The 56,100-nt window shown below is 64.2% G+C and carries 61 protein-coding genes, 1 tRNA gene and 1 pseudogene (1 of these 63 only partly in view); 28 read left to right on the top strand and 35 right to left on the bottom strand.

Going from position 1 to position 56,100, the window contains the following annotated elements; genetic code table 11:
* The 6 genes from CH302_RS09215 to CH302_RS09190 all read right to left on the bottom strand — a co-directional run.
* Positions 1-179 carry the start of an esterase/lipase family protein gene (locus CH302_RS09215; protein ID WP_037195878.1) on the bottom strand. The gene continues 778 nt to the left of window position 1, outside the view, so only the first 179 of its 957 coding nucleotides appear in the window; it begins with the start codon at positions 177-179; its stop codon lies beyond the left edge, outside the window.
* 168 nt (positions 180-347) lie between these two features.
* Complete coding sequence (locus CH302_RS09210; protein ID WP_052048113.1) at positions 348-1,199, bottom strand: glycoside hydrolase family 16 protein; 852 nt, start codon at positions 1,197-1,199, stop codon at positions 348-350.
* A gap of 372 nt (positions 1,200-1,571) precedes the next feature.
* A tRNA-Gly gene (locus CH302_RS09205) sits at positions 1,572-1,645 on the bottom strand.
* 32 nt (positions 1,646-1,677) lie between these two features.
* A complete protein-coding gene (locus CH302_RS09200) occupies positions 1,678-3,459 on the bottom strand; it encodes a putative bifunctional diguanylate cyclase/phosphodiesterase (RefSeq protein ID WP_037195873.1) in 1,782 nt (593 codons plus the stop codon).
* Between the two features lie 117 nt (positions 3,460-3,576).
* Positions 3,577-5,706, bottom strand: a complete 2,130-nt coding sequence (locus CH302_RS09195) for an Rv1355c family protein (protein ID WP_037195871.1) — start codon at positions 5,704-5,706, stop codon at positions 3,577-3,579.
* Positions 5,703-6,416, bottom strand: a complete 714-nt coding sequence (locus CH302_RS09190) for a hypothetical protein (protein WP_037195869.1) — start codon at positions 6,414-6,416, stop codon at positions 5,703-5,705. The genes CH302_RS09195 and CH302_RS09190 overlap by 4 nt, the downstream gene beginning before the upstream one ends.
* A 140-nt stretch (positions 6,417-6,556) precedes the next feature.
* On the opposite strand from CH302_RS09190, the gene dcd reads away from it, so the two are divergent.
* The 7 genes from dcd to CH302_RS09155 all read left to right on the top strand — a co-directional run bounded on the left by dcd (position 6,557) and on the right by CH302_RS09155 (position 14,216).
* Positions 6,557-7,135: a dCTP deaminase gene (gene dcd / locus CH302_RS09185; protein WP_032396620.1), complete on the top strand. Its 579-nt coding sequence runs from the start codon at positions 6,557-6,559 to the stop codon at positions 7,133-7,135.
* A gap of 169 nt (positions 7,136-7,304) precedes the next feature.
* Positions 7,305-8,825 (top strand): Hsp70 family protein, encoded by a 1,521-nt coding sequence (locus CH302_RS09180; RefSeq protein ID WP_037195867.1) that lies wholly within the window; start codon positions 7,305-7,307, stop codon positions 8,823-8,825.
* A 55-nt stretch (positions 8,826-8,880) separates the two neighbouring features.
* Positions 8,881-10,323, top strand: coding sequence for a CYTH and CHAD domain-containing protein (locus tag CH302_RS09175; RefSeq protein WP_037195865.1), 1,443 nt, complete (start codon positions 8,881-8,883; stop codon positions 10,321-10,323).
* A gap of 81 nt (positions 10,324-10,404) precedes the next feature.
* The gene (locus CH302_RS09170) at positions 10,405-11,502 is read left to right on the top strand and encodes a hypothetical protein (RefSeq protein WP_052048112.1); all 1,098 of its coding nucleotides are present in this window, start codon (positions 10,405-10,407) and stop codon (positions 11,500-11,502) included.
* Positions 11,503-11,653: 151 nt separating this feature from the next.
* Positions 11,654-11,941 (top strand): ANTAR domain-containing protein, encoded by a 288-nt coding sequence (locus CH302_RS09165; RefSeq protein WP_037195863.1) that lies wholly within the window; start codon positions 11,654-11,656, stop codon positions 11,939-11,941.
* 140 nt (positions 11,942-12,081) lie between these two features.
* Positions 12,082-13,050 (top strand): Hsp70 family protein, encoded by a 969-nt coding sequence (locus tag CH302_RS09160; RefSeq protein ID WP_037195860.1) that lies wholly within the window; start codon positions 12,082-12,084, stop codon positions 13,048-13,050.
* Positions 13,051-13,100: 50 nt separating this feature from the next.
* On the top strand, positions 13,101-14,216 hold the full coding sequence (locus CH302_RS09155) for a fused (3R)-hydroxyacyl-ACP dehydratase subunits HadA/HadB (RefSeq protein ID WP_037195858.1): 1,116 nt from the start codon (positions 13,101-13,103) through the stop codon (positions 14,214-14,216).
* Positions 14,217-14,431: 215 nt separating this feature from the next.
* Here the strand turns inward: CH302_RS09155 and CH302_RS09150 are convergent, their stop codons facing one another.
* Both CH302_RS09150 and CH302_RS30860 read right to left on the bottom strand, forming a co-directional pair.
* The gene (locus CH302_RS09150) at positions 14,432-14,827 is read right to left on the bottom strand and encodes a VOC family protein (RefSeq protein ID WP_037196217.1); all 396 of its coding nucleotides are present in this window, start codon (positions 14,825-14,827) and stop codon (positions 14,432-14,434) included.
* Positions 14,824-15,045, bottom strand: a complete 222-nt coding sequence (locus CH302_RS30860; RefSeq protein WP_217903113.1) for a CGNR zinc finger domain-containing protein — start codon at positions 15,043-15,045, stop codon at positions 14,824-14,826. The genes CH302_RS09150 and CH302_RS30860 overlap by 4 nt, the downstream gene beginning before the upstream one ends.
* Positions 15,046-15,310: 265 nt before the next feature.
* On the opposite strand from CH302_RS30860, the gene CH302_RS30425 reads away from it, so the two are divergent.
* Positions 15,311-15,754: a hypothetical protein gene (locus CH302_RS30425; RefSeq protein WP_217903112.1), complete on the top strand. Its 444-nt coding sequence runs from the start codon at positions 15,311-15,313 to the stop codon at positions 15,752-15,754.
* A 6-nt stretch (positions 15,755-15,760) separates the two neighbouring features.
* Here CH302_RS30425 and CH302_RS09135 read toward each other — a convergent pair whose 3' ends face one another.
* From CH302_RS09135 to CH302_RS09125, 3 genes are read right to left on the bottom strand one after another with little or no spacing between them, the layout of a single operon-like run.
* A complete protein-coding gene (locus CH302_RS09135; RefSeq protein ID WP_037195852.1) occupies positions 15,761-16,261 on the bottom strand; it encodes a hypothetical protein in 501 nt (166 codons plus the stop codon).
* Positions 16,261-16,461, bottom strand: a complete 201-nt coding sequence (locus tag CH302_RS09130; protein ID WP_037195849.1) for a DUF1737 domain-containing protein — start codon at positions 16,459-16,461, stop codon at positions 16,261-16,263. The genes CH302_RS09135 and CH302_RS09130 overlap by 1 nt, the downstream gene beginning before the upstream one ends.
* Complete coding sequence (locus tag CH302_RS09125) at positions 16,458-16,955, bottom strand: winged helix-turn-helix transcriptional regulator (protein WP_094649928.1); 498 nt, start codon at positions 16,953-16,955, stop codon at positions 16,458-16,460. Before CH302_RS09125 ends, CH302_RS09130 begins: the two co-directional genes overlap by 4 nt.
* Before the next feature lie 93 nt (positions 16,956-17,048).
* Between CH302_RS09125 and CH302_RS09120 the strand changes: the two genes are divergently transcribed.
* Positions 17,049-18,218 (top strand): thiolase family protein, encoded by a 1,170-nt coding sequence (locus CH302_RS09120; protein WP_037195847.1) that lies wholly within the window; start codon positions 17,049-17,051, stop codon positions 18,216-18,218.
* A gap of 20 nt (positions 18,219-18,238) precedes the next feature.
* Here the strand turns inward: CH302_RS09120 and CH302_RS09115 are convergent, their stop codons facing one another.
* From CH302_RS09115 to CH302_RS09105, 3 genes are read right to left on the bottom strand one after another with little or no spacing between them, the layout of a single operon-like run.
* A complete protein-coding gene (locus CH302_RS09115; RefSeq protein ID WP_037195846.1) occupies positions 18,239-19,129 on the bottom strand; it encodes an alpha/beta fold hydrolase in 891 nt (296 codons plus the stop codon).
* On the bottom strand, positions 19,123-20,349 hold the full coding sequence (locus CH302_RS09110) for an alpha/beta hydrolase family protein (protein ID WP_082323871.1): 1,227 nt from the start codon (positions 20,347-20,349) through the stop codon (positions 19,123-19,125). The genes CH302_RS09115 and CH302_RS09110 overlap by 7 nt, the downstream gene beginning before the upstream one ends.
* Before the next feature lie 39 nt (positions 20,350-20,388).
* Positions 20,389-21,573, bottom strand: a complete 1,185-nt coding sequence (locus CH302_RS09105) for an oxygenase MpaB family protein (protein ID WP_037195845.1) — start codon at positions 21,571-21,573, stop codon at positions 20,389-20,391.
* Between the two features lie 44 nt (positions 21,574-21,617).
* On the opposite strand from CH302_RS09105, the gene CH302_RS09100 reads away from it, so the two are divergent.
* Both CH302_RS09100 and CH302_RS09095 read left to right on the top strand, forming a co-directional pair.
* On the top strand, positions 21,618-22,250 hold the full coding sequence (locus tag CH302_RS09100) for a TetR/AcrR family transcriptional regulator (protein WP_329955323.1): 633 nt from the start codon (positions 21,618-21,620) through the stop codon (positions 22,248-22,250).
* Positions 22,251-22,301: 51 nt separating this feature from the next.
* Complete coding sequence (locus tag CH302_RS09095; RefSeq protein WP_037195843.1) at positions 22,302-23,057, top strand: TspO/MBR family protein; 756 nt, start codon at positions 22,302-22,304, stop codon at positions 23,055-23,057.
* A 35-nt stretch (positions 23,058-23,092) separates the two neighbouring features.
* On the opposite strand, the gene CH302_RS09090 is transcribed toward CH302_RS09095, so the two are convergent.
* A complete protein-coding gene (locus CH302_RS09090) occupies positions 23,093-25,441 on the bottom strand; it encodes a transketolase-like TK C-terminal-containing protein (RefSeq protein ID WP_037195841.1) in 2,349 nt (782 codons plus the stop codon).
* A gap of 308 nt (positions 25,442-25,749) precedes the next feature.
* Here CH302_RS09090 and CH302_RS30855 point away from each other — a divergent pair.
* The 4 genes and pseudogenes from CH302_RS30855 to CH302_RS09080 form a co-directional block, all read left to right on the top strand.
* A pseudogene (locus tag CH302_RS30855) lies at positions 25,750-25,881 on the top strand (aromatic-ring hydroxylase C-terminal domain-containing protein); the annotation flags it as partial.
* Between the two features lie 60 nt (positions 25,882-25,941).
* On the top strand, positions 25,942-26,703 hold the full coding sequence (locus CH302_RS09085; protein WP_037195839.1) for a lysophospholipid acyltransferase family protein: 762 nt from the start codon (positions 25,942-25,944) through the stop codon (positions 26,701-26,703).
* A gap of 518 nt (positions 26,704-27,221) precedes the next feature.
* Positions 27,222-27,365: a hypothetical protein gene (locus tag CH302_RS29985; protein ID WP_155292954.1), complete on the top strand. Its 144-nt coding sequence runs from the start codon at positions 27,222-27,224 to the stop codon at positions 27,363-27,365.
* Between the two features lie 4 nt (positions 27,366-27,369).
* Positions 27,370-27,582: a hypothetical protein gene (locus CH302_RS09080; protein WP_037195837.1), complete on the top strand. Its 213-nt coding sequence runs from the start codon at positions 27,370-27,372 to the stop codon at positions 27,580-27,582.
* Positions 27,583-27,592: 10 nt separating this feature from the next.
* Here CH302_RS09080 and CH302_RS09075 read toward each other — a convergent pair whose 3' ends face one another.
* The gene (locus CH302_RS09075) at positions 27,593-28,261 is read right to left on the bottom strand and encodes a TetR/AcrR family transcriptional regulator (RefSeq protein ID WP_037195834.1); all 669 of its coding nucleotides are present in this window, start codon (positions 28,259-28,261) and stop codon (positions 27,593-27,595) included.
* A 153-nt stretch (positions 28,262-28,414) separates the two neighbouring features.
* On the opposite strand from CH302_RS09075, the gene CH302_RS09070 reads away from it, so the two are divergent.
* From CH302_RS09070 to CH302_RS09050, 5 genes are all read left to right on the top strand, one after another.
* Entirely contained in the window at positions 28,415-29,617 is a 1,203-nt protein-coding gene (locus CH302_RS09070; protein WP_037196209.1) for a cytochrome P450, read from the top strand.
* The gene (locus tag CH302_RS09065) at positions 29,614-29,811 is read left to right on the top strand and encodes a ferredoxin (protein ID WP_037195832.1); all 198 of its coding nucleotides are present in this window, start codon (positions 29,614-29,616) and stop codon (positions 29,809-29,811) included. The genes CH302_RS09070 and CH302_RS09065 overlap by 4 nt, the downstream gene beginning before the upstream one ends.
* Positions 29,808-30,950: an NAD(P)/FAD-dependent oxidoreductase gene (locus CH302_RS09060; RefSeq protein WP_037195830.1), complete on the top strand. Its 1,143-nt coding sequence runs from the start codon at positions 29,808-29,810 to the stop codon at positions 30,948-30,950. The genes CH302_RS09065 and CH302_RS09060 overlap by 4 nt, the downstream gene beginning before the upstream one ends.
* 11 nt (positions 30,951-30,961) lie before the next feature.
* Positions 30,962-31,348, top strand: coding sequence for a hypothetical protein (locus CH302_RS09055; protein WP_037195829.1), 387 nt, complete (start codon positions 30,962-30,964; stop codon positions 31,346-31,348).
* A 258-nt stretch (positions 31,349-31,606) separates the two neighbouring features.
* Positions 31,607-32,722: a cytochrome P450 gene (locus CH302_RS09050; RefSeq protein WP_082323884.1), complete on the top strand. Its 1,116-nt coding sequence runs from the start codon at positions 31,607-31,609 to the stop codon at positions 32,720-32,722.
* Positions 32,723-32,764: 42 nt separating this feature from the next.
* Here the strand turns inward: CH302_RS09050 and CH302_RS09045 are convergent, their stop codons facing one another.
* Positions 32,765-34,069: a carboxylesterase family protein gene (locus CH302_RS09045; RefSeq protein WP_230596521.1), complete on the bottom strand. Its 1,305-nt coding sequence runs from the start codon at positions 34,067-34,069 to the stop codon at positions 32,765-32,767.
* A gap of 75 nt (positions 34,070-34,144) precedes the next feature.
* Between CH302_RS09045 and CH302_RS09040 the strand changes: the two genes are divergently transcribed.
* From CH302_RS09040 to CH302_RS09020, 5 genes are all read left to right on the top strand, one after another.
* A complete protein-coding gene (locus tag CH302_RS09040; RefSeq protein ID WP_037195826.1) occupies positions 34,145-34,696 on the top strand; it encodes a TetR/AcrR family transcriptional regulator in 552 nt (183 codons plus the stop codon).
* A 102-nt stretch (positions 34,697-34,798) separates the two neighbouring features.
* On the top strand, positions 34,799-36,388 hold the full coding sequence (locus CH302_RS09035) for a GMC oxidoreductase (protein ID WP_037195824.1): 1,590 nt from the start codon (positions 34,799-34,801) through the stop codon (positions 36,386-36,388).
* 38 nt (positions 36,389-36,426) lie between these two features.
* Positions 36,427-37,704, top strand: coding sequence for a lipase family protein (locus CH302_RS09030; protein WP_037195821.1), 1,278 nt, complete (start codon positions 36,427-36,429; stop codon positions 37,702-37,704).
* Positions 37,705-37,730: 26 nt separating this feature from the next.
* Positions 37,731-37,976 (top strand): hypothetical protein, encoded by a 246-nt coding sequence (locus CH302_RS09025; protein ID WP_037195819.1) that lies wholly within the window; start codon positions 37,731-37,733, stop codon positions 37,974-37,976.
* On the top strand, positions 37,963-38,712 hold the full coding sequence (locus CH302_RS09020; RefSeq protein WP_052048109.1) for an EAL domain-containing protein: 750 nt from the start codon (positions 37,963-37,965) through the stop codon (positions 38,710-38,712). Before CH302_RS09025 ends, CH302_RS09020 begins: the two co-directional genes overlap by 14 nt.
* 27 nt (positions 38,713-38,739) lie before the next feature.
* Here CH302_RS09020 and CH302_RS09015 read toward each other — a convergent pair whose 3' ends face one another.
* From CH302_RS09015 to CH302_RS09000, 4 genes are all read right to left on the bottom strand, one after another.
* Entirely contained in the window at positions 38,740-39,159 is a 420-nt protein-coding gene (locus CH302_RS09015) for a DUF4234 domain-containing protein (protein ID WP_037195817.1), read from the bottom strand.
* A 206-nt stretch (positions 39,160-39,365) separates the two neighbouring features.
* On the bottom strand, positions 39,366-39,812 hold the full coding sequence (locus tag CH302_RS09010; RefSeq protein ID WP_037195816.1) for a GNAT family N-acetyltransferase: 447 nt from the start codon (positions 39,810-39,812) through the stop codon (positions 39,366-39,368).
* A 98-nt stretch (positions 39,813-39,910) separates the two neighbouring features.
* A complete protein-coding gene (locus CH302_RS09005; protein ID WP_037195814.1) occupies positions 39,911-40,963 on the bottom strand; it encodes a YihY/virulence factor BrkB family protein in 1,053 nt (350 codons plus the stop codon).
* 145 nt (positions 40,964-41,108) lie between these two features.
* Positions 41,109-42,080, bottom strand: a complete 972-nt coding sequence (locus CH302_RS09000) for a bile acid:sodium symporter family protein (RefSeq protein WP_037195812.1) — start codon at positions 42,078-42,080, stop codon at positions 41,109-41,111.
* A gap of 200 nt (positions 42,081-42,280) precedes the next feature.
* Between CH302_RS09000 and CH302_RS08995 the strand changes: the two genes are divergently transcribed.
* Positions 42,281-42,688, top strand: a complete 408-nt coding sequence (locus CH302_RS08995) for a hypothetical protein (RefSeq protein WP_052048108.1) — start codon at positions 42,281-42,283, stop codon at positions 42,686-42,688.
* 2 nt (positions 42,689-42,690) lie between these two features.
* Here CH302_RS08995 and CH302_RS08990 read toward each other — a convergent pair whose 3' ends face one another.
* Both CH302_RS08990 and CH302_RS08985 read right to left on the bottom strand, forming a co-directional pair.
* Positions 42,691-43,497, bottom strand: a complete 807-nt coding sequence (locus CH302_RS08990; protein WP_141216615.1) for a hypothetical protein — start codon at positions 43,495-43,497, stop codon at positions 42,691-42,693.
* 101 nt (positions 43,498-43,598) lie between these two features.
* Positions 43,599-43,883, bottom strand: a complete 285-nt coding sequence (locus CH302_RS08985; RefSeq protein WP_037195810.1) for a hypothetical protein — start codon at positions 43,881-43,883, stop codon at positions 43,599-43,601.
* A 47-nt stretch (positions 43,884-43,930) separates the two neighbouring features.
* Here CH302_RS08985 and CH302_RS08980 point away from each other — a divergent pair, with 47 nt between their 5' ends.
* Positions 43,931-44,305 carry a hypothetical protein gene (locus CH302_RS08980; RefSeq protein WP_037195807.1) on the top strand — a complete coding sequence of 125 codons (375 nt, stop codon included), beginning with the start codon at positions 43,931-43,933 and terminating at the stop codon, positions 44,303-44,305.
* Between the two features lie 110 nt (positions 44,306-44,415).
* Here the strand turns inward: CH302_RS08980 and CH302_RS08975 are convergent, their stop codons facing one another.
* On the bottom strand, positions 44,416-44,832 hold the full coding sequence (locus tag CH302_RS08975; protein WP_176460673.1) for a hypothetical protein: 417 nt from the start codon (positions 44,830-44,832) through the stop codon (positions 44,416-44,418).
* Between the two features lie 66 nt (positions 44,833-44,898).
* On the opposite strand from CH302_RS08975, the gene CH302_RS08970 reads away from it, so the two are divergent.
* Positions 44,899-45,468 (top strand): CGNR zinc finger domain-containing protein, encoded by a 570-nt coding sequence (locus tag CH302_RS08970; RefSeq protein ID WP_037195805.1) that lies wholly within the window; start codon positions 44,899-44,901, stop codon positions 45,466-45,468.
* On the opposite strand, the gene CH302_RS08965 is transcribed toward CH302_RS08970, so the two are convergent.
* The 11 genes from CH302_RS08965 to CH302_RS08920 all read right to left on the bottom strand — a co-directional run bounded on the left by CH302_RS08965 (position 45,469) and on the right by CH302_RS08920 (position 55,900).
* Complete coding sequence (locus CH302_RS08965) at positions 45,469-46,602, bottom strand: FAD-dependent oxidoreductase (RefSeq protein ID WP_037195803.1); 1,134 nt, start codon at positions 46,600-46,602, stop codon at positions 45,469-45,471. It abuts the gene before it with no gap.
* A gap of 103 nt (positions 46,603-46,705) precedes the next feature.
* The gene (locus CH302_RS08960) at positions 46,706-47,368 is read right to left on the bottom strand and encodes a TetR/AcrR family transcriptional regulator (protein WP_037195801.1); all 663 of its coding nucleotides are present in this window, start codon (positions 47,366-47,368) and stop codon (positions 46,706-46,708) included.
* A gap of 130 nt (positions 47,369-47,498) precedes the next feature.
* Positions 47,499-48,518: a hypothetical protein gene (locus CH302_RS08955; RefSeq protein ID WP_037195799.1), complete on the bottom strand. Its 1,020-nt coding sequence runs from the start codon at positions 48,516-48,518 to the stop codon at positions 47,499-47,501.
* Between the two features lie 90 nt (positions 48,519-48,608).
* Positions 48,609-49,643 carry a hypothetical protein gene (locus tag CH302_RS08950; protein WP_037196194.1) on the bottom strand — a complete coding sequence of 345 codons (1,035 nt, stop codon included), beginning with the start codon at positions 49,641-49,643 and terminating at the stop codon, positions 48,609-48,611.
* A gap of 5 nt (positions 49,644-49,648) precedes the next feature.
* A complete protein-coding gene (locus CH302_RS08945; protein WP_037195797.1) occupies positions 49,649-50,764 on the bottom strand; it encodes a glycosyltransferase in 1,116 nt (371 codons plus the stop codon).
* Positions 50,761-51,906, bottom strand: a complete 1,146-nt coding sequence (locus CH302_RS08940) for a lipopolysaccharide biosynthesis protein (protein ID WP_037196191.1) — start codon at positions 51,904-51,906, stop codon at positions 50,761-50,763. Before CH302_RS08940 ends, CH302_RS08945 begins: the two co-directional genes overlap by 4 nt.
* Complete coding sequence (locus tag CH302_RS08935) at positions 51,903-52,973, bottom strand: glycosyltransferase (protein WP_230596520.1); 1,071 nt, start codon at positions 52,971-52,973, stop codon at positions 51,903-51,905. Before CH302_RS08935 ends, CH302_RS08940 begins: the two co-directional genes overlap by 4 nt.
* Complete coding sequence (locus tag CH302_RS08930) at positions 52,973-53,578, bottom strand: acyltransferase (protein ID WP_037195795.1); 606 nt, start codon at positions 53,576-53,578, stop codon at positions 52,973-52,975. The genes CH302_RS08935 and CH302_RS08930 overlap by 1 nt, the downstream gene beginning before the upstream one ends.
* A 26-nt stretch (positions 53,579-53,604) precedes the next feature.
* On the bottom strand, positions 53,605-53,778 hold the full coding sequence (locus CH302_RS29980; protein ID WP_155292953.1) for a hypothetical protein: 174 nt from the start codon (positions 53,776-53,778) through the stop codon (positions 53,605-53,607).
* Positions 53,775-54,770, bottom strand: a complete 996-nt coding sequence (locus CH302_RS08925; protein WP_037195792.1) for a GDP-mannose 4,6-dehydratase — start codon at positions 54,768-54,770, stop codon at positions 53,775-53,777. The genes CH302_RS29980 and CH302_RS08925 overlap by 4 nt, the downstream gene beginning before the upstream one ends.
* On the bottom strand, positions 54,767-55,900 hold the full coding sequence (locus CH302_RS08920) for a glycosyltransferase (RefSeq protein WP_037195790.1): 1,134 nt from the start codon (positions 55,898-55,900) through the stop codon (positions 54,767-54,769). Before CH302_RS08920 ends, CH302_RS08925 begins: the two co-directional genes overlap by 4 nt.
* Positions 55,901-56,100 lie beyond the last annotated feature (200 nt).

Genomic DNA, 56,100 nt, shown 5'->3' with positions numbered 1-56,100 from the left:
TTGGCTCCGGGCGGGGCGGCGTCGCGATTCGATGCCGCGTAGCGAATGGCATCTGCGTGATCGGGTTGCTCGGGGGCCGCGGCGATGGGCATCACCGGCCCTGCGTGTGCGGAGGGCGCGAGCAGTGCAGCGGCAGCGGCGATTACGAGGGTGATCAGACTCCGCCGTGGTCCGCGCATGGATCGACGATATTCCTCGAACTGTGGAATGTTCCTATGAAAAGAGGTCGGAGCTGATAAAAGTCACAAGAATTGTTCTGTCGTCGAATTCGTGCCGGATGCGCACACCGCTCGGGGCCCAGCCGTAGTGGCTGGGCCCCGAGCGGACAGCAGTTGCTGCTCTGCAGGTCAGAGGCGACTCACGCGCAGCCAGTCGACACTCATCGTCTGCGGATACGGTGTGCTGTTCAATGTCTTGCCGACCCAGTTGTTGCCCACGGCGACGTTGAAGAGGATGTAGTGCGGCCAGGTGCCCGAGAAGGCCTTCCAATTGCCGCCTTTTGCCTCGTACTGGGCCTGAGTCAGGGAGAACCGGGCGACTCCGTCGACGAACCAGGTGATGCTGTTCGGTAGCCAGTCGATTCGGTAGGTGTGGAACCCGTTGTCGACCGGATTCATGCTTCCGCCGGTCTTCACATCTTGATTGGAGTTCCACTTCGAGGGTCCGTGCAAATTGAATGAAGGTCCGTACAGTCCGGGAATTTCGACGATGTCGACTTCCCCTTGGCTGGGCCATGAATATTCGCCACCGGGTTGTAGGCCGAGGGTCCAGAATGCGGGCAGCAGGCCTCGGGCGCTCGGCATCTTGATCGATGCTTCGATGCGTACCGGCGGCGTCACCGACTGCTTGCCCATGCTGACCACGCGGGCGCTGGTGAAGTTGTACGGTGCCCGCTTGCGGTCCGGTGGGTTCTCCCGCCGCGCGGTGATGTTCAAGGAGCCGTTGAACTGGTTGGCGTTGTTCCAGGAATCCGTATAGTACTGCTGCTCACCGGAACTCGCGCCCCAACGGCCGGTCTGAAAGCCCCACTTGGCGGGGTCGGGCCCGCCGTACCCGTTGAATTGATCTTCCCACAGAAGGGTTCCTGCTCCGCCTTGGGTTCTCGGGGGTGCGGCCAGTGACGGGGCTGCGGTCGCCGACGAGACGGCCACGGCCATCGTCGTCAAGGTGACCGCGACAATTGTTATTAGTGATCGCATGAGGGGGATTCCTGTCAGGTCATATGTCGGTGAACAAATGTCGACATTTGATTTCTAGCACGACAAAGTAGGCGGTAGAAGTTTCTTCTGGAATGCAGGAATTCTTGCGAATACAATGAATGAATTCACCAGTGCTACCGGTCGGAAGCAAGGGTACCGACCGATATTGGTCGGTGGTCGGTTTGTTTCAGGAGTGACCGCAGTGACTAGGCAGTGTCTGTGAGTTCAGCGATGCGTACGAGGCGGGAGCGACTACGGGGACCCGGGAGTGGAGCCTGCAGGAACGACTCGAGAGGGGCAGGAGTGGAGCCTGCAGGAACGACTCGAGAGGGGCAGGAGTGGAGCCTGCAGGAACGACTCGATGAGCAGTAGTGGAGCCGGTGACGGGAATCGAACCCGCCTCTCAACCTTGGGAAGGTCGCGTTCTACCAATGAACTACACCGGCGTGTGGTGTCGGCTCGAAGGTTACCAGGGCGTTCAGATGTCGATTCGCACGCCGTGCAGCAGGGTGAGGGCGTCGGGTGCTGCTACCGGCTTGGAGAACAGGTAGCCCTGTGCGCGGGTGCAGCCCAATTCGATCAGGGTGTTTCTGGCGCTCTGTGTTTCGACGCCTTCGGCGATGATGTTCAGTCCGAATGCGTCGGCGAGTCCGATGATGGACTGGACGATGGCCACGTCGCCGGTGTCTCTGGCACCGAGGTCGGTGACGAAGGCTCGGTCGATCTTGAGCGCATCGACGGGGAGTTCCTTGAGGTGCGACAGGGAGCTGTATCCGGTGCCGAAGTCGTCTATGGCCACTTGCACGCCGAGTTCACGGAGCTCGCGGAGCGTCACGCGGGTACGGGAAAGGTCCTGCACCACTGCCACTTCGGTGATCTCGAGGCAGAGGTCGGGGCCGGCTATCGAGAACTCCGTGAGTGCTCTGGCGACGGCTCCGACGAATCCGTTGGTGACCAGCTGGACGGGGGATATGTTGACGCGCATTGCGATGTCGAGGTGGGGGATCTCGCGTTGCCAGTCGGCGAGGGTGCGGCAGGCGCGGTCGAGGACCCAGCGGCCGAGTTCACCGGCAAGGTTCGTTTCCTCGGCGACGGGGATGAATGCGGACGGGGGAAGCAGTCCGCGGGTGGGGTGTTGCCATCGGACCAGTGCTTCGACTGCGGTGATGCGTCCGGTGACGAGGTCCACTTCGGGCTGGAAGTGCAGGGTGAGCGAGTCGCCTGCGATGGCGTCGCGCAGATGGATCTCGACGTCGTTGCGGAGTTCGGCTTCGGCGTGCATCTCTTCGGTGAACAGGGCGATGTTGTGGCCGCCCGCGCGTTTGGCCACCAGGGCGGCCTGATCTGCTTGCCGCAGAAGCGACTCGGCGGTGTGCTTGCCCGGTTGGCCGAAGGCGATTCCGATGCTTGCGCTTCTGCTGATGCGTTCGACTCCGAGGGTGACGGGGGCGTTCATTGCGTCGGCGATCATCTCGGCATGGTGTGTCGCGACGCGGGCGGAGCACGGGCCGGCCAGTACTACCAGGAACTCGTCGCCGCCCAGGCGTGCGGCGAGACCGACCGACTTGCCGACGAAGCTCTGCAGTCGATCGGCGATGGTCTCGAGGTAGTGGTCACCGGCGAGGTGGCCCAGAAAGTCGTTCAGTGCCTTGAGTCGATCGAGGTCGATGTGCATCACGGCGACAGGACCGGGCATGGACGGGTCGAGCCGTTCGCGGAGGTGTTGTGCGAGGGCGGTGCGGTTCGGCAGTTTGGTCAGTTGGTCGTGGAGCGCCGCGAAGCGAAGCCGTTCCTCGGCGATCACTCGCGCCTGTAGTTGAGAGAGCAGTGCCGCAATTGCTTTGAGCGCATTGAGTTCTGCCTCGGACCAACTTCGGTCGCCGATCTTGATGAAGCCGAGGATGCCGGTGGTGCGTCCGGAGTGCAGCAGCGGCACGACGGCCATCGAGGTCGCGGAGAATCCCGACCCCTCCTCGACGCGTCGGCGGTAGTCCTCCTGCTCCGGATCCGGCCGAAACACTGCCGGTTCGGTCAGTGTTTCGGCCAGACGGAATACCGAGTCTGCGTCGTCGAAGTAGACCACTGCCAGTGGATCCGGATCGGGCACGCTCAGTCGCGGTGGCCATTCCGCGCTGAGTCTGGTGGCCCTGGCCTCGAAATCGTTGTGTCGGAGGAAGCTGAAGTCGATGCCGAGGTAGTCCACGAGCTGCCGCAGTACGGAGTCGTACGCCTCGCGCACCGTCGCCGAATCGACACCCATGAGTTCGGTTGCGACGCCGGTGACGAGGACCTCGAGCGTCCGATTGTGCTCCAGGGCTCAACTCCCGCCTCTCGTGGACACAGTGCAGGACTGTTCCCCCTGGTCTCCGCCGAAACTCTACCCCGATACAGACGCTGAAACAGGAAGTCTGCGACTATGTATCGTGGTTTTCGGGGCGCAACTGAGCCGCAACACCAGCGCAACGGACTCGCTGGTTTCCATTTCAAGCAGTGTGCGGAACTCGAAACTCAACTGCTGCAGCGTTTCTGCATGGTGCGTCGACAGTTGCCGGTATTCCTCCTCGGTACGCGCGTAGAGGAACGCAGGGGAAACCGGTTGTACTGCCAATCCGTGCAAATGCGCAGTTACCCATACGTTCTCCATTGCAGATCCTCCTCTGATGTAATGTTCTGCGGTCGCTCCGGGTACGACGATCACTGCAAGTGCCGAACTGGACAGCACTCGATCGCGCATGTCGGTCCCCAGTGCAGCGCCGGCGTCCCAGTCGTGAACCAGCTCCATGACGTCCGGCCGCTTGACGATCTCGAGCTTGGACAGGTCAGCGTCGTCGATCCCCAGCGTCGAGACCTCGATTCCTCGATCGGGATCGAGATCTCCCGGCCAGCGCAACTCCGAGAACATGTCGCGGTGCAGGTGCGGTGTGAGATACCGGATTCGATCCGCCGCGGCGAGGACATTCGCGGCCGCCGCAATGGATTCGGGTGCCGTCAGCAGCACTGCCCGTCCACCTTCTGCTGCTGCCGCAGCAGCGATGTCGGCGGCGATGTTCGCGTCCAGGGGTGCGCCGGTACCCATTTCCCGGTTGGTGCACCGCTCGAGAACCCCGTCGAGCAGGCGTCGATCCTCGACGGGTTGCGGGCCACCCGCACTCAGCGTGATCTCGACTCCGCGCTCGGTGACTTCGGTGCGGTCGAGTCTGCCCTGCGCGGAAGCCACCACTCGCGCGTTGAAGGCGGCCGCACCGACTGCCACGTAACTGCCGCGGAAGGCGATGTCGAGGGTCGAGGTTCGGGCACGATCGACCCCGATGCGCACGGTGCGTGCGTCGCGGGTGAACGTCCACGGCTGGCTGTTTCCACCGGACGGCGCTCGGCGGGCAGCGTCGAGAACGAGCCCGTCGGGATCGACGGACGTGCGGTGAGCGTCGACGGCGGTGTCGACCGAGGTCTGCTGCGCCCTCCGCGTCGGGTTCGGGGCCGCGAGCGCGTCGAGATGGGTGTCGAGGTCGATGCGGATTCGTCCGGAGGGCAGGTTCGCTCCGGTGCCGAAGCGTCGAACGGCTGCGGCGATGGTGGCACCGCCGAGTTGGACGTCGCCGCCCAATTGCGGCCAGGTCTCTATCGTTTCGCTCACTTCCACCATCGAGGCTGCCATGCGGGCCGAGAGCAGCGAGGCGTCGAGCTGATCCAGCACGATCGGGATCTTGTCGCGGGTGCCCAGCCCTCGCAGGCTCGTGGAGTCGATCTCGCCCAGGACTCCGTGGAACACCGGGCGGTCGGGTTCGAGGTCGAAGCGTTCGACGTCGAGAAGTCCACGGTCGGAGGTCTCCATCAGTACGGGGATGCGTCGCGAGCGGGCTGCCTCGCGGGCGCGGACCTTGACATCGAGGGAGTCGCATTCCTCGACGAGCAGGTCCAGTCCGTCGAAGAACTCGTCGATGGTGTTCTCGGTGATTCCGTCCTCGGCGATTTCGACGCGCAGATACGGGTCGATCTCGGCAATGCGGCGGGCTGCGACGACCGCCTTGTTGACGCCGAGATCGAGGATGGACGCCGGAATTCTATTGAGATTGGAAAGTTCGATCTCGTCGAAGTCGGCGAGGCGAAGCGTCCCGCAGATACCTTCGAGTGCAAGGGTGTGGGCAATGGCGTGCCCGACGCTCAGGCCGATGATTCCTATCGTGAGATCTCCCAAGGAATTCTGTTCCGCCAGGGTTATCTTGTTCCTGTTTCTGGCCAGCCTCAGGTGTCGAAACGAGTTCGGTCCGAGTAGGGCGACGACCGTCTTTCGCCAAGGAAAGAAAACCCATCTGTCTCTTTCGTCGAGAATGCTCTGCTCAGGGCTGGGGAGCAATGAGTGCAGGCCCTTTCTCTGCGTCTGCCGCTCGTCCATGAATGTGAGGCTGGAATCTCGTCTGAGTTCGTCGAGGGCGGCGCGCTGTGTGGCGTCCGTCTCGTCGAATATCACAGGCTTCCAGTGGTCGCCGGCTGTGGTTCGGTCGTTCATGATGCGACTGCTTCCTCGAGTGCGACGGCTGCGCGGCGGTGTGCGAGCAGGGTGACCGTGTTGTGCCGCATCCGGCGCCAGGTTGCCAGATCGGCATTGAATGCCAGTGTTGTTCTGTCCCACCAGAACACCTCGGTACGATAGCGTTCGTCGGGGTAGGGAATCGGCGCGATCTGGGTGGCGATGACCGCTCCGGTGTCGAGCCAGGCGGTGCGGACGTGGGAGGCCGCGGTCGCCAGGGCATAGCGCGCGCCGAGAAGTGCAGTGCTGTACGCGGGTGATTCCGCGATCATCGCGGTGACGGCGCGGCCGTGGGGTGCGTCCTGAGCCACCCACGCTGACTTGAGTTCGACGACGCCGTGGCCGATGCGTTCGTCGAGCATGGTGTGTACGTGGCGTAGGCCGTCGGGATATGCGGCGAATTCGATCAGTGCGTGCGATTGATCGACCGAGGAATACGGCCCCTGCACCCGTACCCCGCCGACTATTTGTCCGGTTCGGTCGAGTGCGGCGAAGAACAGTGCTGTGGTGCCGCCGTCACGAATGGTCGACATTTCGAGTGCGGTTGTCACACCGTGTCGCAGATAGCTTTCCTCTGCGCCGTCCAGGAATTGTTCCCACAACTCCGGATTTTCGGTGGGAGTGGTGGCCAGAACGTGGCATTGGGATCGGTGATCCCAATACGAGGGGACGTCGAACAGAATTGTCATTTCAGTCTTCCTGATAGGAGTTCCTCGAATGCGAATGGTGGTGCCGTTCGATTGTCCGGCTTTTCCTTTGCGGAGCTATGCGTTGTGATCGGGGCTCGGGTGTGTCGCGGTGGGCCGCCAAGGACCAGTAGCCTGCAGAGGTGCTGCTCTCCGACCGTGACATCCGTGCCGAAGTGACTCTGGGAAACCTGGCGATCGAACCGTTCGACCCGTCGATGGTTCAGCCGTCGAGTGTCGATGTGCGACTCGACAAGCTTTTCCGGGTGTTCAACAACACCCGCTATACCCACATCGATCCGTCGCTACAGCAGGACGAGTTGACGACTCTGGTCGAACCTGCGGCAGGTGAGCCGTTCGTACTCCATCCGGGTGAGTTCGTTCTCGGCTCCACGCTGGAATTGACGACGCTGCCGGACTACCTGGCCGGTCGGCTCGAGGGGAAGAGCTCGCTCGGACGGCTGGGGCTGCTCACACACTCGACGGCAGGCTTCATCGATCCCGGCTTCAGTGGCCACATCACGCTGGAGCTGTCCAACGTCGCCAACCTCCCGATCACGTTGTGGCCGGGCATGAAGATCGGGCAGCTGTGTCTGTTCCGGCTGTCGTCGCCGTCCGAGAATCCGTACGGCAGCGCCGCGGTCGGGTCGAAGTATCAGGGCCAGCGCGGGCCGACGCCTTCGAAGGCCTACCTGAATTTCGTTCGGTCGAGCGTCGAGTAAACGATCGAACGGTTTGTTTCCTCGCGGTAAAACATGGCGAATGTCCGGTTGTAGCGGTACTCTGGTGAGCTGACGTGGGTTGGGGCCTACCAGAGCGAGGTTTCTAGTGTCCGCGGTTCCCGATGTGTCCGTACTCGGCGCTTCGTTGGGGTCGAGTGGTCTCCGCAGCGTGATCAGCGACAACGCTCACCCCGGTGCCGTCCTGGAAGTGCACGAGCCCGTCGCAACCCGGCCCGCACCCAACGGCCTCGCCCCCGATCCGTGGGATGCCGTCATCGCATCGGTACACAATCTGGCGACCGAGTACGCGTCCGCGGACTTCTATCCGGTGCTCGCACTGCGCGAAAGTGATCCCAGAACGGCCTACGACCAGGACTTCTCCGACGGCGTTGTGCTCGTGTCCGAACTCGGTGCCCAGTTGGGTGCGTTGCGTGAGACGCGTGTGCTGGCAGGCGAGCGCTGCGTCGCTCTGTTCGACGTCGGCGCATCCGGTACCTCGGTCTCCGTCGTGGACCTGGACAGCGGCGATGTTCTCGCGTCGCGTCGGACGGACGCTCTCGGTGGTGACGACTGTGATCGGGTGCTGAGCGAACACCTCATCGCGACGTTCGGCGCGGCCGAGGCACTGACGGTCGAGGCTCGCAGGCGACTCGTTCACGATGTCCGCGACGGGAAACACGAACTGGCTCTGCTGCGCAGCGTGTCCATTGCCGGACCGTTCGTCGGCGGACGCGCATCGCTGTGGCGCGGCAATCTGGACGAGCTCATCGGCGATGCCGTGCACCGAGCCGTCTCGATGGCCGTCGACGTGCTCGACGCGGTCGGCGCGCAGGGCGTTCACGTCGACGCAATCGTCGCCGTCGGCGGTGGTGCCAACATGCAGATAATTCGGCAGGTCCTGTTCGACGCGGTGTCGATGCCGGTCTATGTGCCCGAACAGCCCGAACTGCTGGCGGCGCACGGCGCTGCCGGGATCGCTCGGACTGTGGGTCTGCGTCCCGCGCCCGCACCACCCGAGGTGTTCACCGATCGGTTCGCTGCCGTGGATCGGGAGTCCGCAGACCTACAGGTGGCTGCGGTTGCCCCGGTGGTTTCCAAGCGCCCGCGACACAGCGACACGTCCTCCAAGCGAATGACCAGGGTAAACAAGGCTCGGCATCTCGGTGGCGCGCTCGCGGCGCTCGTCGCTGTGTGTGCAGCCGGCACCGTGGTCACGGCGGCTGCGCGAACCGGCGGCGACGATCCGGCACCGGCGGTGAACATATCGCAGGATTCCTCGCAGACCGCTCGGTCGCAGTCCGTGGTGCCTGCCGCAGACGGATCACCCGCCGCGCCTGCTGGGTCGTCGGTGCCGCTCGCGACCACGACGGCGCAGACGTCCACTCCGGTCGCCGCGCCGGCACCGTCGTCCTCGCCCGAGGCCCCGACCACGACGGACGCTCAGAGCGCCACGGCCACGCGGCGCACCGTGGCCACGACGAGTTCCCCGTCCGACATCGCGGAGACGACGGCACCCGACAGGCCGACCGTCGATCGACCGACCGTGGTGCCGACGGCGGTCCCACCTGCCGCTACGACTCGTCCGACCACAACGAAGCCCACCGCCACGACGACGCATCCGACGACCACCACGCGGGCGACTCGAACGTTCGATTTTCCGTTCCCGGACTTCGACTTTCCGCGTCGCTGACCGGTCTGCGCTTTCCGGCTCCGCCTGCCCCGGTACTCGAGGCAGGATGAGCGGTATGGAGTCGATTCAGACCGAGCGCGAAGACAAGTTCGACGTCGACGCAGAGTTCCAGTTGCCCACTCTCGCTTCGCTGGTGCCCACCGGCGGCGCACTGGAGTCGAGCGAGACCGACCTGAGCAGTGAGTACTTCGATACCGTCGGCCACGATCTGTTGCGACGCGGAATCACGGTGCGGCGTCGTACCGGTGATTCCGACAACGGCTGGCATGCGAAGGTCCCGGCGGAGAAGGCGCGGACCGAGATTCGGCTCCCTCTGGGCAACGGTGCGCACAATGCGGTGCCGGACGAGCTGAACGACGTGCTGCGCGGTGCGGTGATGGGCGGCGAGTTGTCCGCGGTCGCGACTCTGACGACGCGTCGAACGATCCACACCGTGTCCGACGCCGACGGGGCGGTGGTTGCGGAGATCGCGGACGACGAGGTCTCTGTCGTTCTGATCGGCGGCGCGACCGGTCCGCGGTGGCGGGAGGTCGAGGTGGAACTCGGACCCGCAGGCTCGGAGTCGTTTCTGAAGAAGGCGGGCAAGGTATTGCGCGCTGCCGGTGCTCGGCCGTCGGCGCATCCGTCGAAGTTGGATCGGGCGCTGTCGGTGGTGCGCCAGGTTCCCGCCGAACCCGGGGCAGCCCTGCTCGCGGACTATCTCGATGCACAGGCACAGGCGATCGTCGCAGGCGATGTCTACCTGCGCCGAGGGCTGGATCCGATTCATTCCACGCGGGTGGCGATTCGGCGATACCGCAGTACCCTCCGCGTGTTCGGGAGTCTGTTCGAGGACGAGCCCGCCGCGCACTTGGAGGCCGAACTATCCTGGTATGCAAGCATTCTCGGTGAGGTACGAGATCGTCAGGTGCAGCGTGCTCGGTTCGCCGCTGCGTTGCGCGAACTGCCGCCCGAACTGGTGCTCGGGCCGGTCGCGTCGCGCATCGAGAACGATCTGTTGGCCGAGCAGATTCGATACCGCGAGGCGGCGATGACCGAACTCGACGGAGAGCGTTACCGCGCGCTGCTCACGACGCTATCCGAGTGGTCGCGCGGGCTACCGATCGACGGCGAGGTCACCGATCGCGTGTTGATCAAGCTTGCCCGTAAGGCAGGGAAGAAAACGATCGATCGCACGAAGAGTGCCGTGCGCGGCACCGACGACGAGGCTTTGCATCGCGCACGGAAGGCATCGAAACGTGCACGGTATGCGGCCGAGCTGGTGGCACCGGTGACGGACAAGAAGGTGTCGAAAGCGAACATCAAGCACTTCAAGACAATTCAGGAGGTGCTGGGAGAGCATCAGGACGCGGTGATCGCGGCGGACATTCTGCGGACTCTCGGCGCGCGGGCAGGGACGACGGCGGGGGAGAACGGTTTCACCTTCGGCCTGCTCTTCGAGCGCGAGCGCCGCGCCGCCGAGATGGCCCGGGACGAGGCCGGCAGATTGGAGTTCTGATCACGGAAAGCGGTATATTTCCCCGATTCGAGGCTCGAAGAGTACTCTGAGTCGGAATCGAGTTCGGGGGAGTCGACGATCATGGCCATTGCACTCGGAGTGCACGTCGGTGTCGAAGAAGTGTCCGCTTCGCTGGTAGAGGCCGATCTGCCCGAACTCGGGCCCATTTCCACTCGCACCGTCTCCGTTTCCTCGGTTCCCGGGGGTGTCGGTGACGCGGTCACGACGATGCTCGGAATCATGAGGGTGCAGGCGGCCCAGAACGACCTGCTGATCAGCGGTTCCGGGGTGGTCTGCGACAGCATCGCGCTCTGTGGGACCGTTCGCGCTGCTCTGGCCGCCCACGATGTTCGTGACGTCGGGGTAGTCGATGCCGGAGATCCGCGGTTGAACTCCGCGGTTCCGTTGGGAATTGCTGCGGCACTGATCGGAGCCAAGGCCGCCCTCGCCGAGCCTGTGTCCGTCTCTGCTGCGACGGGTGACGAGGGCCGGAGTGGCTCTGCCGGGGCCGGGACGGGCACGCCACGCAGCGCGCGGCTGACGATGATCGGATTGGGCGTTGCGGTTCTCGCGGCACTGAGCGGAGCCACGGTGTGGGCACTGGCGGCGGCCGATCCGACACAGAATCCCGTGGTCGACACCGCCGAGATGCCGTCGAGCGAAGACGGCGGAGCCGTGTCGACGTCGGTGGCGGTCATTGCCGATTCGGCGGTCCCGCCTACTGCCCCGTCTACTGTTCCGCCCGTCGAGGCGGGGTTGTTCGAGGCCCCGGTGTACGGGCCGATTTCAATCGCCGACTGGAGTGACGCAGTCCTCGGGGGTTCGGTCCCCACTCCGAACGGCGAGGTGTCGTCGGGTGGCGGCAACTCCCGTGCCGTCGATTCGGGTGGCGGCAGACCCGGCGTGGTCACCGGCGGAGGCGGCAACGCCGGCAGTGGCGACTCCGACGGCGCTTCGGGCGGCGGGGCTTCGGGTGGTGGCCACTCGGGCGGCGGTCAACCGGGCGGCGGGAATTCTGGCGGTGGCGGCTCGGGTGGAGAGGAAACTCCGACCGTCGATCCCGAGCCGGAACCCGAAACCGAGGTGCCGCCCACCGAGCCGTCCGAGCCGACCACCGAGGTTCCGGAGACCGCCGAGCCCACCACCGATGCAGCACCGTCGGCGGATCCGGTCGAATGACGTTCGAGTCGTTGATTGCATTGTGAGCGAGCGGTTTTGATACTTGGACAAGTCCTTCGCGTGACGGGTATGTGAATTCGACTCCGACACCTGAACTTCTGCTCACGCCTCGCTACCATCGGGTGATCGACCAGTAGACGGTGAGTATCCGATGACCGATCATTCCGCAGCAGGACCGGTGACCCGCACAACCATCGACAGGGCAGTGGGTGTTCTCATCGCGCTGCGTGGCTGCAGTCCGGAGGATGCGTTCGCCGAATTGGCGGCGCACAGCTTCCGTTTCGACGTCTCGCTCGTGCAGTCCGCTCGTTCCATCGTCGCGGCCGCGCGTGGGATGGACTCGGACAACGGTGTCGACTGTGCGGCGATGATGTCGGCGCAGGAGGAATGGGGCCCGCTGCTGGCGGACCGTCGAGATCCTTTCGATCACGTCGCCTGAGATCGGACGACTCGCATCCTGCTGCTTGTTATATCTCCCAAAACAAACCGAAAGTTCATTCAAATACCGATATTGCTGTCCAGACGGCGGTTCGGCGGTTACTATCGGCAGGTCGGAGTAGCAAGTCGAGTCGAGGAATCATGAGAACAGTCCTTGGTGTTTCGGTGGGTTCTGCCACTGCCCGAGGGGTCGCAGTCGATGCGATCGACGAGTCGGTGCGGTCGGCCCACATCGTCCACTCGTTCGATCCTGACGACCACCTTCAGGTCGCCCTCGACTTGCTGGACTCCATGTCGCGGGACCAGATGGTCGACAGAACCGACATCGTCTTGGCCGTGCCGGACGATCCCGGTGCTCGCGCGCGTACGTCCGCCTACTCCACGTACGAGGCCGATCGCCTGCTGGTCGCGTCCGAACTCGGTGCTCAGCTGCGGTATCTGCAGGGCACGGGCCAGCTCGAGGGCGCTCGAACCGTTGCGATCTGTGACGTCGGGGCATCCGGCACCACGGTGTCCGTCGCAGACCCGGCCACCGGTACGGTCTTCAGTTCGGTGCGCACCACGCTGTTCGGAGGCAACAGCTGCGACGAGCAGGTCGCGCGCTACCTGCTCTCGACGTACGGAGCAGACGAGTTGGCGTCCGATCGCGCCCGAGCAGAATTGACGGTGTCGATCCGCACGGCACGCGAGCAGCTTTCCCGGCTGCGGGTGGCGGAGGTTGCCGGACCCTTCATCGGTGGTCCGGTCAGATTGTGGCGCAACACCTTCGACGATGTGCTCGAGCGCAGCATTCGTTCGTTGGAGGACTGGGTGGCCAGTGTCATCGTCGACGCTCCCTGCGCTGTGAATGCCCTGGTGATGGTCGGTGGCTGCGCCAACATCCCGACGCTTCGGCGCCTGTTTCGTCGTGATCTGATGCTGCCGGTCGTCGCGCCTGCCAATCCGGAGTCCCTCACCGCGCACGGTGCGGCTCTGATGGCCGTCGACGCGGTCGCATCGCGTCGGCATCACCCGCGTGGTGCCACGATCGCCAACGTTGTGCCGTCGCAACACGCCTCGATGGTGGGCATGGTGGGCTACCACGACTCCCCGCGACACCGCTCGGCTTGAACCCGCCGGCCTGGCCAACGAACGCCGTTGTTGGGTAGGTTGCTCCAGTAATGGTGAACAGTGGGGTACGAGACGGTGGGACAACAGTGGCAGAGCAGGTAGCGGAGTCCGGTGCGGCAGCAACCGACGGGGAAGCATTCGATCCGGCAGAACATGCTCGGAGCATGGTCGGTTATCACTACCGCACCGAGGACTACTACGAGGTGGGCCGCGAGAAGGTCCGTGAGTACGCCCGCGCCGTCCAGGACTTCCACCCCGCCCACTGGGACGGCGACGCCGCGGCCGCGCTGGGTCACAGTGCCCTCGTCGCACCTCTGACGTTCATGTCGCTGGTCGGCACCCTCGCGCAGAAGAAGCTTCTCCAGTCCATCGCCGAGGGCTACGACCTGAGCCAGATTCTGCAGACCGATCAGGTGCTGGTGTTCCAGAAGCCGATCCTCGCCGGCGATCAGCTGACGTGCGACGTCTCGCTCGATTCGTTCAAGACGGTCATGGGTCGCGACATGATGGTCACCAAGAACATCGTGTCCAATCAGAAGAACGAACTGGTGCAGACCACGTACACCACGCTCCTCGTCGGTCGGTCCGGCGAGATCGATCCGGCCATCGCCGAGTCTGCGAAGAACTTGGTCATGTTCGGCGCGACGACGGACGTCGGCGGTGCCGATTCCGGTGAGGGCGACACACTGTCCACTCCGCAGCAACACGAACCGCTGATCATCGAGGAGTACCGGGGACGGCCGACGCAGAAGTTCGACGATGTGAACGTCGGAGACGAACTGCCGTCACGCACGGTGCGCCTCACCCGCGGTGACCTGGTCAACTACGCAGGCGTTGCCGGCGACGCGAACCCGATTCACTGGAGCGAGCAGTTCGCCAAGCTGATCGATCTCGAGAACGTGCTGGCCCACGGGATGCTCACCATGGGCGTCGGCGGCGGCTACGTCACCGAGTGGCTCGGCGACCCGGGCGCCGTGAAGGACTACACCGTCCGCTTCACCACCCCTATCCCGGTCGACACCCACAAGGCCGCCGAAATCGTCTTCACCGGCAAGATCAAGTCCAAGGACGAAGCGACACGCACTGCAGTGATCTCACTGGGCGCGACATTCGAGGGCAAGCGAATCTTCGGTCACCGCGCTACGGCAACAGTGCAATTGGGCTGAGTGCCCTGGGCGGCACTCAACCACACCACTCGGTGCCCGGCTGTCCTGTCCGGGGATCGGCTCCTCAGTTTTGGAAATCCGACTCCGATCGGCGTCGGGTATCCGAATCCGGGGAGCTGATCGGCAGGGTGCAGCGGCATTGACGCCCTTCGTTGTAATCCACGCCCCCTGTAGCGGGCGTGAATTCATGCGAGGGGCGTAGATGTGCGCTGGGTTCATCCCCCCACGAAGATGCAGAATGGATGGCCGGCCGGGTCGGCATAGATTCGGATCGGCTCCACCGGGTCGTCGTGCAGATCCCGAAGCAATGTAGCTCCCAAACCCATTGCACGCGAATGCTCTTTGTTGAGTTGCGCGACAGTGTCGACGCGGAAGTCCAGGTGCAGCATCTGGGGGTGTTCGCCGTCCGGCCACGTTGCGGCCGGAAGTGCGTCGACCTGCTGAAACGCGACTCGCCACGAACCGTCGGGTGCGGTGATCGCGAGCCAATCCGGATCGATCGGTTCGGGGTCGCCGGGGACGTATTCGAATCCGAGTAGCTGCCGGTAGAACTCGGCTGACTCACGGGCGTCGGTACAGTCGAGGACCACTTTGTGTACCGAAATGTTCATGACCTGTCCTTCTTCACGGCGTGGTGTCGTGCCGCGCGCGCCCGATTGCCGCATGCGCCGCAACACCATTGCTGATCGGGTCGATCCTGCAGAAACAGATGACCGCATCGCGGGGCAACGCACAACGCCAGGCGCTCACGATCCGGCCCGTTCAATAGGTCGATGACGGCCGACGCAGCACGCGCACAGAGTGATTCGATCGGATCTGCGGTTCCCACAACATCTCCGACGCCACCGCCGTCCCCGAGATCGATTCGGCGGGTGACAGGGTGTCGTCGCGCAATGTCGTCGATGTGTTCGACGTTTGGTCACCGCAGCCGTCGATCGCGTGGCCGGTCGTTCGGCGACCTCGAAGCGATGGAACAGGACAGTCGGAGTGATGTTCGTAGGCATAGGTGTTGCACTCGTAGGCAAGGCGATGTAGTCGAAGTGGACGCAGCAACTTCGGCAACGGCAGGTGGACGGAGAATGTACCTTCGAAAGGTGGGTATTGGGCATTCTCGGCGATTGGGCTACGTGTTGACGGCCGTGGTCGCAGTCGTGGCGGGCGCTGCGGTGTTCGAGTCTTACGGAGACTCGTCGAAGTCGACATTTCGAGGCGTGTCATGGGCATTCGGTGACGACGGCAGAATCACCGACATCGTCGACTCCGACGACGGCGTGCCGCACACCGTCCAGAAGCCTCCTACGTTGACTACCCGGGCTGTGGTGCGCGAGTTCCATGGTGAGGAGGGCTGGGGTGTGCTCGATGGACCTGCGATCCCAGGTGGTTGCTGGGTATTCTTCTCCGATATCGAGGGGACCGGATTTCGGACGTTGTATGCCGGTCAGCCGGTGAGTCTGGAATACGAGGATTTGGTAGCGCTGTACGGAACCGGCGCCGAACTGGACGGATTTCGATACCGAGCGACGTCGGTCGAGCCCTGAACTGTCTCACCGTCGGCGTCGGTCGGCTGCATATTGGATTCCGGCGAACATGGCACCGATCACGATCGACGCTGTCAGACATTCGATCAGGAATACGAGACTCGACTCGCGGAACAGCGGCGACTCCGACATCTGCGCGGCCATCGAGTCGGGATCGACTATCACGATGCCCAGAGTCGGGGGCGGGCTGACGGTGGCGACGGCCCACAAGGAAACCCCGAGAAGCGTCGACGTCGGCAGCGGCCACCAGAACAGCGGCTTCCGAGACCCTCGAATCCATGCTGTTGCTGCAACCGCACACAGTGTCAGTGCACCGATGACGAGCGACGACGGAAACCACGGCGGACCCTGTTCGGTGAACAGTGGCGCATAGCCGAGGATCGATATGCTTCCGGACTCACCGGAGGTAGCTGCCGGGTCGAAGGCCGCAAGGGGCGCGGCGAAGTGCCACAGGAGTGACAACGCTGCGGATAGGGCCAGGCCGAAAACTATCGCGATCCAGCGCATCAAGGCTTTCTGTTCAGCGGCGGCTCACTCGATCCGGGCCAAACGACCGCCTGGGCCACAACTACTCCTCGATCGCCGTGGGTCAGAGCGGGGCCACCGTGGAGTTCGTAACCGAGGTTCAGCGCGTCGCTGACGCGGTAGCAGAATGCTGCGTCGTCAGGGCCGGTCAGGACTCGATATCGCGGCAATCGATCGGTCATGCGTCGAATTCTCGCACAGCCTCGTGTTGGGCGATGCGCACTCGCAACTCGGTCATCGGCACTTCCGCACCATTGTCGTCGGTGATGCGGACGTGAACGGACTTTCCCTGCGCATCAACCACATTCAACGGCCCGTCGTCGTCCTGTAGATACTCGTCGCCCCATTGCATGAGGCCAAGTACGACGGGGAGAAGGTCTTCTCCCATCTTCGTCAGGACGTACTCGTAGCGCGTTCGCCCTTTGTCGGGGCGGTAGGGCTGTTTGGCGAAGATTCCCGCGTCGACGAGTTCTTTGAGACGGGCTGCGCTGCTGGCGTCGGTGATGCCCACGCGTCTGCTGAAATCGTCGAACCGCGTCGTGCCGTAGAACGCCTCGCGCAGGATCAACATGGTCGATCGGGTGCCGACCACCGACAGAGCGCGTGCGATCGAGCAGCGATCTCCGGCCGTCCAGGCAGCGAGGTCGGACAGCGGGCCGTCCATGTTGAGGGGCATGCCACGATACTACTGACTTTACAAAACTATAGCTAGCTCGTACGGTGGTGCTAGCGATCCGATAGGAACGGATCGATCGGACAAGGAGCCGTCATGAGAGACGCAGTCATCGTCGAGGCAGTCAGAACACCGGTCGGGCGGGGTAAAGCGAACGGCACTTTGCATCCCGAGCATCCAGTCGACCTGTTGGCTCACAGCCTGCGGGAAGTGCTGCAGCGCAGTGGGATAGATCCAAATCAGGTCGATGACGTCATCGGTGGCGTCGTCACCGCAGTGGGTGATCAGGCGTCGAATATGACCCGGCGCGCGGCGCTGGCGGCGGGCTATCCGGAATCGGTACCCGCAACCACCGTCGATCGGCAATGCGGAAGTAGCCAGCAGGCAATACATTTCGCCGCACAGGGTGTGATCTCCGGTGCCTACGATCTGGCCGTTGCTGCCGGTTCGGAGTCGATGAGCCGTATTCCGATGGGCTCCAACCTGATCGGTACCGCGGATCCGTCGGGTGTTGCATTCGCCGAGAGGTACCCCGAGGGTCTTGTGCCGCAGGGCATCAGCGCCGAACTGATCGCTGCGCGATGGGGCATCAGTCGCACCGAGATGGACGAGTTCGCGTTGTCCAGTCACGCGAAGGCTGCGGCGGCAACCGAAGAGGGGCGCTTCAAGCGGGAGATCAGCGCCATCCGCGGACTCGACCGAGACGAGGGCATCCGCACCGGATCCACACTCGACGCGTTGGCCGGACTGCGTCCCGCATACTACGACGAGGCGATGGCGGCGCGATTCCCGCAGATCGGCTGGAACATCACCGCGGGCAACGCAAGTCAGATCAACGACGGCAGCGCCGCAGTCATGATCACCACCAGCGAGAAGGCGAAGGAGCTCGGCCTGACGCCGATGGCCAGGCTGCACAGCTTCGCTGTGGTCGGAGACGATCCGTTGATGATGCTGACCGCCGTCATCCCCGCCACGAAGAAGGTGCTCTCGAGAGCGGGGTTGACGATGAACGACATCGACCTGTTCGAGGTGAACGAGGCCTTTGCGTCGGTGGTGCTCGCGTGGGCCAAGGAGACCGGCGCGGATTTGAGTAAGGTCAACGTCAACGGCGGGGCCATCGCGATCGGCCATCCCCTCGGCGGCAGTGGTGCGCGCATCATGACGACCATGGTTCACGCCCTGGCCGAACGCGAGCAGCGCTTCGGCCTGCAGGTGATGTGTGAAGCGGGAGGACTCTCGAACGCGACCATCATCGAACGCCTGTAAGTACCTCGACGAACTCGCAGTTATGCAGACGAATCGGACCCGAAGCCCTGCGTAACTGCGAGTTCGGCGTTGGTCAGGATTGCTGCGGCTGCCGCATCCGGTGCTTGGGTCGGAATCCAGTGCGACACATCGGGTAACACCGTCAAGGTGTACGTAGCATCGACGTAGCGTTGCGCACCCTCGACGGCGGATCGTCCGATGAAGGTGTCTCCGTCACTCCAGACCATCGACGTCGGCACGGTGATGCGCAGGCGGCCGATGCTCGGATTCGAGAACGGCAGTCCCCGGTACCAGGTGACGGCGAAGGGCAGTGCGCCGTAGTCGACGATCTCCGTCTTCGTCCGTTCGAGGTCGTCTTCGGTCATTCCGCTTTGCTCGTACCACTTCTCGGCCCGTGCGCCGGGCCGCATCATCCACTTCTCGGGCAGTGTCGGCAGTTGGAAGAACGTGAAGTACCAGGAGTGCAAAATCTGTTTCGAGGTGAGCAAGCCGGTCATGAAAGCGCCGGGGTGCGGAACCGAGAACGCCGTCAGCGATGCAACGAGCCGAGGGTGTCGTCCTGCGGTGACCCAGGCGATGTTCGCTCCCCAGTCGTGTCCCACGAGATGAACAGGTCTTCCGATCACCTCCATCAAGGCGGCGACATCGCTGACCAACGCTCCGACGCGATAGTCGCGACGCCTCTTCGGCCGGGCCCGTGGTGAGTACCCACGCTGATCCGGTGCAACAGTGCGGTATCCGTGCTCGTTCAGGATGGCCATCACCGCGGACCATGACGATGCCCGCTCGGGAAATCCGTGCAGCAGCAACACGATCGGGCCGTCGAGCGGACCCTGGTCGAGGACGTCGAACACAAAACCGTCGTGCGTGTACTCGGTGATTCTCTCCATCGCAGAGCCGGTCGTCAGCATGTGCTCGGCACCGATTGGCCTGCGAACGAGGCAGCCAGGAACTGCATGGCTGCTTCGTCGCTGACGTCGTGGCCCTGCTCGGGCTGTTCCTGCGCAACGATCGGATCACCCAGGGCGCAGGCCTTTCGGACTCCCTCGGCGGTCCACTGAGGGAGCACGATGTCGTCCTTCGCGCCGTAGGCCACGAACATCGGTACCTCGGTTCGCACCTGGGGAAGTGTGTAGCGATCGATCACGTCGAGCAGCTGTTGCTCGGATTGTGCTGAGTCGGAAGCGAACTCGTCCGGTGTCATCGCCGCGACTGCTCGCTCCTTGCCTTCGACGTCTCCGCCCGAGCAGGTGAGCAGGAGCTCGTTGTTCCTTTCGGCGACGCTGCCCATGTAGTTCCTCGGATCGATGGCAGGGTCGACCTGTTGTGCACCGTAGAGCACCGAGGGCATCAGTTCTTTCTGCGGTGTGGTGAGGGTTCCGTCCATTCCGGCCTGCACCAGGGGCTTCAGATCCGTCGGCGGCGATAGCGACACCGATGCCACCAGGTCGAGGCCTTGGCCGTAGCTGGCGGCGAGTTCGTTTGCCGCCCAAGCTGCTTGGCCGCCCTGTGACAGCCCGACAGCGGCCCAGCGGGTGGACGTATCGGGCAGTGCGCTCGTGGCTGCGCGGGCCGCGTCGATCATGTTGTGTCCCGAGGTGCGCGGCTCCAGATACGGGTGGGTGCCGCCGCCGGTGCCCAGGCCCTGGTAATCGGGCAGCACGGTGACGTATCCGAGTTCGGTGAAGTCCTGAACAGCGAATTGATAGCCGAGCAGATCGGGATACAGGGTGGGTCCGCAGTCGGCCTGCACTCCGGTGGTGCCGTGTCCGTAGACGACGATCGGCCAACCGCCCTCGGGCGGGGTGCCTGCCGGAACGGCTGCCACTCCCGAGACCGCCGTGGGGGAATTGTCGACACCCGACGTGGACTCGTAGACGAATCGGTACAGCGTGGCTCCGGTGGCGGAGAGCGCTGTCGACCGATCGCCGAAATCCTCGGAATCGAGAACGGTGCCCGGCACTCCCGTGAAGTCGTACTGCGGGGCCGGTGCTGTCGTCGTCTCGGCGGGCGTGTTCGCGGGCGCGGGCTCGGGCTCGGGCGTGGAGCTGCACCCGACGAGCGCGCAGCTGGACACCGCGAGTGCGGCTCCGACGCGTCGAGCTCGGTTCGGTCGACTGATGGCATTCACTCCCGCGTGTCTACCAGACCGGGGCGGGAATCGGCAGGCTCAACCGACCGAGTGCGTCCGGTGGACGTCGTCGACCAAGTCGTGCGTGACCCGGTAGCTCGCGCGCATGCGCTGCATCTCCTCGTCGCGCACGAGGTAGGACCGCCGCGTCAGCTCGGCCGGTCCGCCGGCCCGGAGCGTGCGCGCTCGGTTCACCAGAGGAAGCAGCGGCCCGACGAGCGACACGACGTGCGTGAGCGACGTGGCCGGGATGTGCAGATCGTCCGACGCCTCGTCGCCGATCAGCACGCGCTGCAGGGCAGACATCGTCGCCGACGCCACCGCGCGGGTCACCTTTCGAGGCCCGGGTAGCAGGTTGGCCAGTTCGGGCACCAGATAGTCGTCGGTCAGGGCCGCGACGAAGTCCCGATCGTCCTGGCTGGGGCCGGGGGAGGTGAGTCGGTACAGTTGCTCGATGCGGATGTGGTCCGATTCGTCGATCGGGTTGAGCTCGTGGTCGACGCCGACGACATGTCCGACGTAGCGCCACAGGTGGTAGATGTCCCCGAGTTCTCGGTCGGTGAAGCGCACGCCGACCCGATGCATGGCGTCGAGCGCGATGTGGCCGAACTCGGCGATCGTGAACGCCATGTACGGCTGCGGGATCGGCACGCCCCAGGCGTCGTCGTCCCACGTGCCGAGGTGTCGGATTCCTCGTCGCACGTGGGCGTGGATCATGCGTACCCGCACCGTGTAGGCGAATCCGTCTCCGTGCCTGGCCATTCCGCCCGGGGAGATGACTTTCTGCAGCCAGTTTCCTACTTCGATGGAGCGGATTGCCGGTTGCGAGACGTACCGTCCGGTGATGGCCAGCGGTTTGCCGGCAATGGAGTTCTCTGCGCCGCGAAGCAGCGACGCCGCTCCCAGCACGATCCCCATCACCGCGCTGTAGCGGACGAGGGCGTCGGCGGCGCGGTCGAGGCGGTCGTGATCGACCCAGTCCGGTTCGGAGTCGAGAAATGCGAACAGCTTTCGAAGCGCAGCCGGGGCGTCGGGATCGATGCCGTTCGTGAGCGCGGCGGAGACGGCGGCGGTCGACGACGAAGAACCGAAGTCCTCGTCGAGCACTCGATCGGCGAGTGGATCGGCTCGCCACATCGCGTCGAGCCACTCGCGGCCCGCCTGGCCGTGCGTCGAGACGGCGTCGTCTGCGCGAACAAGCCCGGTGGGAGCGCGAGTATTCATACTTTCAGTGGAACACGAGAATTCCTCACTTACTATTCACTTTCATGTCAGCTCGACGCCCGTCGTCACCGCGACCGAGATCGACTCCGCGGCAGCAACGCGCCGTCGAGATGCGTGCTCGACTGTTGACCGGGACCATCGAGCTACTGCAGAAGAAGCCCGGCTATCTCCCGACGACGTACCAGCTCGCACGGCATGTGCACGTCAGTATCGGCACCGTCTATCGCTACTTCACCGACATCGAGTCCGTGATGGACGAGCTGCGAACCGCAACGATCCACGACATCACCACGCGGCTGGCCACCGGAATCGGACGGGCGATGGACCAAGCGCCGGCCGACGCGATCGTCACCATCGTCGAGACCCTCACTTCTGCGTTCGAGGAACACGAGGCGGTCGTCCGGACGGCCTTTGCAGCAGGAGGCTCGGAACTGGGTGGCCAGTGGAAGGACATCGAACGTCCACTGCTGCCCCTCGCGCGCATCATGCCCACCCGAATCCGACCCGATCTCGACGACGACGTCCTCGACGATCTCGTGTTCCTGACGATGGGTGCCACCGCGAGCCTGTGCATGAGGGTGGCGTTGTTCAGACCCGCGGGTTCGGACCGAACGATGTTGGTGGCCACGACGGCTCGAATGTTGCTTGCCGCATTCGAGGGTGCCGATTCGGGCTAGCAACCCAGCAGGGGTGTTTGCGACCGCCGAATTCGGGGGATCAGTGCTGCTATGAAAATCGTGGTCGTCGTCAGTGCGGTCGTGGCAGTGGTGGTGTCGTTCCTCGGGTCGGGTGCGTGGATCGGGACGCCGATTGCCGAGGCGGCAGGTGGGGCGCTGAGCGCCACGTCCACGTTGGTGGCACCGGCCGGCCCTGCGTTCTCGATCTGGTCGGTGATCTACACCGGGCTCATCGCCTACGCCGTCTGGCAGTTCCTACCCGGCCGCACCGCCCGCCACGACGCGTTGCGCGCACCGATCGTCGCGTCGATGTTGCTCAATCCGGCGTGGATTCTCGTGATTCAGATCGGGCAGTTGTGGCTGAGCGTGATCGTCATCGTCGCGTTGCTGGCGGTGCTCGCCCGCGTCTTCGTACTGATGCAGCAGCATCGACCGGAGGGCGTCGTCGACGCGGTGATCACCGACGGCACGATGGGCGTGTACCTCGGGTGGGTGTGTGTGGCGACCATCGCGAACATCTCCGCGTGGCTGGTGAGTCTCGGATTCACCAGTGGCGCAACGGTATGGGCGGTCATCGTGCTCGTGGTTGCAGCCGGTGTCGGGGTGTTTCTGGCTCAGTACTCCGGTGGTGCGGTCGCACCGATGCTGGCGATCGTCTGGGGACTCGGATGGGTGGCGCAGGGCCGCCTCTCCGGTGAGGTGGTCGACACGACCGTCGGCTGGACAGCGGTTCTCGCGGCCGTGGTGGTCGCACTCGCAACGGTAGCCATCAGGTTTCGCAGCCGTGAGGCAGTGTCGGTGCGATAGTGCCCGAGACCCTGGGCAGGCCACTCAGAGCTGCGTCAGTGATCGGTGACATCGAGTGCGGCACCGACGATGGAGTCGGTATCGATCTTGTGGTGCTTGTACACCTCGTCGAGTGATCCGACCTGCCCGAAGTTGCTCACTCCCAACGACGTCGAGGCCACTCGGTTGACGGTGGCGAGGAACGCGAGAGTGTGCGGATGGCCGTCGAGCACGGTCACCATCGGTGTCGCCCGATCCGCGGGGAGCAGCTGATCGAGAATCCACGACTCACCGACACCGCGTCCTTGCCTGGCTTGCAGGGCGCGGTAGAGCTCGCCCGGGCTGGTGATGCACAGAACGTCCGCGATCACGCCGACCTTGCTCAATCGCTCGGCAGCCTCGAGTGCTTCGGTGATCACGGCTCCCATTGCCGCGATGGTCACCGTCGCACCGTCTCGACGCACCAGCGGATATCCGCCGGCAACCACCTGGCGACGCCTGCGTTCCCGGGCCGCCGGGTCGGTGGGAACGTCGGCCTTCGACTGGTCGACGGGTCGCGTCGACAACCGTAGGTATGCCGAGGTTCCGTCGGGCCGGCCCAGACGCGCGATGCTGGCGAGCAGGGTCCATTCGACGTCGATGGCGAATGCGGGTTCGTAGCTGATGCAGCCGGGCTGTTCGAGACCGATGGACGGCGTCTTGATCGATTGGTGCGCACCGCCTTCCGCGGCCAGTGTGACTCCGGACGGAGTGCCGACGAGGATCGACTGGCCGCCGGCATAGATGCCGTACGACCACGGCTCGAGGGCGCGTTCGACGAATGGGTCGTACATGACGCCGATCGGGAACAGTGGCTGTCCCCATCGGCTCCACGTCGCACCGAGTTCGCCCATCAGCCCCACGAGGTTGGTCTCGGCAATGCCGAGTTCCATGTGCTGACCGGACGGTCCTTCGCGCCAGTGCATGATCGTTTCGGCGTCGTCACCGAACCAGTCGTGCCGATCCGACGAGGACCACACGCCGACCTTGTTGACCCAGCCGCCGAGGTTGGTGGTGGAGCTGACGTCGGGGCTCACTGTGACAACCCTTTTCGCCGCTTCCGGGGCCTCGCGAGTGAGGTCGATCAGCGTGCGGCCCAGGGCCGCCTGAGTGGTGGCGGTGCCCTTCGGTGTGCGGCCGATGTCGGTGGGAACGGCAGGGGGAGTGGACGCCGGAACCGGTTCGCGGCGTAGCCGTTCCGCGGTGGCGTTGCACAGTCGTCCCGGTGCGCTGTCGTCGTCGAAGCGGCCCCAGGGCGCAGCGGGATCCAGCTCGAGAGTGCGTGCGAGCTCGGCGTACTCGTCGACGGTGAGCAGCGAGGAGTGATTCTGCGGATGTCCCTGAGTGGGCAGTCCGAAGCCCTTGACCGTGTACGCGACGATCACCGTCGGCCGGGTGTCGTCGATGCGAGAGTAGGCCTTGCGCAACGCATCCAGATCGTGTCCGCCCAGGTTGCGGATCGACTCGGTCAACACGGTGTCGTCGAGGTCGGCGATCAGGTCCGCGATCGTCGTGGCATCCGGTCCCGATCCGGGGAGTCTGGTGCGCACTTCGTCGGCCGTGCAGCGCAGCAGGCGTTGGTACTCGGGGTTCGGCATGTCCAGGATTCGAGTGCGCAGAGCATCGCCACCGGATCGAGCGAACAGGTCTTCGAGCAGTCGGCCGAACTTGACGGTGATGACCTGCCAGCCTGCGGCGTCGAACATCTTCTCGAGACGGCGGGCGGCGATGTTCGGCACGACGCGATCGAGGGACTGGCGGTTGAGGTCGACGATCCAGACGATCTCGCCGAGTTCTGCGATTCCCGGGTCGATGATCGCTTCCCACACGGCACCTTCGTCGAGCTCGGCGTCACCGACCAGTGAGTACTGGCGTCCGCTGAACCCGGTTCGTGGGGAATCGTCCGGGCCGAACCGGTCCTCGACGAAGCGTCGCGACATCGCACCCCAGATCGGTGCAGTGGCACCGATTCCCACCGAGCCGGTCGAGTAGTCGACGGTGTCGGGGTCCTTCGAGCGCGACGGGTAGGACTGCAGACCGCCGTAGGCACGGAGCGTCGTCAGATACTTCTCGTCCAGCTCGCCGAGGAGGTAGTTGATCGCGTGCAGCACCGGCGAGGCGTGGGGCTTGACCGAGACTCGGTCGCCGGGCTGCAACTGCTCGAACCACAGCGACGTCATGATCGAGACCATCGATGCGCAGGATGCCTGGTGTCCGCCGACCTTCAGCCCGGTCGAGTTGGGCCGAATCCGGTTGGCGTGGTGAATCATCGATGTCGACAGCCACAGCACGCGCTGCGCGATGTCGTGCAGGTCTTCGCCGTCCCCGGTAGACGAACGGCGGTCGGCGGGGCTGATGCTGGTCATGACAGTTGGCTCCTGAGTCGACGATGAAGAACGTCCTGATGCCGGCCGAGGCCGAAGGGCACGCGAGAAGAGCGGACGACGCGGGACCGAGTGCGGTCCTGTGGTCCGGGCGGGCGTTCGGGTTGCGAATCGCCGGAGTGCAACTGAGCTGCGATGGGGGACAGTGGACCAGCCGCTCACCCAGCTGCGCAAGTGGTGCCGCTCGAATGATGCAGATTGCACGGTTCAGGGGTGCCTGCTGCTACGAAACTTGGTCGTACTGACCTCAATCGTCCCCGTCCGGACGAGAGTGCGCTGCCGCCACGACTGCCGGGGCGGTACTCGTGCGACCCGACGGACATGTTGCGTGGCGTACGGCAGGTTCGGCTTCTGCTGCCGGTTCGGAACTCGAACGTTTTCTGACCACGCAGTGGAATCGCTACTTCACTGCCGTGACATAGCCCGGACACGAGTCGATCGAACCCGGTCTGGCCGCGAGTGCGCCCCGCTAGAGTGCGGCCATGCACAAAGTACCTCGCGCGATTCGGGCACTGGGCATCAATGCGGTGCGTCTGTACAACCGCCTCGAAGTGTCGGTCGCGCAACCGGTTCCCGACGAGCCCGTGTTGTTCGTGTGCAATCACGGGTTCGGCGGAGTGATCGATCTGAACGTCTTCGCCTTCGCTGCTGCGTACGACGACCTGGACCTGTCCAGGGAAGTCATCGCGTTGACGCACCAGATCGCGTGGACCCTGCGTGCAGGGAAGTTGGTCGAGCCGTTCGGTGCTCGGCCTGCCGCTCGACAGAATGCTCTCGACGCATTCGAAGAGGGACACAATGTCCTGGTCTTCCCCGGGGGTGACCTCGATGCGCTGAAGTCGTGGCGGCAACGCAACGAGATCGTCTTCGCGGGACGCAGCGGCTACGCCCGTCTGGCAATGGAGGCCGGGGTGCCGATCGTTCCGGTGGTGACCTCGGGAGCGGGTGAGTCGCTGCTCGTCCTCAGTAGCGGAAAGCGCATCGCCCGAGCGCTTCGGCTGCACAAGACGTCCCTCCGGGTCAAGACGGTGCCGCTGTCGATATCCATTCCCTGGGGTGTCAATGTCGGGGTGGTCGGGTTGCTTCCGTATCTCCCACTACCGACGAAGCTTCGGACGTCGGTCCTGGCACCGATGCGTCCCGAGCCCGACGAGTCGGCAGAGGATTTCGCGCACCGCGTTCACTCTGCGATGCAGGCAGAACTCGACGAACTGACGAAGGATCGCCTGCCGGTGATCGGCTGAGCTGTCAGCCCGGTCCTTCCCATCCGCAGGCTTCACAGGAGGCATAGATGCGGCTGTTGGTCGGTCCGACGGCCGGCGAATCGATGACGTTCTCTCCCAACGTGATCTGTTCGCAGATGGGACATATGCCCCGGTAATCGAGGTTGAAGCTGTAGGTGAGCACTCGGACTCGATCCTGTACGTCGAATGCCGCTACCGTGCGTGTCCCGGTCGAGCAGCATGTGTCCTCGGCAGGAAGGTCTGCCGAGGTTCGAGTCGCCGTTACCCCGCGCTGTGTACCCAGGGCCGGCCATCGACTGCCGCTTCTTCGTGATCGAACTTGTCGACGTGAGCGACAGTAGACCCCGAGCCCCGGGCTCGTCGATAGCAACGGAGTTCTGGTCGACGGTGTGCAGCGCAGCGTCGACCGCGTGGGAGGAAAGGCCGTAGGGTCGGTGTCACGCCGCTCGTTCAGCGCACACAATGGTTCAGCGAAACCGAACCGACCTGCGAATCGTAGGTCGAGAAGGTCGAGTCTCATGACCGACACACCTATCCACGACGAACTGCAGAACTTCATGAAGATGAGCACGCGCGGTAGTGACCGGAAGGTCGAACCCGTTGCCGTATCGGTTCCCGTCGAGGTGTCTGCGCACGCGCCCGCGCGACACCAGAGAGCCTGACGGCATGGCCACCGCACGAGAGAAGCAGGACGAGGCCCTAGCCGCCTACCGGCGAGCGAAAGATCGCGAGCAGGAACTCGCCGATGTGCGCGGACAGTCCGACACCGAAGTTCCGTTGCTCGTAGACCTCGACGATGCCGAGATGCGCGGTGCGATCGAGGCGGACATATCGGCGCAAGAGGCGCTGAGCGTCGCGCTCAGGGCCGCGGACGACTGACTCCGGTCGGCTACGGGAGCGGCTGGGACGTGGGGTCGATCGCTGCCTGAACTCCGCCGCTGTAGGACGTCGGAAGCTCGCGGCCACACAGTTTTTCGGCCTCGTCGGCGGAGATACCGAGCGCTCGCAGCACGCGCTGCGTCGTGTCGTCCACGGTCGCAGCTTCGTCGCGCTCGGGTTGGGCGAGCAGCAGTCGCCCCAACGACAGCAGTGAACCGGCCACGATCGCGAGTGCGACATCCGCGTCGTCCACATCGAATCGGCCTTGTTCGGCGGCTGATTCGATATCACGGCGTGAACGCGGTGCCAGGCCGCCGGCTGCTGCGAATGCCGCGGCCTCGGAGTTGAGCAGTACAAGACTCAGTTGCGGTTCGAGGCGGAAGAGTCGTCCGGACAACCGGAAGGACTGGGTGAATTTCTCGACCGGGTCGTCCAATCCCACGGTCAGCGAGTCGAGGTAGTCGCCTGTGGATTCGAGGGCCGCGTCGATGGCCGCCTGCCACAGCTCCTCTTTGGTATCGAAGTAGTTGTAGAACGATCCATTGCTGACGTCGGCGGCCTGGGTTATTTCCAGAACGGGCGCGTTGGTGTTGCCGCTCGCCAGGAATCCTTGCGCGGCCCGAACGAGGGCGGCTCTGGTGCGAGCCTTCCGGCGCTCGACACGGTTGCCTTCGGTCACGGTGTGCTCCTGCTCTGGAATGTGGTGAGGGCAGCCTATCGCGAGAAATATTGACGAATTCGTCAAAAATGCTTGACGCGGTGACGTGTGATGAGTGACGATATCGTCAATGTCTGGCGGACGTCGCCGGATCCGTGGCCCATCGAGGACTTGATGACAACCGACGTGTCGATTCCCCAGTACCGCAGGAACATCTACTCCACCGACGCCATTCTCGATCCGTACCCGCACTACGCCAGGTTGCGGGAGCTCGGCCCGGTGGTGTGGCTTCCGGGTCAGCAGGTGTTCGCGATCCCTCGGTATGCCGAGTGCAAGGCAGTGTTGCTCGACGACGAGACCTTCGTTTCCGGGGATGGCGTCGCGCTCAATCCCATCGCCAACCGACTCGGCCGGGGCACGACCCTCAACAGTGACGGCGACGAGCACGCTTCGAAGCGCGCGGTTCTGGCTCACCGTCTGACTCCGCGAGCAGTTCGGAAGATGACGACGGCGATCTCGGAGAAGGCGGAAAGTATCGTCGACGCCGCGTTGAGCAAGCAGTTCGTCGACGGCGTCGACGACCTCGCAACGGCGCTGCCCATGTCGATCGTGCCCGACCTCGTAGGCTGGCCGGAGGATGGCCGCGAGAACCTTCTCCGTTGGGCCGGAGCAACTTTCGACTCGCTGGGCCCCGTCAATCGGCATTCGGCCACCGCGGTCAAGGCCGCCACCGAGATGCTGAGCTTCTCGAAGCGGGTGGTGCGCGAGCGGTCGGTCCTGCCCGGCAGTATGGGCGAGGACGTGCTGATCGCCGCCGACGAGAATCGACTCGAGAAATCGGCGTGCCCGGCACTGATGATCGATTACCTCGGACCATCACTCGACACCACCATCGGAGCGATCTCCGGCGCACTGGACCTGTTCGCTCGACATCCCGAGCAATGGCAGGCGATACGGGAGAACCCGGACCTGATTCCGAACGCTGTCAACGAGGTCGTCCGGTACGAGTCACCCATCCGGGCATTTTCTCGACGGGCTGTGCGTGACGCCGATATCGGCGGATCCAGAATTCCCGCAGGAGCCCGTGTGCTGGTGATCTACGCGTCGGCGAACCGCGACGAGCGGGAATGGGACAACCCCGATGCGTTCGACATCACCCGCGATGCGGCGCGCCAGCTCGGCTTCGGTTCGGGTACGCACGGCTGCGCCGGTCAAGGACTGGCGCGTCTCGAAGCGCAGACGATGCTCCGTGTGCTGGCGCGCCGAGTCGAAAGATTCGTCCCCTCGGGAACGCCGAAAAGGGCCGTCAACAACGTCATTCACCGATACGAACGCCTGCCGCTGAAATTGGTGGCAGCAGAAGGGACACCGCAATGAGAATCGACGTCGACTGGGATCGGTGCGAAGGGCATGGAATCTGTGCCGATCAAGCTCCCAAGGTCTTCAGCCTGGACGACGAGGGCGAGCTTCACTACGCCTTCGATGGCGACGACATACCCGACGACCTTGCCTCCCCGGCACGTTCGGCGATCGGAGCGTGTCCGGTAGCGGCCCTCCGAGAGAGCAAGTGAGCGCCACCGACCGTCGCATCGTCGTCGTCGGAGACTCCATCGCCGGGTGTACCGCCGTCCGTGAGCTCCGCGCCCGCGGCCACCGAGGTCCGATCGTCATGATCGGTGCCGACGTGGACGGTTGCTACGCGAAACCGCCGTTGTCCAAGCATGTGCTCAAAGGTGAAGCAGCCGAGGCACAAACGTGGGATCTGTCGGATCTCGACATCACCTCGATCGTCGATCGCGCGGTGTCGTTGGATACCGAGACTCGGACCGTGACCACGGCCGATGGCACCGACGTGACGTACGACGCCCTGATCGTGGCCACCGGTGCGGCCGCGCGCCGGATAGCCGCCCCCGGGCAGGCCGGCGAGATCGTGTTGCGGACCTTCGCCGATGCCCGTGCACTTCGGCCACGGTTGGACGAGGCGAAGACCGCCGTCATCGTCGGTGCAGGTTTCCTGGGTATGGAAGTCGCGAGTGCCTGCGCTTCTCGTGGTGTCGACGCCACCGTCGTCGACGTCGATCCGCCGCTGCAGCGGTTGCTCGGTTCGTTTCTGTCCGAGGCTGTTTCGTCCCGAGCGGAAGCCGCTTCGGTCGATGTCGTCCGGGTCGACAGTGCGGTGATGTTGATCGGCGATCCAGTGGTCGGCGTCGCGCTCGCGGACCGAACCCTCGAGGCCGATCTGGTCGTCACCTGCGCCGGAGACGTGCCCGAGTCGGGCTGGTTGGAGGGGAGCGGAATCGCGGACCATCGCGGTGTCGGTATCGACGACCGTTGCGCTACAGCGGTTCCCGATGTCTATGCGGCCGGCGATGTCACCTACTCACGCGCTGCGTCGGCTCGGTCGCCGTTCTGGTCGAATGCCGTAGCGCAGGGCAAAGTTGCCGCGGCCTCCGCTCTCGGCGTCGAACCGACCTGCGCGCCCACCGACGACTATTTCTGGACCGAGATCCTGGGGTTGTCCATCAAAGTCGTCGGTCCCCTTCCTCTGCAGGGAGATCCGATCGTCCTCGAGGGGTCCGTCGCCGACGGGTCCGCACTGCTGCGGTGGACTCACTCGGACGGCCGCACCACCATCGCCGCATTCGGTATCAAGAAGCCCGTCGGTGTGCTCCGGCGGTTGGCTCGCGAGAACACTGTCTCCACTACCTGAGGAACGTATTCATGGCTACTGGCTCCACACTTGTACGACGCCTTCCCGAGATCGTCGGATTGGGCCGTGCGGCAATCGGAATCGCCCACATGATCGCGCCCACCCGCGCCAACGAACTCCTCGCCGGGCCCGACGCCGCCGTGGCGACCACGCGTGCTGCCGCCCGCACCTTCGGAATCCGGGAGATCTACATCGGCGGCGGCCTGTACGCGGCCACCAGGTATGCACCGAAGTTGGTGCGCCCCTTGCTGCGCGCCGGGGTGGCTGTCGATGTCTGGGATACCGGTGCCTTCGCTCTGACCGCGTATCTGCCGCAGCGAACACGCGTGGCTGGGTGCGCCATCGCCGGAGGCTTCGTTGTTGCCGGTGTCCTTGCCGAGACGCAGTTGGAACGATAGAAGAGCTCGACCACTCCGTGGCACGGGGTTCGGCAGCTACGAACCCACCGAAATCCGAAGGGCCTGTCGATGCCAGCCGATCGCAACCCCGATGTTCAGAAGTGCCCGGTCGCGTCCGGGAGCGACCACCACGTCCGTTCGCCGGAGGGGCCCAGGACTCGGTTCGGTCGTCAGCGAACGCCTACCGGAATCCCGGTCTATACCGAGGACTTGTACTCGGTCGCAGCGATCGAAGACCCCTATCCCCACTATCGGGCGATGCGCGCCCTCGGTCCGGTGGTGTGGCTGGAGAAGCAGCGCGTGTACGCCCTGACTCGGTATGCCGAGGTCAAGGAGGTGTTGGCGGACGACCGGACATACCGTTCATCGGGCAGTGTCGCGTTGAACCCCGTCGCTCGCAGAATCGGCAACCGTAGTTTCTTGATGTCCGACGACGACGCGCACATCGCGCAGAGAAAGGTGGCTGCTCACCGTCTCACCCCGCGGGCGTTGCGTCCGTTGCGCGCGGATGTGAATGCGTTGGCCGAGAGAGTTGTTCGAGATGCGGTGGCCAAGCAGTACGTCGACGGTGTCGAGGACATCGCGCTGAAGTTGCCGATGACGGTGGTGCCGGACCTGATCGGGTGGCCGCAGCGTGGCAGAAAAGATCTTGTGAAGTGGGCCGGGGCCATCTTCGACATGTTGGGGCCGCTCAACGGCGTCTCGATGAGATCGACGGCCGCCAGCCTGCGGATGCTGTATTTCGTGCACAGCCTCGCCCGTAGACGTGACGTCGTTCCGGGGAGCATTGCTGAGGAGATGATCGAGCACATCGATGCAGGTCGCCTCCGCGCGGCCGATCTGCCTGCGTTCTTGATGGACTATCTGGGGCCGTCGATCGACACCACCGCAAGCGGGATTGCCGCTGCATTGTGGCTGTTCGCCAAGCATCCGGATCAATGGGACCTGCTCCGACAAGATCCGGATGCACTGCTGCCCAATGCAATCAACGAAGTGATCCGGATCGAGTCCCCGTTGCGGGCGTTCGCTCGGCGCGCCGAGACCGATTCGATCATTGGGGGTGTCCCGGTGCCCGCGGGTGCGCAACTACTCGTGATGTACGCATCTGCGAATCGGGACGAGCTCGCGTGGGAAGAACCCGACCGGTTCGACATCACCCGCGATGCTTCAGCGCACGTCGGCTTCGGGTACGGCGTTCACGGCTGCGCCGGGCAGGGACTGTCTCGTATGGAAACCGAGGCGGTGCTGCGTGCTCTGCTGCGGCACGTCGGTCGAATCGAACAGGCGGGTACACCGGAGATCGCCGTCAACAACGTCATTCATCGATTCTCGGTTCTGCCATTGCACCTCGTGCCCGACCCGAAGGGGAAGTAACCGAACCCGCACGTGTCTCGTGCTGCCGGTGCCCCCTCAGGATCAGAACACCAGCGAGCGGGCAGGCAGCCCGGCCACTCCTTCTCTGGCGAATGCTGCCCATGTCCGACGGACCCTGGCGGCCAGCGCCGTCGGCGGTGTGTGGCCGGCCAACATGGGCGCGTCCGACCATGCGTCGCCGAACAGCAACGGCAATTCGATGCAGTGACATGCCCCCAACGGTGCACCTTTCGGCGCCCAGTCGACTCGGTACGACGCGACCCGACCACCCGCGCCGTGCCACATCTTCACCATCGAATCCACGCCGAACAACAAGTTGGTGACGAGACGCACCACCGGAGCGGTGAGCACCGAACTGACAACGCCGAACCTGTTCAGCCACAACATGTTCGACACGATGTCTACGAAGGGCGCAGCATCGTCCCTGGTGTGACCGATCAGCAGTTCGACGCGAGTGGCAGTCCTGCGCAGGGCGGCGTCGGGGTCATCGGACAGTGGCTCGAGGTGAGCCACCGGCCCGAACGGCATTCCGCCTGCGGCACCGAACCTCCGCACGGCCTGCGTCACGGCCCGCTCTGCATCGAGCACGTCCGACGCAGGTGCGGTGGCCGGGTCCGTGGAGAACCGAGCTGCGAAAGCCTTTCGTGCGGTGTCGTACAGAGCCGAACGCCCCGATCGCAATCCGAGCGGTGCGCTCTGCACGATTGCTCTCGTGAACAACCCCGCGGCCGCGTCGCACGCCATCAGCGCGAGGATGGCATCGCCGCCCGCGGATTGACCGAACAGGGTCACAGTGGTCGGGTCACCGCCGAACCGAGCGATGTTGGTCGACACCCAGCGCAGAGCCTCGATCTGATCCTGAACGCCGATGTTGCTGTCCCCCGAGCCTTTCGGGGTCAGGTAACCGAAACCGCCGAGCCGGAAGGTGACACTGACGACCACGACACCCTCTCGGACGAGGTGGTCTGCATCGTACTTCTCGGCCTCCCCGCCGCCTGAGACGTAGCCGCCGCCGTGCAGCCACACCATGACCGGAAGTCCCTCGGCCGCAGCGGGAGCGGTCACCGACAGCACGAGACAGTCCTCGCTCTGGTCGAGCCGGTCGATCATCGGACCGGTGACATTGTCGAGCCGAGAGGGCAATTGAACGCATGCCGGACCGCGGCGGGTGGCGTCACGCGTCGTCCCCGGGGTGTCGACCGGTCGGGGATTCCGAAAGCGCGTGGCGGTGGCATAGGGGATACCCCGTGCGTGGATCAGCCCGTCGAATTCGACTGCTTCGAGATCTCCGCTGGTCGTGCCGGTGATCGTTCGCCGCGTCGCCCCGGCCGTCATGTCGTCGTTCAAGTGAAGAACCCCCTTATCGAACAGCGCGAGCATACCGTCCGACCGACACGACAGACGTGGCGTCATAATCGGACCATGCGGTCCAAGCAGAAGATTCTCGATGCCACACTCGGGTTGATCGCCGAGTCCGGCTTCGAGGGCGTCACGATCGCGGCAGTGGCTCGTGCTGCTGGTGTCACCCGTCAGACGGTGTACTCGATCTTCACCACCCGTGAGGACATGATCTCCGAAGCCATGATCGGACTCGTCGTCGACGTCATGGGTGGGATACGGGAGAAGGCCGATCAGGCCGAGAGTCCGACGCAGTTCATCGTCGAGACGATCGTCGCCGCACGCCATCTCATTCGGCGGGAACCTGTTTTGAATTCGTTGCTGCGCTCGGGTAGCGCGAACCCGCTGTTCGACGCGGACATGATGGATCGTGCGCTACCGGTGGTACGTCAATTCCTGGACGGATACGCCGAGCGCAATCCAGGATTCGACTCCGCGCAGTTCGACGGTATCGACGGAGTCATCGTGCGGGTCGCGCTGTCGGTCATCCTGTTCGACGACCCTTCCATTCACGAGGACGACGGTCTGCGTCAGTACCTCGAGCGGTGGTTGATTCCCGTTCTGCCACTTGCTTAGCCCGTAAAACTTGACACCCGCGGGTGCTTCTGTCTAGTTTTGCACGGCGCGTACGTGTGGCCCCAGTCTCGGTGCGTGCACATCCGCGACTGTGGGGGGAACGTGTCGAATCCGAACCGTCGGACATTTCTCGGTGCTGCAGCGGTTGCAGGCCTTGCCGCGGTGGCGGGTACGGGCGTTGCCGGCGCAGCCACCGGCACCAGAACTCAGGTTCCGCTCACTCGCGAGGACCATCGCGTGGTCGTGATCGGATCGGGGTTCGGCGGTGGCGTCGCAGCATTGCGCCTGGCCGAGGCCGGCATTCCCGTTCTGATTCTCGAGCGCGGAAGGCGTTGGCCCACAGGGCCGAATGCAGACACCTTCCCCAACGCGACCGCCCCGGACAAGCGGATGCTGTGGTTCGGGTCGAGTCCCAATCTGTTCGGCAGGCCCGTCCCGTTCGATCCGTATGTCGGACTGCTCGAGGCCGTCCCCGGTGACAACATGACCGCGCTGTGCGCCGCGGGTGTGGGCGGCGGATCCCTGATCTATCAGGGGATGACGCTGCAGCCGTCGCAGGCCGTGTTCGAGACGCACTTTCCGGTCGAGCTCGACTGGACGAGGTTGAACGCAGTGCACTATCCCCGCGTCGCGCGGATGTTGCAGCTCGCGCAGGCTCCCGACGAGTTGATCGACACTCCCAATTATCGAGCTGCGCGGGTGTTCGCAGACAGTGCGCGTCGGGCTGGACTGCCGGTGTCGAAGATTCCGATGCCGATCGACTGGAACTATGCCCTCGACGAGACCCGCGGGGTGATGACGCCGTCATACACCAACGGTGCCGGTGCCTTCGGAGTGAACAACGGCGGCAAGCATTCTGTCGATGTCACCTACATCGCGGCCGCCGAAGCGACCGGCCTGGCCACCGTGGCGACGCAGCACAACGTCACGCATGTCGAGCGCGCCGCCGACGGTCGCTGGATCGTCCACGTGGACCGAATCGATTCCGATGGAACGGTGTTGGAGAACAAGATCCTCACCACCGGTGCACTGATCATGGCGGCGGGAAGCCTGAACACCACCAAGATGCTGGTTCGCGCGAGCGCCACCGGGGCCGTTCCCGATCTGCCGGACGAACTCGGGCAGGGCTGGGGCACCAATGCCGATCGGATCTACGTGTGGTCCAGCATCGAGCAGCAATTCGGTGCGCCGCAGGGCGGTCCGGTGGTCTTCGGCAGCTTGAACTGGGACGACCCGCGCACTGCACACACCGTCATCCAGGCATCGATACCACCACTGTCCTTCGATGCCCGCAGCACGATGCTCGTCGGGTACGGAGTCAGCGACGGGCGTGGCCACTTCGGCTACGACTCGGCGCGAGACCAAGCTCTACTGCACTGGCCGGCCAACGGCGACTCCGTCATTCAGGACGGATCCATCGACCCGACGGTTCGTCGCATCGCCGGCACCGGCAGCATTCTCACCGACACCAATGCGTTGTTCCCGTCCACCTGGCATCCGCTGGGCGGGGCCAACATGGGCCCGGTATGCGATCTGGACGGCCGCGTACACGGCCAACGCGGACTGTACGTGCTCGACGGTGCGTTGATGCCGGGCAACACCGCGGCCTGTAACCCGTCCATGACCATCGCTGCGCTCGCCGAACGAGCACTGGACAACATCGTGGCTCGCGACCTCGGCACCGTCATCTGACACCAGGAAGAAAGAGACCGATGCACCCGTATCGCACCATGATTCGTGTTCTCGTGGGCACCGCACTGCTGGCATCGTCGGTGGTCGCGCTCGGAGCCTCGCCGGCACATGCCGATCCCGTCGACGAGTTCTACGTGCCACCTGCGCAACTCGATGACAGTCCGGGTTCCGTCGTTCGTACGCAACCGATGTCGTTGTTCGCTGCTCTGCCCGGGGCAGACGGCGTGTATCCGGCGCAGGCACAGCGCGTCATGTACACCTCCCGCACGCAGGACGGCGCGCCCGTCGGGGTGACGGGTACGTTCGTCGACACCGAGGTCCCGTGGCGGGGTGCAGGCCCGCGGCCGACGATCGTCGTGGCACCGGGCACGGTGGGGCAGGGTGACCAGTGTGCACCGTCGCGGGCCTTCCCGACTTCGATCAACGCTGTGGCGCAACCATTGTCGATCTCGTTCAACCAGGAGCTGTTGTCCTCGGCGCTGTGGGGGTCGATGGGCGCGAACGTGTTCGTCACCGACTACATCGGATTGGGAACGCCCGGTATCCACACCTACGTGAACAGGCCGGAGCAAGCACACGCGGTTCTCGACGGTGCCCGCGCCGCGCTCGAACTCTCGGGGGATCCGGATGCGCCCATCGGCATCTGGGGTTATTCGCAGGGCGGCGGAGCTGCTGCGGCTGCCGCGGAACTCGCGTCGGAGTACGCACCGGAACTCGATCTGAAGGGAACGTGGGCAGGCGCGCCGACGGCCGACCTGCTGGATGTGTTGGCGAAGGTCGACGGGACACTGATCGGCGGTGTGATCGGCTATGCCCTCAACGGTTTCATCGAGCGGGACCCCACGTTGAAGCCTTTGGTGGACGATAGGCTCACCGATCACGGCAAGGCGGTTCTCAACGAACTCTCGACCGAATGCATCGGCGACACCATCCTCGAGCATCCCTTTCTACGCACGGAGTCGTTGACGAAGGACGGCAAGTCGATGCTGGAGAACCTGCGCACCATTCCCCAGGCCGGTGCGATCTTCGACGAGCAACGCATCGGCCGGCGTACACCCGATGCGCCGGTGTTGATCACCAGTGGAATCAACGACGACACAGTGCCCTACGGGCAGGCCCGGCAACTGGCGGAGGACTGGTGCGGTGGCGGTGCGTCGGTCGAGTTCCACAGCAACCCCCTGCCGCCGATTCTGCAGGGTGCGGTGTTGCCGAACCACTTCGGGCCACAGCTGATCGACGGCTACGGCGGAGAAGCTGCCCAGTTCTTGATGGACCGGTTCGCCGATCTCCCGGTGGCAGCATGCGCTTTCGACTGATCGTAGACCGCTGGCGATGGCGAGGGATGCGAGAGTTCCTTCGGCGCAACCGTCTTGTCGGTGCCCTGACCGTCGAGCAACGGGTGAACGACTACCTCGCTGTCGCCGACGCGTTCGGCCTCACCTGGCCACGAGACGAGACGCGTCTGCACGCACTCCTTGTCGGTTTCGGCGAGTCTGATCTCGCTGTGGTGAGCAGGTCGATCCGAGAGAATGCAGTGTCGATGACGCTCTGCCCGGTCATTCCGTTGCGGGCCAGTGCTACCGACTAGGGACGCCTCCCATCGGCGACGCGCGTCGCGCCGCATCCGGTCTGTCATCGACTCGGGTGGTCCGACCATCGTCTTTCAGCCGATCGTTCGCGCCGTCGACGGCGCAATCGAGGGATACGAGGCTCTCTCACGCTTCCCGGACGGCGGAGGCACCACGGAGAGTTGGTTTGCCGACGCTGTGCACTGCGGACTCGGGGCAGCTCTCGACACGTGTGCTGTCATGAATGCTCTGAGGGAGTCCGCTCAGCTTCCGTGCGGATCGTTCCTCGCCGTCAATCTCTGTGCCGCAACACTAGTGGCCGATTTCGCGTTGGTGGGCCACCTCGTGGAGTTCGGGCAACGACGGCACCTGATCGTCGAGATCACCGAGCACGCCGCCATCGACGACGAGGTGGAGGTGCTGGCAGCGTTGGCCGAACTCAGACGCGGCAGCGTCGACATCGCCGTCGACGATGTGGGCTCGGGCCACGCGGGACTGCGGCGCCTGGTGCTGCTCGAACCCGACGTCATCAAGCTCGACGCAACCGTTGTGCACGGCATGAGGGAGAACCGGACCAAGATGGTGGTGGCCGAACTCATCCTGGATTTCGCGCGAAAGACCGATGCGCGCTGCGTGTTCGAGGGAATCGAGACCGACGACGATCTGGAGGCAGCAACATCGATGGGGGCCGACCTGCTGCAGGGCTATCGAACCGGTCGCCCCGCAGCGGTGGATCTGCTCACAGGGAATCGATGATCTACCGGTGGGCGACGAGTGTGCGTCTCAGGCCGCGAGCGGGACGAGCGTTCCCGACTCGACGTCGTTGTATCGCGCTGTGATCTTGTTCAGCTCCATTTGGTAGTACAAACTCTGCAGTCCGAAGACGAAGGTGAGCAGGAGCCCGACGACCGAGCTGCATGTCGGCTGGAGGCCGGCCGCGCGTTGGGCGTCGGCGATGCGGTTTCCGGTGTTGTAGTAGCTGATCAGCGGCGCGATGATCGTCCAGCCGAGGAGGAGCAGGACCAACAGAGGGCCGGCGACGGGTGCGTTCACCTTCCGGCGATCGAAGTCCGCCATCTCACGATGAATGAGGTAGTACCAGACGAAGTGGTAAATGCCCAAGGTGATGAGCGGCAACAGGATCCAGACGACTACGGGATTGCGTCGCTTCATCGCGTTTCCCTGGGCAACGGGGCTGCTCATGATGCTCCCAACATTCGTCGAGCGCGACTGGCGCACGCTGATGGATCGCATGATTCTCCCACGTCGGCCCTGATTGCGTCCCGCAACCGGCGCTCCACTCGACGCCTTCGTGGCGGGGATCCCGCGACCGGCGCTCCGGAGTGGAGCAAATATCGCTCGCCCGAGGCCTCACGTGCCACCACCGTCCGGCCGGGTGCGCCGGTCCGTCAGTACGACGCAGACTCGACCCGGGTCAGCATCTTCACGTGCGGGATTCCCGCTTCCATGTAGTTCTCTCCCACTCGAACGAATCCGAAGCGCCCGTACCAGTTTTCGAGGTGCGCCTGCGCGGAGATCTCGACCACCCCGGGGTATGCCTTCAGTGCCGCTTCGACGAGTTCTCCTGCATAGCCGCGTCCACGACCCGCAGCCGCGGTCGCGACGCGGCCGATATGGACCGTGTCCTCGACGAGGACGCGGAGGGTGGCCAACACCTCGCCGTGGTCGTCCTGGATCCAGAACAACTCCGTCGTCGGAAGTAGGTCCACGCCATCGAGTTCGGCCTCGTCGACGATCTTCTGTTCGTGTACGAACACCGCGACCCGAAGCGCCATGATTCGGTACAGCGTGCTCGGCTCTACGCCTGCAAGCGGAGCATGGTGAAGATTCGACACGGAGGTCCATTTCGTGGAGGGGGCATCGCCGAGCTCGCGCGCTCAGGGACAGGATGATCCTCGCATGTCAGAGCACGAACGCACAGGATCGAATCAGGTCAGTGTTGCGGGTTGTGTTCCTCCCGCAGTTTCCGACCCTGCTCGACGGCCTGCGCATCTTTCTCGTCGTTCTTGTCCGAGACGCGGGTGTCTCGCGGCGGCAGTTGCAGTCGCTTCTCGGCAACGATTCCGGCTTGGAGTTGACGGCCGCGCTCGAGTTCGGAATCGAGTTCGGCTCCGAAGAGCAAGGCCAAGTTGGTGATCCAGAGCCACAGCAGGAACACGATGGCTCCGGCGAGTGAACCGTAGGTCTTGTTGTAGCTGGAGAAGTTCGCGACGTAGAAACCGAACGCGATGGTCGCCAGAATCCACACGATGATGCCCACCGCCGCGCCGGAGCTGATCCACTTGAACTTGGGCTGCTGCACATTCGGCGTCGCGTAGTACAGAATCGCCACGGCGAGCACCACCACGATCAGGACCAGCGGCCAGCGCGCGATGTTCCAGATCGTCAGTGCGGTGTCACCGAGTCCGACGGCGTCGCCCACAGCTTTCGCCACGGGGCCGCTGATCGCCAGCATGACGGCGGCCAGAGCGATGAGTACGAGAGCGACCAGCGTGACCAGAAGCATCACCGGACGCAGTTTCCAGATGGGCCTGCCCTCGTCCACCTCGTACATGCGGTTCATGGCGCGGCCGAACGCGCCGACGTAGCCGGACGCAGACCACAGCGCACCTGCGATACCGATGATCAACGCAAAGCCCGCGGTGGGTGCCTGCACGAGCTGTTCGATCGGTTCGCGCAGGGTGTCGACCGCCGATTGGGGTCCGAGATCGCCGACGATCTGCAGTACACCGTCGACTGTCGCCTGTCCCTGCCCGAAGACACCCAACAACGAGACGATGGCCAGAATCGCCGGGAACAACGACAGCACGGCGTAGTAGGTCAGCGCGGCCGCGAGATCGGTGCACTGATCCCGAGAGAATTCACGAGCCGTCTTCTTCAGGACGTAGATCCACGAGGGTTTGGTCAGATCGGCCGGTGAGTCTGCCTTGCGCGGATCATCGGGGTCGGCTTCGGTGGGTGCGGGATCGGTTGCTTGGTCGGCCATTGTGAGCGCATACCCGGGCACTGTCGAGGAAAACAGTGACGTGTTGCCAGGGGATCGCGCTGAGCCGAACTGAATCGGGTGCAGCTGACCGCGCTCAGCGCGGTCAGCTGCACCCGATTCTCATCGAAATCCAGCCGGAATCGACCTAATCGGCCCTCGTCGACTCCTGCGCGCGCTCGGCCGGCTCCGGTTCGATCGATCGCCGAGACCAGTAGCTGGCGAGTAGTGAGCCCGAGACGTTGTGCCACACCGAGAAGATGGCCGCGGGCAGGGCTGCCGCGGGGCTGAAATGCACCGATGCGAGCGCCGCGGCCAAGCCGGAATTCTGCATCCCGACCTCGATGCTGATCGCGCGTCGGCTGGCGACGTCGAGGCCGCACGCCTTGCCGATGCCGTATCCCACGGCGAGTCCCAGCGAATTGTGCAGCACGACGGCCAGGACGATGAGGGCTCCGATGGACAGCAATGTCGGTGCGCTGGCGGCAACCACGAACAGCACCACCGCGGTTATCCCCGCCACCGAGATCAACGGCAGCGCGTCGAGCATGCGGTCGATCGCAGCGGGAAACAGCAGGCGCAGAACAACTCCCAGTACGACGGGAATCAGCACGATCTGCAGGATCGAGACGAACAGCCCGCCCGCATCGACCGGCAGGAATTCGCCGGCGAGCCACAGCACGAGCAGCGGCGTGAGAATCGGAGCGAGCAACGTGGACACCGACGTCATGGCCACCGACAGCGCGGTATCACCCTTGGCGAGGTAGACCATCACGTTGGACGCAGTGCCGCCCGGAGCCGAACCGACCAACACCATGCCTGCGGTCAGCGCAGCAGAGAGGCCGAGCACGTTGGCGATTCCCAGACCGAGCAGCGGCATCGCGACGAATTGTGCGGCCACGCCGAGCAACAGTGCCCACGGTCGTCGGGCGACCACCGCGAAGTCGGAGAGCCGCAACGTCATTCCCATGCCGAGCATGATGATCGACAACAGCCACGGAACGGCCGGAGTGCCGCCGCTGAACGTATCGGGAGTGATCAGGGCCAGCGCACCCGCCGCCACGACGATCAGGGCAAACCACTTGCCGGTGAACTCGCTGACGGATTTCAGCTTGGGCACGCGGAGTCTCCTGTGCGGTCGGGGCACTCCCCAGGGCGGGCGCGCAACCCACCGAGCGTAACCGCAGCCTCGACAGGCAGGTCTCCACGTCACAGGACTCTCGAATAGAACAAGACCGAGCGGCCTTGTTCTGGCAGTATCAACCTTTACGTGAACCGCTGCCGGCCACAACCGAAGGACGACGAACGCATGACGTCACCGTGAACAAGCTCTCGACGGTGGCATTGCTGATCCTGCTGGGCGCAGCCGGGACGTTCAACGGGATGTCGTTGACCTCCGACCCCAGTGGGCGGTCGTTGGGCTTGAACGTCGGAATGCTGCCTAGTTGGCACACCTGGGACTACCGCATCTCCGGGTTGTTCGTGCTGTTCTTTCTCGGGCTCGGACCGTTGATCTGCGTGGCTGCCGTGCTCGTCGACGCGTCCGAAGCTGCGGTGTACGTGGCGTTGGTGGGGCTGGTGACCATTGGGTGGGTGGTGTGGCAGATCGTCGTACTCGACATCCACGCGCCCCGCGCTCAAGTCCCGCTCACCGTGTTGGGGGTCGCGCTGGCTGTCCTTGCGATCGGCCAATTCCGCACACGTGCCCGCGATCGCAGCCGGCAATAGAGTCACAGACCGACAGCTCCGAGCAGTGCTGACCCAGGATCGACGACCGCCACGATGGCTGCGATCAACAGCAACGCCATCACGATGGTCATCGCGGCGCCGAGCGATCCGAGAACGACAAACATTCGACGACGTGCGCTGTCGGTCGCGTCCGCCGATCGGTACCGACGGAACGCGATCACTGTTCCGGTAGCGACTACCGCGATCACCACGGCGGTCGCGACTATCACTGCCCAGTTGTAGTGGTCGACCTGTGTCAGCAGCTCGAGCAGAGGAGGCCTGGTGTCTTCGGTCTGCACACCGTTCTCGATCAGCGACTGCGCTGCCCGCCCGTCGGCGTTGTCATCCGAGAGCATCGGAAGCAGCGCGACCACTGGTGCAACTGTGGACTGAATGTTCAGCACAGCCAGGAATACCGAAAACATCGAGAGCACAGTCGCACTGGCGGCAGCGATCGTGTATCCCACGACGGCTGCGAGAGATCGTCGCCACAGAGTCGCCGCGAGCAGACCGAGAACGACGGTCAGCAGAACCGAGATGACGATCTTGATTGCATGCCACTCGAACCAGTAGTTCACCATCTCCGCCAAGCCGGGAGGATAGGTGCGAACACCGCTACCCCAGTATTCGACCAAGCCGCGGCCGAGCAGCTCACTCATCACGGATTGGTCCTGGAACTGCGGATAGCGTCCGCGTAGCAACGCGGCTGGGCCGAGTACGAACGCGGCCACCAACGCCGCTCCGGCGCATGTCAACACAACGATCGTGCTGCGGCTTCGGTTGACGGACACATTCATCGGACGAATCACGGGTGAGAGTCAATCACCGGGTACCCCCGAGCGCATCCATCTGCAGTACTACATCGCGACCGTCGAGCTGCAGTTGTTGCATTGAGTAGAGCGCCAATTACTCAGGAGTCGACGTCCGATTGCCGACCGCGTCGGACTCTGGCAACAGTCACCCCGGCCAGGATCACCCCAGCGAGCGTGAGGAAGTCGGATTCGGTCAACCCTCTGTCTGCGTCGACCACGTACAACACTGCACCTTCGATGGGGGTGTTGAAGAACAGCCACAACACCGAGACAACGCTCAGCGATATCGCTGCGGACCACGAGGGCTTGGCCAGACACCATGCGGCTGAGGCGAACACTGCGTTCATCAGAACGAGTGAGTGGAACGGATCGGTAGTCGGCACCGGTACATCATGACCGAATGCGGACGGTCAGGTTCTAGTCTGGTTACGTGCACAACGAGAATCGGGGCGAAACCAACCGCGAACTTCTCGAATTGCTCCTGACGAGTGTCGCCCTTGTTGTCGGCGGTGCCCTGGGTGTTGTGGGGGCCGTGTGGGCACTGAGAGTGGCACCGGATCTTCCGTCGATCTTCGCTGTGCCGGTTCGAGATCGAGGCGCGAGTGCGCCTGATGTACCTGTAACTTATTGGCTCACCTGGTTGATTCCGCCGATTGCCGTGTACGGCTGCTACGGAATGATCGTGTGGGCTGCGCGCCCGTCGATGTGGGTGAGCGTGTGCGCCGCAGGATCTTTCACTGCGGTCTACGGACTTCTGGCCTCCTTGTGGATTTCCATTGATGTGGGCGGTTTTTCGCCGGGTTAGACGAGGACGGAATCGTCGGATCCGTGGTCGATCGTGAGCAACGGCACGTAGCGCCCCGAGCCTCGGTCCCTGCTCGACCTACCGATCTGCCCTTCTCGTTCTACCGGCACTCAGCGGCCGAGGCCGTCCTGACGGCGAGGAACCGAACCGAGGTCGGTGACGGCAACCTGGGCGTCGGTGACGGCCGTTGTCACCGGTTGGCAACGGGCCGACGCGGTGGCGAGGGCGAGGACCGCAGAGACCAGCGCGGTATCGTGTGCCGTCGTGATCGGGCCGGAAGCGTCCGCAACGGAACCGCCGGACAGCTGCTCACCTGCGTCGATGCCGATCCCCTCGATGACGTCGTTGACGGCTGATGTGCATTGGCCGAGCACCCCGAGGGCCCAGTACAGGTCGGCACCGACCAGAGGTGCTCGAGATGCGGATGTCGTCGCTCGGCGTAGGTGATCGCGTGCGTCGGCGAGTTCGTCGGTGAGGGGATGCCCGCAGCCGTCGGCGGTGGAGCTGCAGTGCTGTCGCGTCGTCATGCCGAGATCCGTCCGTAAGGGAGTAAAGTGGTCTTATCCGGTTACGGTAGCGACAGGAGGTAAGGGGTGCAAGCCCTTTTGGACGATTACACCCAGGGTGCCGCGTTCGCGACGGAACTGGTGAACACGTCGCCGACGGTGTGGGTGGTCGCCGGCGACCAATTGAGCGACCCCCGTGCCCTGCAATCGTTTCTCGTCGCGAACGGCGTCGACACGGCAGTGCTCGACGAACGCGATCTGGAAGAGGTACGGGCTCTTCGTGAGCGCCTGCGACCGATCGTCGACGCCCCGTCACCGGGTGAGTTGGTCGACCTCACGCATGAGCTGCTGTCGACGGTTCCGCATCACGTCGAACTCGTCGAACTCGAGGGCAATGTCTGGCGCTGGCAAGCAACAACCGAGGGCATCGTCACGGTGGCGCAGGAATTGGCCGTGTTCACGGGCTACGCCCTGCTGAGCGCTCTGCGCATGCTCGGGTTCGAGCGATTCCGCGCGTGCGCGTCACCGACGTGCAATGGCGTGTTCGTCGATGTCAGTCGTGGCGGCCGTCGTCGCTATTGCATGCCGGACCTGTGCGGCAACCGAATCAACGTCGCCAATCATCGCCAGCGCAGAAATGCGCTCGGCGACAAGTGATTACACCCTGTTGGTGACGCCGGAGATCAGGTCGATCAGTCCATAGGGCGATTGTTCCCCGAGGCACAGGTCGAGCGTTTCATGTGCCTCGATTGCCACCGCTGCACTTCGGGCGAACATGGCCTCCTCGAAGTCGGGCAGAGCTGCGTCGAAGTTGTTGCGGTTAGCGGCGATCGCGCGACCGAGTTCGGCACCGTCGAACATTGCCAGATTCGCGCCGTCTCCGGATGGAGGCATCAGGTGCGCGGCGTCGCCCAGAAGTGTTACTCCCGGGGTGTGTTCCCAGCGGTGGTCATTGGGCAGCGTGAAGATCCTCCGGGGAACCAGCGCGGTCTCCCCGTCGGTGATCAACGCCGTCAATTCCGGTGCCCACCCATCGAACTCGGCTGCGACCGTTGCTTTGGCGGAAGCCGCATCGGTGAAGTCGATCGCGTCGATCCAATCGGCGCTGCGGTTGAGCTGAACGTACGTGTGCAGGATGCCGCCGACTTCACGGTGCACGGTGAGCCCCTTACCCGGGCTGAGGGCGAACAGTGCGCCACCGCCGACTGCGCGGGCGGTGGCGGGGTGACGTGCGTCGACGTCGTGGAGGTAGGTCTCGATGAAGACGGTTCCCACGTACTCGGGCGCGGCGGCGGAGAGCAGGGATCGGACTCGTGACCACGTGCCGTCTGCACCGACGAGCAAATCACTGACTGCTGTTCTTCCGTTCTCGAACTCGATTTCGTGTTGCCCGTTGCCCAGTGGGCGCACGGAGGTGAGCTTGTGCCCCCACTGAACGGTGTCGGCCGGCAGTGAGTCGAGCAGAATGCGTCGCAGGTCCCCGCGCAGCACCTCCGGTCGACCTCCGGTGCCGTCATCGGGTTCGTCGAACAGAGCCTCGCCGTTCGGGTTCAGTACGCGAGTCGCTTCGCCTCCCTCGTGAATGATGGCGCGGAACTGCGCGGTGAGCCCGGCCGCGGCAAGCGCGATCTGCCCGTCGTGCTCATGGATGTCGAGCTGCCCGCCCTGTGTGCGGGCTTCGGCCGTGGCGTCGGCCTCGTACACCGTGGCGGCGATTCCGTGAACGTGCAGTACCCGTGCCAGAACCAGGCCGCCGAGTCCTGCACCGATGATCGTGATGGATGTGCTCATGGATGTCTCCGCCCGTTGTTGGAACACTGTTCCAAGCAAGAATGGAACAGTGTTCCAAGGATGTCAACTGGGGCAGAAATGGGTGTGGTGGACTTCGGCCGGTTCAGCCGCGGTCGATGCCCGCCAGGATGATGTCGAGACCGGCCTGAAACTGCTCTCGGTCGTCGTGGCGGGCGAATTGCGACGCGATCCGGGTGAGGAACGGATAGTCGCCCGTTTCCGTCACCGCGACGCGTGTGGAGTCGAGAAATGCCGAGCGGTCCGTCACCGTGGCGGCCAGTTGCATGCCGGCATCGCGCTGACTGGCAACCCCGATCGCGTGGAACAGCAGCACGGAAGCGGCGTCGAACTGCGCACTGTGCGGAACTCCGTGTGCGTCGAGTTCGGTGCCGATGCGGTCGAAGAGATGCAAAACGGCAGGCTGCCACTGAGCGGCGGAGAGTTGCGTGGCCACCCATGGTCGCGTGGTGATCAAGTCGAACACTCTCATCATCAGTCCGCGAACACCGGGTTCTGCCGCACCGTTCGCGGGCGATGATTCGAAGACCGATGCCATGACGGTTTCGGCCGATGCCGCGAGCAGATCATCCCTGTTGCCGACGTGGTGATACAGCGCTCCGGGGCCTGTCGACAGACGTGCGGCAAGGGTGCGAAACGTCAAAGCGTCGGTGCCACCCTCATCGAGCGTCTCGATCGCTGCCTGCACGATACGTTGTTTCGACAGAGCATCGGAACGTCGAGCGGATGCCGGCTTCCTGTTCGTCATGCGCAGATCCTGCCACAACTGGAACGTTGTTCCATGCCTGATGCGGGCGATTCCAGGTGGGCCGAGTCGTGCTCGTCCCGTAGGGCAGCGCACGCCATGTCGATGGGATTCCGCGACACAGCCGCAGGGCTCATCTGATGTATGTCAGCGTGGCCATGACGTCCGCAGGGATTGTCCGGTAGTGCCCGAATCCCGCTGCCCGTCGGCAGCCGTCGAGCTCGAAGGATATGAGGGAGCGGCCCGAGCCGTCCGGCCTGCGCAATTCGGTCGACGCGACGCGGGTACTGCTCTGATTACACGCCGGCGCGAAAGGCGCGTCCACAAGGGATCGGATGACCGATGCGCTCTGCGCTCTGCTCAGCGTCGTCAGCGACCCGGCCACGGAGATGCCGGCGTCCGGTGGCGATTCGACCGTCGAAGCCGGGACCGTGCACAACTGCAGTTTGTCGACATCGTCTATCGGAGTCACCAATGATGGAGGAACCGGACCATCGGACGACTGTTCGCGTTCCACAGCGGCAGCCACGTCCTCGGGTGTTGTGTTCTCGAATCCGCCTACGTACGGACTGGATTCGCACATTGTGGTGTAGCGATCGTCGTAATCCGTCGTGTGAGACGACCGGGAGACCTCGGTGAGATCGGCGAGTGCTTCGATCGGCGTGTTCTGCAAACCACACGGGCTCGCGGGCCATGCGGGACGGAACGCCTCGCCGGAGTCGTTCACGAACCACAGACCGACTGGCGGATCCATCGCGTACATGCACGACGCCATGACGCCGTCGGGAAAACGCTCGGAATCCGCGGAGAATGCAGAGTCCACGGCATCGATGTTGCCCTCGAGCCGTACCGAATCCACTGTCATCGAGCCGGATTCGTCGGTACCTCGCTCGCATCGCACAACCGCGACCGGCTGGAATGTCGCCGGCGGGTACCCCGGCTCCGGGGCATCGGACGTCAGCGCTGGATCCCACGGCCCCAATCCGGTCAAAGCCGTGTAGATGTTCAGGGCCAGACAATCGGGGGAGGAGACAACCTTCGCTGTCGGGGGCCGATAGGACACGCTGTCGGTAAACGGGTTCAGATTGCTACACGCCCATGCGGTCGCGACAACGAGCCCCATCAGGAGTAGGCACAATCCGACGCGACTCATGTCGAAAGAGTAGTCGCACAGAACGCTTCACCCGAGGCCTCGGGCGTGGGGATTCCTCCACGGAAAATGCCGGAGTGGAGCAAAAACTGCTCAGCTCTGCGAACCCCGCACCACGTCGTATGCCGGCTTGGCGCTGAAGTCCGAGCGCAGTAGTCCGTAGTTCTGTTCGGAATCGCCGGGGTTGGTTCCCGAGTCACGCAGGGAGTGCACGAAGACCGGGCCGACGTAGGGCAGCGACGACGCCTTGGCCAGGCTGGAGCCGATGATCGCGGCCTGTGCATCCTCGGTGACGGCCATGGGGCCGTTGCCGGTCGGTGCGCCCAGTTCGGTGATCCAGATCTTCTTGCCGCCGTCGCCGTTGGCTGCCATCGTGCCGTAGGCCTGATCCACCTGTGCCCATTGACCATTGGGATCGTTCTCGACGGTGAAGGGGAAGGTGTAGGGGTGCATGGCGACGGCGTCCATGAATCCACCCGCTCCGGCGGCGTACATCTGCTGCAGGAAGGTCACCGGCGCGACGGTCCAGGCTCCGGCGTTGATCGTCGTCGCCAGTCCGGCACTCAGCACGGTCGCTCCGGCGTCGGCGTTGTGGATCGCGGGGTAGGCCGCGCGCAGCATGTTCGTGTAGCGGACGGCGTCGACGGGTGCGAAGAAGGTGGGGATGTTGGGCTCGTTCCACACCTCGTAGTGGTCGACGCGCTCACCGAGGTGCGCCGCGGCCGCGCCGGCGAATGCGCCGAAGGCATTGGGATCCAACGGAACTGCACCGGGTAGTGGCGAAGCGATGCCGCCCTGCGCCCATCCGGGCGTTCCACCCAGCACGGCCAGCACCGAGTAGCCCTGCGCCGTCGCCGCGTTGATCACGCGATCGGTGTTGCCCCAGTCGAATACACCCGGTGCTGTCTCGATTGCCGCCCAGTTCAAGACCACCCGTACCCACGATGCACCGATGTCGCGTCCGGCACCGAGTTCGTTGTTCAGGGTGGCGTCGTCGAGCGTCAGAAACGGTGCGCCGCCAGTGAAGCCCAGGCCGGCAGGCGGTGCCGCGTGCGCAACGGGCGTCGAGAGGCCGACGGCGATCGCGGCGGCTGCGGCAACGGTGAGCAGACGGGAGCGGAGGGTCATGGCGATCATCCTAAGGTGCTCGTCAGTGGTGCGCTGATCAGTGCTTCGACGGTGGAATGGGGTACACGGTCGTTCCAGCGGGCGGCGTTGAGCTCATAGATCCTTTGGCCCGCCTTGATGGCGGCGGTACGGTCGAGCAGGTAGCGCCGACATTCGGCCACGAACTCTTCCGCGTTGTCGAACGTGGGCAACTCGAAGGTGGAGTCGAGCGATCCGACGGCCGCCGAGGTTCCGACGACGGGCAGTCCCTTGCTGGCTGCGTCGAGAATCTTGACGCGCACGCCGCCGCCGGTGTCGACCGGGGCGATCAGCGCTCGGCAGGTACCGAGGAACTCCTGAAGATCGTCGACGAAGCCGAGATCGCGAACTCCGGCAGGGTAGACGGGATCCTTGGCACCCGGGGCCTTCGCGCCGATGATGCACAGTTCGGCACCGTCGATGCCTGCGGAGATCGCCGGCCAGTATTCGAGTGCGATCTTGAAGGCCTCCTGGTTCGGCGGCCAGTCGCGAGTTCCCATGAAAACCAGTCGTTTCGCGGTCGTGGACAGGTCCAGCTGCGGCGCGGGTTCGAGAGTGAGGTCGATCCAGCGCGCGCCCCGAACCCCCTTGCTGCGGTACATCTGCGCCTCGTCGGCATCGTAGGTCCCGACGGCATCTGCTGCACGGGCGACCCGGATCTCGTCGTGCAGGATGCGTGGTGCTTCGAGGCGACCTATCAATCCGCGCGTCACCTTCCACACCTGCGACTCGGTGTTGACGGTGTTGATCGCGAACGGTGACCCCAGCTTGGAAGAGCGGAGGAAGGATTCGGCCATGTAACTGTGTTCGGCCACATACACATCGGAGACGGACGCGTCGATGGCATCACGCAAGGCATCGACGTCGTAGCGTCCGTGCACCACCGAGCGGGTCGGCCGAACCGACTTCACCAGCAACCCCACGTCGACCTTCGGCTTGGGGACACGTATCACGTCGGGGGCCACGTCGGTCTCCTTGGACAGGCAGATCGAACGCACCTCGTACGCCTCGCGGGCGAGCTGCATCATCAAGCGAGACAGTGCGATATCGCCACCGTGCTCGGTGACGGGGTCTTTGGACAGAAGGAATGTCGCACGTCTCATTGGGGTACCTCTTCTTTCACCGGATTGCGATACAGGGCGCGCATGAACCAGACGAGCAGTACGGCGTCGGTGATCACCGACGCCACGGCCGCCCCGACGGCACCGAAAGGGAACAGGCACAGGACGAGAACCATCTTCAGCGGTGCCAGCGTCGCTGCTGCCATCACTCGGGTGCGGTCGCGGTGCTGCAGGTAGAGCACCGTAGTGAACACGTGGTTCATCACGCGCATCACCACGAACAACGACATCACCACCAGTGCCCCCGCGATCTGTGGGGACGCCGGCGTCAGGAAGAGCAGGAGACCGGCAACCAACAGCAATGAGCCGGCGGCGCAGCCGAGCACCGCCGTGTGCTTCAAGGCCGGTCCGGCGCTGACGAGTCCGTCTGCGGCGCGCAGCTTCTCGTGGAAGGTGTTGCCGAAGGCCTGACCGATGAAGGCAACCGCCCAGGCCGTCACTGCAGCGACGGAGTAGTAGCCGGCAATGGTGGAGTCGGTGAGGAAGCCGAGCAGCAACACGTCGCCTTGGATGTAGACCGCGTTGGCGAGGTTCTCCGAGAACAGCATCGACATCTCGCGCCAGGATCCGGGGACACTCGGCGCTGCAGCACGCGTCCGTACCGCGGCCATCACCGCGATGACGAAATACGGTGCGGCGTAGAGCAGGCTGGCAACGGTCAGCGTGGCATCGGGAACGGCGAACAGGTACGCCGTCGCGAGCGCGATGGACGTGGCCTGGCGTGTTGTGTCCAATCGCTGGGTGAGGTCGGGCCGGCCGTCGCGCAGTGCCCTGCTCTTGTAGGCATTGAACACCAGCTCGCCGCCGCCGATAACCAGGGCGAACCAGGCGATGTAGTTGACCTGTACCAGGCACAGCCCGCCGACGATGAGAACCGCGCCGGCGAGCACGCGAGTAGTGCGCTCGCCCAGGAACTCTCGTTCGCTCACACGAATCGAGCGCACGGTGAAGGGATGATCCAGCGGTGCTGCGATGATCGCGGCGAGGGCGAAGGCCATCGCATACTGGCCGTAGTCGGAGATCCCCAACTTGGCAATCAGCGCGATGGTCCACAGCAGGCCGATGCCGCGGCCGCCGTAGGTCCACAGAGCAGCGATTCCGGCCTTCAGCAGATTGGCGTTCATTGCGCCGCCCACACGGAGACGAAGTCCTCGACGACGAGGTCTGCGGTGTGAGAGATGCGCAGCGCCTCGACCTCGCGTCGAAGTTTGCCCAGCGCAATCGGATCGGTGATGAGGTCGGCTGTGGCGTCGGCAAGTTCGGCGACACCCCCGTCGACCACCAGGGCTCCGCTGTCGGACTCGGCGAGAGCGCCGACCTTCAGGCAGGTCACCGGAGTCTGATACGCGATTGCCCGCGTCACGACCGAGGACGCGGGGAATGCATCTCCGTACACACTCCGTTTGCCGTAGGGCAGGACGAGTGCGCGGATGGAGGCGAAGAAGGCGTCCTCGTCCGGTCCGTTCACCTCGCCGAGAATGTCCACACCGTCGACGGGGTCGAGCAGTTCGGTTCCTCGTCCGGCGATGCGGATCGCGATGTCGCGGGGGAGGCTGTCGCGGAGCTGCTGGATCTGGTCGAAACCTTTGCCGCGATAGACCAATCCGAAGAGTCCGACCGCAAGCGGCCGCTCCTCGGCTGGGGTGATGTCGGGGCGCGCGGGAACGAAGAGGGCACTGGCCTTGGCTGTGGCGTCGGGATATTCGCGCGCGAGTGAGTCGGCACCGGAGCGGGTCAGAGCGAACAGTGTTCGGTTGCCGGCAATCCGGCGTTCGAGGGCCCGCCATCCCGACCGAAGTGGGTAGTGCAGGCCGTGATTGAGCACTTTCTTGCCCGCGAGGAATTTGGTTCGTGCGGGCCACCAGACCAGGCCGGGCGGGTCGTGCACCGTCGCGGTCACAACCGGGTCGCCGGTGAGTCGGGCGGTTGCCCAGAACGGCATGACCGAGCCGCCGCTGAGTTCGCAGTGCACGATGACGCGGCCCGGATCGGAGTCGACGAGTTCTTGAATTGCTGTGCGGTGACGAAGAATATCGCGCACCGAGTGCGATCCTGGTCCCTCGTGGCGATACTCGATCACCTCGGCGAAGTGTGGCCGAACGGCATCGGCGAAGTCGTCGGCATAGTCGCCTACGCCACCCACTCCGGATCGGGGGGCGACGTAGACGAGTCGGCAGTCACGCAGGATCATCAGTAGAACAGCGGCCGATACTTGGGGCGGTAGGCGAGTGCCTTGGGATCACGCATCGCTCGTACCTTTGCGGGCACACCGGCAACCACCTCGAGTTCGCCCACATCCGAGCGCACCATCGAGCAACCACCGACGACGGCACCGCGGCCGAGGGTCACACCGCTGAGAAGCGTGCTGCGACTGGCGATCCACACGTAATCGCCGATGACACAGGGCTCGAGGATCGGTGTGAATTCGGGGGAGTTGTGATCGTGGTACCCGCCGATGATGTGGGTGTCGCTGGCAATGACGACGTTGCTGCCGATGGTGATTCCGCCGCGGGCGTCGAGCATGCACCGGAACCCGATGGCGCAGGCGTCACCGATGGTGAGGCCCTCGGGATCGAGGATGGTGGTGCCGCGGAAGATCGAAGTGTCCTTGCCGATCGTCGCACCGAAGGCGCGCAGGAAGTTCTGCCGAATCCAGTGCGACGGAATGTAGGTCACGATCATGTTGAAGCCGAGTGTGCCGATGCGATTGCGCAGCTTCCGCTTGAACGTGATGTCCTGCATCTTGTAGTTCGACACGTCGTAGATCTCGTTCTCGGGCTTTTCCACCGCTGTCATGCTGCGATCTCCTCAGTCATGTCGAATTAAACTGTGGTCACGATCATTTGATCGAAGTGCTTGGCGGGTTGCTGCCGCAACACGTCCTGGGCATGGCCGTGGATGGCCGCGCCGTGCTCGAGCAGTAACTCCCACAGGTAACCGCAGTCTTGCCCGGTTACTTCGGTGACCAGCGCTGCTCGGCGCTGATCGGTGTTCACGCTATCGCGACTGTGTTTGCTGATTGTTCGGCGAGATCGTGCTGCACCATCATCGAAACTAGTTCGGGGAAGGTTACTTTCGGCTTCCAGCCCAGGGAAGTCAGCGCCTTCGTGGAATCGCCGACGAGCAGATCGACCTCGGCGGGCCGGAAGAAGCGCGGATCGATCTTGACGTAGCGTTCCCACTCCGTGATGTCGACCGCGGCGAAGGCGTGGTCCAGAAGCTCCCGAATCGAATGCGTCTCGCCGGTGGAGATGACGTAGTCGTCGGCTTCGGCCTGCTGCAGCATCAGGTACATGGCTTCGACGTAGTCGCCGGCGAAACCCCAGTCTCGCTTGGCATCGAGGTTGCCCAACGAGATCTCGGTCTGCAGCCCGAGGGCGATGCGCGCGACAGCCTGGGTGACTTTTCGGGTCACGAATTCCGGTCCACGCCGGGGTGATTCATGATTGAACAGTACGCCTGAGCTGGCGTGCATGCCGTAGGACTCGCGGTAGTTGATGGTCATGTAATGGCCGTAGACCTTGGCGACGCCGTATGGCGATCGTGGCCAGAGCAGCGTTTCCTCGCGCTGCGGTACCTGTTGAACCTTGCCGAACATCTCCGAGCTCGATGCCTGGTAGAAACGAACCTGCTTGCCAGCCACCTGCTCGTACAGCCGCGTCGACTCGAGCATGTTCAGCACTCCGCCGCCGGTGACATCGGTGGTGAGGCGGGCGTTCTCCCAGGAGTACGCCACGAAGGAGACGGCTCCGAGGTTGTAGACCTCGTCGGGGTCCGCCACGGCGAACGCACGCATCAGGGCCGACAGATCAAGGAGGTCACCGTGCAGGATCTGAACCTGGGGTAGCTCCCGTTCGACCATGGCGGCCTTCGGATTATTCTGTCCGCGAATCAAACCGAAGACGGTGTACCCCTTACTGAGAAGCAGTTCGGCGAGATACGGGCCGTCCTGCCCGGTGATTCCTGTGATGAGTGCGCGTTTTGTCATCGCGACGCCGTCCTCTCCCTATGGCCTGTGTGGATTTCGGATGCTGCGGAAATGAGTTCGGCAGCGAAGCGTTCCTCGCTGAACTGCTCCACGTGTGCCTGAATCTTCAGTGGTTCCCAGGCCGTCCGTTCGAGAGCGGTGACCGCGTCGCGAATCGAATCCGGTTGTGGCTGATCGAAGTACACCCCTGACACGCCTTCCTCGACTGTGTCGAGAAAACCGCCCCAGCGGAGCACGGCGCTGGGCTTGCCGTGGTAGCCCGCTTCGATGGGGGTCAATCCGTAATCTTCATAGCTAGCGGCGATCAAACCGTTACACCCTCGGTAGAGCCAGGTCATCTGACCCGACGTCAGATCACTGAGCATGAGAACGTTGTCGGACTTCAGCTTTCGCAACCGGTCGGCCTCGGGTCCGCGGCCGACGACGATCAACTTGCGGTCGGTGCCGGCGAATGCGGCCATCACCTTGTCGACGTTCTTGTACGGCAGCAGTCTGGAGATGCAGAGGTAGTAGCCGGCATCGTCGAGCCAGGTGGCTGCCTCGGGGATCGACTCCGGCTGCGCGGTCTCGACGGTGAACGGGGCAGGTACCACTGTCGACGGGATGCCGTATGCGTCGGTGATGCGCTGCTGTATCACGGTGGAGATGGCGAGGTAGCGATCCGCCGACAGTGCCGCTCGCCGGTCCCACCGGCGCAGCGGCCACGAGAGCGCCTTGAGTGCAACACGTTTGGTCGTGCTACGGCTCTCGCCCAGATACATCTGCGACTCGTACAACCAACGCGCAGGTGAATAGCAGTAGACGAGCTTGCGGCCGGAGGTGTGGAAGCCGTGGGCCCAACCGCTGGTGCTGGTGAGCACCACATCGGCGTCGATCTCGATGGACGAGGACGCGAAGGGTAGCAGTGGAAGTGCGGCACGATGGTTCTTCCGCAGGAAGCCGACCCGGTTCAGTGCCGACGGGCGAACGTCGAGTTCGGAGAATTCGGGGAACGTCGTCGACGGCTCGAAGAGCGTGGTGTGGATGGGGGCGTCGGGGAAGGCGCGGGCCATGGCGAGGACGACCTTCTCGGCACCGCCTCGTTGGGTGAGATAGTCGTGCGCAATCGCGACGCGGAGGCCGTCGGTCATATTGCCGCCCGAACTACTGTGGATGTAACCAGCTGTGACACAACACTATCCGTCTTCATGAGCTACCCATCGTGTCGGTCCGTACTCGAGTGGAGCTAGTGCGGCGCGCCTGAAGTAGTTGGGCGGTTTTGTTTGGTTGAATTACTCATGCGCGCCGCACCGTTGTTGATCGCCGATTCCGACCGTGCCCAGCTCGAGAA

Origin of the sequence: Rhodococcus sp. 15-2388-1-1a, assembly GCF_002259145.1 — a bacterium.
Taxonomy (GTDB): domain Bacteria; phylum Actinomycetota; class Actinomycetes; order Mycobacteriales; family Mycobacteriaceae; genus Rhodococcoides.
The sequence above is the reverse complement of the archived record's forward strand: the minus strand, read 5'-3'. Positions and strand labels throughout refer to the sequence as shown.

Coding starts and splice junctions, on each gene's coding strand:
- CH302_RS09210 (WP_052048113.1), bottom strand. CDS start 1,199: ATGCGATCACTAATAACAATTGTCGCGGTCACCTTGACGACGATGGCC.
- CH302_RS09200 (WP_037195873.1), bottom strand. CDS start 3,459: ATGGGTGTCGATTCGGCGACGGTGCGCGAGGCGTACGACTCCGTACTG.
- CH302_RS09195 (WP_037195871.1), bottom strand. CDS start 5,706: ATGAACGACCGAACCACAGCCGGCGACCACTGGAAGCCTGTGATATTC.
- CH302_RS09190 (WP_037195869.1), bottom strand. CDS start 6,416: ATGACAATTCTGTTCGACGTCCCCTCGTATTGGGATCACCGATCCCAA.
- CH302_RS09175 (WP_037195865.1), top strand. CDS start 8,881: ATGGAGTCGATTCAGACCGAGCGCGAAGACAAGTTCGACGTCGACGCA.
- CH302_RS09170 (WP_052048112.1), top strand. CDS start 10,405: ATGGCCATTGCACTCGGAGTGCACGTCGGTGTCGAAGAAGTGTCCGCT.
- CH302_RS09165 (WP_037195863.1), top strand. CDS start 11,654: ATGACCGATCATTCCGCAGCAGGACCGGTGACCCGCACAACCATCGAC.
- CH302_RS09160 (WP_037195860.1), top strand. CDS start 12,082: ATGAGAACAGTCCTTGGTGTTTCGGTGGGTTCTGCCACTGCCCGAGGG.
- CH302_RS09155 (WP_037195858.1), top strand. CDS start 13,101: ATGGTGAACAGTGGGGTACGAGACGGTGGGACAACAGTGGCAGAGCAG.
- CH302_RS09150 (WP_037196217.1), bottom strand. CDS start 14,827: ATGAACATTTCGGTACACAAAGTGGTCCTCGACTGTACCGACGCCCGT.
- CH302_RS09135 (WP_037195852.1), bottom strand. CDS start 16,261: ATGCGCTGGATCGCGATAGTTTTCGGCCTGGCCCTATCCGCAGCGTTG.
- CH302_RS09130 (WP_037195849.1), bottom strand. CDS start 16,461: ATGACCGATCGATTGCCGCGATATCGAGTCCTGACCGGCCCTGACGAC.
- CH302_RS09125 (WP_094649928.1), bottom strand. CDS start 16,955: ATGCCCCTCAACATGGACGGCCCGCTGTCCGACCTCGCTGCCTGGACG.
- CH302_RS09120 (WP_037195847.1), top strand. CDS start 17,049: ATGAGAGACGCAGTCATCGTCGAGGCAGTCAGAACACCGGTCGGGCGG.
- CH302_RS09115 (WP_037195846.1), bottom strand. CDS start 19,129: ATGCTGACGACCGGCTCTGCGATGGAGAGAATCACCGAGTACACGCAC.
- CH302_RS09105 (WP_037195845.1), bottom strand. CDS start 21,573: ATGAATACTCGCGCTCCCACCGGGCTTGTTCGCGCAGACGACGCCGTC.
- CH302_RS09100 (WP_329955323.1), top strand. CDS start 21,618: ATGTCAGCTCGACGCCCGTCGTCACCGCGACCGAGATCGACTCCGCGG.
- CH302_RS09095 (WP_037195843.1), top strand. CDS start 22,302: ATGAAAATCGTGGTCGTCGTCAGTGCGGTCGTGGCAGTGGTGGTGTCG.
- CH302_RS09090 (WP_037195841.1), bottom strand. CDS start 25,441: ATGACCAGCATCAGCCCCGCCGACCGCCGTTCGTCTACCGGGGACGGC.
- CH302_RS09085 (WP_037195839.1), top strand. CDS start 25,942: ATGCACAAAGTACCTCGCGCGATTCGGGCACTGGGCATCAATGCGGTG.
- CH302_RS29985 (WP_155292954.1), top strand. CDS start 27,222: ATGACCGACACACCTATCCACGACGAACTGCAGAACTTCATGAAGATG.
- CH302_RS09080 (WP_037195837.1), top strand. CDS start 27,370: ATGGCCACCGCACGAGAGAAGCAGGACGAGGCCCTAGCCGCCTACCGG.
- CH302_RS09070 (WP_037196209.1), top strand. CDS start 28,415: ATGACAACCGACGTGTCGATTCCCCAGTACCGCAGGAACATCTACTCC.
- CH302_RS09065 (WP_037195832.1), top strand. CDS start 29,614: ATGAGAATCGACGTCGACTGGGATCGGTGCGAAGGGCATGGAATCTGT.
- CH302_RS09055 (WP_037195829.1), top strand. CDS start 30,962: ATGGCTACTGGCTCCACACTTGTACGACGCCTTCCCGAGATCGTCGGA.
- CH302_RS09050 (WP_082323884.1), top strand. CDS start 31,607: ATGCGCGCCCTCGGTCCGGTGGTGTGGCTGGAGAAGCAGCGCGTGTAC.
- CH302_RS09040 (WP_037195826.1), top strand. CDS start 34,145: ATGCGGTCCAAGCAGAAGATTCTCGATGCCACACTCGGGTTGATCGCC.
- CH302_RS09030 (WP_037195821.1), top strand. CDS start 36,427: ATGATTCGTGTTCTCGTGGGCACCGCACTGCTGGCATCGTCGGTGGTC.
- CH302_RS09025 (WP_037195819.1), top strand. CDS start 37,731: ATGCGAGAGTTCCTTCGGCGCAACCGTCTTGTCGGTGCCCTGACCGTC.
- CH302_RS09015 (WP_037195817.1), bottom strand. CDS start 39,159: ATGAGCAGCCCCGTTGCCCAGGGAAACGCGATGAAGCGACGCAATCCC.
- CH302_RS09005 (WP_037195814.1), bottom strand. CDS start 40,963: ATGGCCGACCAAGCAACCGATCCCGCACCCACCGAAGCCGACCCCGAT.
- CH302_RS08975 (WP_176460673.1), bottom strand. CDS start 44,832: ATGACGACGCGACAGCACTGCAGCTCCACCGCCGACGGCTGCGGGCAT.
- CH302_RS08965 (WP_037195803.1), bottom strand. CDS start 46,602: ATGAGCACATCCATCACGATCATCGGTGCAGGACTCGGCGGCCTGGTT.
- CH302_RS08960 (WP_037195801.1), bottom strand. CDS start 47,368: ATGACGAACAGGAAGCCGGCATCCGCTCGACGTTCCGATGCTCTGTCG.
- CH302_RS08955 (WP_037195799.1), bottom strand. CDS start 48,518: ATGAGTCGCGTCGGATTGTGCCTACTCCTGATGGGGCTCGTTGTCGCG.
- CH302_RS08950 (WP_037196194.1), bottom strand. CDS start 49,643: ATGACCCTCCGCTCCCGTCTGCTCACCGTTGCCGCAGCCGCCGCGATC.
- CH302_RS08945 (WP_037195797.1), bottom strand. CDS start 50,764: ATGAGACGTGCGACATTCCTTCTGTCCAAAGACCCCGTCACCGAGCAC.
- CH302_RS08940 (WP_037196191.1), bottom strand. CDS start 51,906: ATGAACGCCAATCTGCTGAAGGCCGGAATCGCTGCTCTGTGGACCTAC.
- CH302_RS08935 (WP_230596520.1), bottom strand. CDS start 52,973: ATGATCCTGCGTGACTGCCGACTCGTCTACGTCGCCCCCCGATCCGGA.
- CH302_RS08930 (WP_037195795.1), bottom strand. CDS start 53,578: ATGACAGCGGTGGAAAAGCCCGAGAACGAGATCTACGACGTGTCGAAC.
- CH302_RS08925 (WP_037195792.1), bottom strand. CDS start 54,770: ATGACAAAACGCGCACTCATCACAGGAATCACCGGGCAGGACGGCCCG.
- CH302_RS08920 (WP_037195790.1), bottom strand. CDS start 55,900: ATGACCGACGGCCTCCGCGTCGCGATTGCGCACGACTATCTCACCCAA.